Source organism: Saccharothrix sp. ST-888 (assembly GCF_000955975.1).
Taxonomy (GTDB): domain Bacteria; phylum Actinomycetota; class Actinomycetes; order Streptomycetales; family Streptomycetaceae; genus Kitasatospora.
Genome location: NZ_JYJF01000060.1, coordinates 1 through 41,816, shown reverse-complemented (window position 1 = coordinate 41,816; position 41,816 = coordinate 1). Strand labels below are relative to the sequence as shown.

Here is a 41,816-nt window from a genome sequence, read left to right as displayed (position 1 = left end):
CCCCACGGACTGGTGTCGCTACCGAATCTCGAGGGGCGCGGGGTAGCCCCACTCGGGGTGTTTGCGCAGCCGCCTGCGGTTATAGCGGCTACAGAAGGCCTCGATGAAGCTGAAGACCTCCGCGCGGGCGGTGGCGCGGTCCGGCCGGATACGGATGCCGGTCTCCTCCTTCAGTACGGCGAAGAAGCTCTTGACGGCGGCATTATCGCAACAGGAGCCGACTCGCCCCATCGACGGCCCCATGTCCAACTTGCTTATTTCGTTGCGGAATTCAGTCGACGGGTATTCGCTGCCGCAGTCCGATTGGAAGATGCAGCCCGCCTGCAGAGCGCCCCAGCCAACCGCCATCCGCAGCGCGGCCACCAGCAGTTCGGCGCGGTGGCGGTCGGCCATCGCGTAGCCGACGACCTCGCGGGTGGCCAGGTCGATCGCGGTAGCCAGGTAGCGCCAGCCTTCCTCGGTCGGCAGGAGGTCATGTCGCCGACCAGCCGCATCCCAGGGCGGCGCGCGGTGAAGTCGCATCCGATCAGGTCCGGGGCGCACACCAGCTTGCGGGCCCTACGGGTCAGACCTCGGCGTGGGCGGCGGATGACGCCGACGATGCCGCGCTCGCGCTTGATCTGCTCCACCTTCGTCCGGTTGACCGGACGGCCCCGGCGCCGCAGTTCCGCATGCACGCGCGGGACGCCGTAGGCGCCCCTGGAGACGACGTGGATCACCGTGATCTCGGCCGCGCGAGGCCCGGTGAGAGAGGGCTCAAGCGGCCGAGCAGGCCGCCTGAAGATGATCTCCCAAAATTCTCCCATTCGATCACGAAAAAGCCCCCAACCGATCTTGGTCAGGGGCTTTCATGCTGGTCAGAGCTGTGGGCGCAGACGGTTTCGAACCGCCGACATCTGCTTTGTAAGAGCAGCGCTCTACCACTGAGCTATGCACCCCAGTCACGACGCGCGCCAGGTGGCCCGGCGGCGTGCGACGAGGGACAAGAGTACCCCGTTCCCAGGGTGGTTCGCCGCAGGCTTTCCGTGGGTGAGGGGCGAGTGGGAGGGCGGCGGGGCGGGAGGGGTGCCGGGGGGTTGTGGTGATCCGCAAGAATGGGTGGGATCGGGCGTTCGGTGCTGAGCAGGGAGCGGTGTCGTGAGGGTGGCCGGCGGTGGCGGCGGGCGAGGCGGCTGGTGGCGTCGGAACGACAGCCTGCGTGAGGAGGCCAGGGCTGCCAGGGATGCCGCGCAGCAGGCGTTCTACGAGCTGGACTCGGCGCAGCGCGAGGTCGAGCTGGCCGTGGAGACCGTACGGGCGGTGGAGGACGGCCCGGCCGCACGGCAGGCGCTTGCCGAGTACCGGCAGATCTCCGCGCAGGTGAACGAGGTGAGTGCCGAGTACCTGGCGGCACTGGACGCGCACGACGTGGACGCCGAGGACCTGGACGCCGCCACCGCTGCCCGGGCCCGCCAGACGCTGGAACAGGCGCAGCGACGCATCGCCGCCGAGCAGACCGAGCTGGCCAGGTACCTCGGCCGGTTGCAGCCGCTGCTCCAGCACGCCGAAGGGCAGCTGATCAGGGTTGCCCCGGCGGTCGAGAAGGCCAAGCAGGCGCTGCTGCGGGCGACCACCGCGCTGGAGGCGGTACGGGCGGCCGGGCTGCGGGCGGACGACCTGGCGGCGCTGCTGGCCGAGCTGGCACCCGAGCTGACCCGGCTCAACGAGGGGGCCGCCCGGCACGGGGTGGCGGCGACGCTCCGGCGGGCGGAGGACGTGACGCTGCGCGCGGACGCGATCCGCAGCTCGGCGGAGCAGCGGCCGGAGAAGGCTCAGGAGATCGACCGGCGGGTGGCCAGTCTGCGGACCAGGATCCAGGCGTTGGAGACCCGGGCGGGGACGGTCGAGCCGGTGCTGAGCGAGCTGCGGCGGCGGTTCAGCAGCGAGTGCTGGCAGGACCTGCAACGGGTGCCGGTCCAGACGGCCGAGGCGGTGCGGACGGCGCAGCAGAAGCTGGGCGAGGCGTCCCGGGCCCGGGACGAGCAGAGCTGGGCGGACGCGACCGGGGCGATCGGTACGGTACGGGCGCTGCTGGAGACGGCGGACGGTTCGGTCGCGATGGTGCACGAACGGCTGCGCCTGCTCAATGAGGTGGAGTTCGACCCGCAGCGCGAGATCGAGCGGAGCCGTTTCGCGCTGCGCGACGCCCAGCGGCTGGCCATGGCCGGGCGGCAGGCCCCGGATCCCCGGCACGCCGGTCCGCTCGACGCGGCGGTCGGCCGGCTGGACCGTGCGGTCGCCGGGCTGGAGGCCGCCGGGCGGCACCCCGACTACTGGCACTTCCTCACCGAGCTGGCGGGGGTGCGGGAGACCGCGGCCCAGGTGGTGGCGATGATCCGGGGCAGCCACTGACGGGCCGCCCGCCCTCCCCCGGCGACAGCCGTTCAGTGTTCAACGGTTCGGGCCGACCACTCCGTCGCCACGCCCCCTGGTCGCTCCTCGGCTGACGCCACACAAGCTCGGCCGGCCCCGGTCGGTCCCGGTCGGTCCCGGCAGGCCCCGCCGCGAGGCCGGTCCGCATCCGCTGTACAGGGCGTCCACCAGCGAAACGTGCCGAGGCCGCGAAGCCGACTGCACTGCGGACGGCAGGCTCGGTACGCTGCGGGGTATGCCACGTTACGACTTCCGCTGCCGCTCCTGCGGGGCTACCTTCGAGCTCCGCCGCGCCATGGCCCAGGCCAACGACCCCGCCGTCTGCCCGGACGGGCACACCGACACGGTCAAGCTGCTCTCCACCGTTGCGGTGACGGGCGGTTCGGCCGCCGCCGCTCCGAGTCCGTCCGCCGGAGGCGGGGGCGGCGGGTGCTGCGGCGGCGGCTGCTGCGGCTGACACCGGCCGCCGCACACAAACGGCAAATCCACCGGCAGCCAGCGGCAACCACTGAAGCGCCGAGCAGCCACCGGGGACGGCAACCAGCCACCGCCCGCCCACCATTGCCTCAGCCGCAAGCCCCGAGCCTTCAGCCCTGAACCCCGGCTCAGCCCACAGCACCGCCCGCCCCTCAGGCCCTGACGGGCGCCCCGGCCCCGGCCCGGACCCGCGCCAGGAACTGGCGGACGATCTCCTCGCCGGCCGCCACCCCGGCCTGGGTGAGGGCGGTGACGCGCGGCGCCGTCCAGTCGGTGTCGGCGAGTTCGCCGTGGCCGGGGCGCCAGGCCTGGTCGGCGGCGAGCAGCAGGTCGGCGTCCAGCAGGGAGTCCCCGGCGGTGAGGACGGTCGCGGCGCCGGTCCGGCGCTCGACCTCGGCCAGCGCGGAGCTCTTGGTGAGCGGGGCGGGCACGGCGTACACCTTGCGGCCCTGGAGGGAGACCGTCCAGCCGCGCTCGGCGCACCAGCCGGTGAGCTCCGCCAGCCAGCCCTCGGGCAGTTCGGCGCGCTCGACCACCAGGTAGGCGAAGAGGTGGTCGGCTGTGCGGCGCTTGTGGGTCCACTCGGGGTCGGCGACGATGGCCAGGTGCTCCACCACCTCGTCCAACGGCGCGCTGCCGGAGGCGAGTCGGGACTGCACCTCGGCCTGCCAGTCCTGGTCCGGCACGCCGTTCACCAGCAACTGGCCACCGTTGGCGCAGATCGCGTACGAGGGGATCCACCCGGGCGTCGGGCCCGGCAGGTTGACCCGCTCGTACTGGGCCCTGGTGCGGGTGGTGGCGGGCACGAACAGCACCGACTCGACCAGTTCGGCGAGGAGTCGGGCGGCCTGCTCGGTCATGAAGGAGAGCGCGCGGCCGTCGTGCACCTCGACCGAGAGCAGCCGGGGCGCCAGGCGGTCGGGAACGTCCAGGGCGAGGGCCCGGTTGGAGTAGATCAGGGTGCGGTCGAGGTCACTGGCGACCAGGAACCGGCCGTCCATCAGATCGTTCACAGGGCTGGTCGGGCTGCTCATCGGGCTACTCATTCAGGCGTTCTCCGCGTTGACTGCCGTGCCGTCGGCGCCGGTTGCGCCGCGGCTGTATCGGGGGTGGATCAGGCCGACGCAGCTGTACGGCAGCTCGTCCACCTCCTCGACGGGTACGCCGCGTTGGTCCGCGAGCAACCGTACGTGATCAAGATCGGCACCGGCTCCGCGCCGCGCGAGGACCCGCCAGGGGACGCGTCGGAGCATGACCCGGGTGGTCTCGCCGACCCCGGGCTTGACCAGGTTGACGTTGTCGATGCCGTACTCGGCGCTGATCCGCTCGACGGCGGCCCAGCCGGCCCAGTCGGGGGTGCGATCGGCGGTCGCCTGCTGCGCGGCGGCGGCCTCGGCCTCGGCCCGCACGGCGGTGAAGTGCCCGGCCACCACGGCGAGGAAGTCGTTGGAGACGTCGGCGTCGGCCAGTTCACGGTAGAACTTCGCACCGTGGAACTCGTCCGGGCCGATCAGGTCGGCTCGCAGCACCGTACGCGAGATCAGACCGGAGACCGTGGAGTTGAGGCACGCGGAAGGGATCAGGTAGTCCTCGCGGGTGCCGTAGGTGCGGACGCAGCGCCCGGGGTCGGCGAGCACGGCGAGATCGGGGTTGAACGGTGTGCCAGCCAGGGCGTCGGCGAGTTCGCGGGTGATGGCGCCCTTGCCGGTCCAGCCGTCCACGAACACCACGTGCGCGGGGTCGTGGTGGGCGGCGAGGTGGCGCAGCGCGACCTGGTCGATGCCCCGGCCGCGCACGATGGAGAGCGTGTAGTGCCGGGTGTCCAGGCCGTGGGCGAACGCCAGCCAGCGGCGGATCAGGACGCCGACGGGCGTCCCGGCCCGGGCGAGCGAGGCGAGGACCAGGTCACGGCCGCGCTCGCGCACCAGGGTCTCGGCGACCGTGCCGACGGCCAGCGCGACCCGCCGGGCGGAGACGGTCAGCGCCTGCTGGAACAGGGCCTGGTACTCGGGGCTCGGCTGGTACTCGACCGGCAGCGACTCGGCGTAGTGCGCGCCACCGGACTGCACGGCCTCCTCCCGTTCCTCCGTCGGTGCCTCCAGCCGGACTTCGGAGAGGTCCTTGAGCAGCCAGGTGACCTCCTCGGCCGGGTACGAGGAGAAGGCGGGTCCGGAGAGGGGAGGCGTGGCGGGGGGACGCGCGGCGGGGGGACGCGCGGCGGGGGGTGCGCTAACAGCAGACATGGCGGCCTTCGAACGGGGTGTGCAGGCTGATCATCGGACGGCAGGGCGTCATCACGGTGTCCGAGGACGGTACGACGGCAGAACGGCGAGCACCACCTGGTCGGTGACCCGGCGCAGCTGCTCGATCAGCGCCTGCTCCCCCTCGTGCAGGGCGGGGGTGTCGGCCGGCTCGTCCACCACCAGGACGATGGCGTCGAACCGGCGGTCCGGGTCGCCGCCGGGGGCGACGTTGTAGGCGTAGCGCTCGGTCGAGCGGTCCGCCGGGGCGTCGTGGGCGGGGAACGCGAGCCGGGTGCGGATCGGGTAGCCGGGGTCGTCCACGGGCAGGACAGGCGAGCGGGTGGTCGTGGAGAACCGTACGCGCTCCGCCCCCGACCGCGAAGCCGTCGCACCGGAGCCCACGCCCTCGCCCTCGCCCACGCCCTCGCCCGAGCCCGAGCCCGCACTCGCCCCTGCACCCGCACCCGCACCCGCCAGCCGGTCGGCCAGCGCACCGGCGAGCCGCAGCGGGACGTACATCAGCTCCTCGAAGCCGAGCACGAGGATCCGCCACCGGTCGCTCACCAGCGGCGCCAGCTCGGCGGCCAGTCCAGGCAGCGCCGCCTCCAGCGACTCCCGGTGTGCGGGGGTGAAACCGTGGCGGCCGCCGTCCGGCAGGCCCTCGGGCCAGTTGAGCCTGGCGCGGACGACCGGCGCGAGCGGGCCCTTCGGCGGCGTGGTGCCCGGGTCCGAGGCGGCGATCAGCGCCTGGGCCCTGGGCAGCAGGTCGGCGGGCAGCTCGACGCCGCCGACGGCGGTGGCCACCAGGTCCACCCGGGCGCCGAGTTCGGCGGCCACCTCGGCCAGCCTCGCCCGATCGGCCTCGGTCCGCAGGTCGACCAGGGCGACCACGACGTACCGCGAACGCGGATGGTCGGCGTGCAGCGCGCGGATGGTGTTCAGCACGGTGGAACCGGTGGAGAACTCGTCGTCCACCAGCACCAGCGGGCCGTCCCCCGCGAGGAAGGCGGGATCGGCGGGGAGCAGCAGGTGCGACGTGGCGTGCGAGTGCTCCTCCTCGAAGCCGCCGACCGGTGTCACCCCCTCGACCGGGCGCCGGGTGGAGTGCAGGTACGGGGCGCCGAGGCCGTCCGCGACACTGTGCCCGAGAGCGGTGGCGGTCTCGGCGTAACCGAGCACGACCGCCCGGCCGGACTCCGCCGCACCGAGCAGATCCCGCACCCTGCGGCCGAGTTCGAGACCGGACTCGTGCACCACCTCGGGGTGCTGCGGGATGTGCTTGCCCAGCACCTGGGAGACCAGCAGATGAGCGCGCCGGGGGTTGTTCGCCCGCAGGGCCAGGCCGATCATCCCGGGCAGCGCGGGCGAACCGGTGAGTCCGAGGCCGAGCCGGTCGGTGACCCACCGGCCGGCCCAGGGGGCGGGTTCGACGTGCGGTACTGCGGTCAAGACTCCTACTTTCGACGGCGCTTGGGGCAGAGCGGGTTGAGCGGGTTGAGCGGGTTGAGCGGGTTGAACAACGGAACGACGGAACGACGAAACAACGCCGAGCAGGCGTCCCGCCGAACACCCGACCAGCTGAACAGGTGGACACGTGGACAACTGGACGGCCGGGGGAACGGCCGGGTGAACAGTGCCGGCGGCGCGCCCGTTCAGCCGCAGAGGGCGGCGCCCAGCAGCTCGGCGAAGCTGACGTCCTCCCTGGCCACGCCGAACACCTCGGCCCGCAGCAGGACCCGCTCCGCCCAGGCGCGGTGCGGCTTGGCCTCGTTCATCTTGTTGGTGTACGCCGAGCGGGAGACCCCGCCGCCGTCCCGGTGCCGGTCGAGGATGTCCAGGGCGTCCGAGTACTCCTCGTGCGTGACCACCGAGAGCGCGTGCACCGCCGGGACATGGCTGGGGTGGATGCAGGTCTTGCCCAACAGCCCGTTGGCCCGGTCGAGTTCGATCTCGCGGAGCAGACCGTCCAGGTCGTGCTCGATGATCCGTCTCCGGACGGCGAGGCCGTCCGGGTACCCGCGGCCGGAGACCGGGGAGGGTTCCGCCTCCACGAACGGCGTGCGGCGCAGCTGCGGCTTGAACATCCGCTCCTGGACCGGGAAGTACTCCCAGACCGGACCGGTCACGGTGTGCCCGGTGCCGTCGGCGCGGCCGAGGACGTTGACCACGTCGGCGATCACCCCGGCCACCAGCGCCACGTCGTAGGCGGTCAGGTCGGGCGAGCGGCGCAGCCCGTACGCGGAGCACAGGTCGGTGACCCCGAGGCGGACGGCCAGGATCCGCTCCCGGTGTTTGGCCAGCAGGCGCTCGATGCCGAAGAGCTGCTCGCGCCGGGACTCCAGATGGGCCAGCTCGGGGGACTCCAGGACCGGCATCGCGAACAGCCGCTGCCCGGACTGCGCCTCCGCCGCGGTGAGCGCCTCCAGGAACGGGCCGCCGCTCTCCTCGGTGAACTTGGGCAGCACATAGCCGGTGAGCAGGGCGACCGCCGGACCGAGCCGCCGGGTGAGGTCGGTGAGCTGTCCGGGGGTGCGGACCCGGACGAAGAGCAGGGGGGCGTCGGCGCCCCCGGCCGACCACAGTTCGGTGAGCTGCGCGACCAGGTTCGCCTCGGCGTCCGGCACCTCGTGGTCGGCTATCGCGTCCTCCAGGCACAGCACCATCGAGACCACTCCGCGCGCCGCCTGCTTTCGGATGTCGGCGACCAGCGTGGGCCTGGTGGCCGGGCTGTACAGGGTCGCGCCGAGAGCGGTGGCGAGGACCGACGCGTCGCTGCGCCGGTCGAAAGCGGCCGGCTGCTTCAGGAAGAGCCGACTGCGTACGTCGTCGGCGAGGTGGCCGAAATGGCGCAAAGTGCTCTCCACGGGTGGGTAAAGCGGCAGCGGGTGCGGGGGTCGCGGTGGTACTGGCATCTAATAGACGGTCCACCCGGTCGGAAAGTTCGCGACTTCGGCTCGGCGGTTGCCGAGTGGGCGGGTACCCGCTGGCCGTCCATCGTACGGACGGATTCGGCCAGCCCGGGCCCGGAAACCCGGAGTTCTCGGGACCTTACCGCGATCGTCACAGGACACGACCACCAGCCGGCCCTGGATGAGAAGACCGCGTGAGAAACGACGGCACGGCGCACCCGCGTTGTCCCGAGCCGTGGCGAACCGGCAGGATGGTGCGCTATGACGCACGTGATGGCCAAGGGCGCCAACATCTCGCTGACGGCCGCCGCCGTGCGCGCCGTGCTGTCCTGGAGCACAGGCCCGGGGACACCCGACGTGGACGCCTCCGCGCTGCTGCTCGGACCGGACGGCAAGGTCCGCTCGGACGCCGACTTCGTCTTCTACAACCAGCCCGGCCACCCCACGGGCACGGTGCGGCACCGGCCCAAGCAGCAGACGCCGGACGGCGGCGCGATCCGGGACACCGTCGAGGTCGACCTCGCGCAGCTGCCGCCCGAGGTGGACCGCGTGATGCTGGCCGGGTCGGCGGAGGGCGGGGCGTTCCCGGACGTCCGCGAGCTGCGCCTGGTGCTGCACGACGCCGCCACGGGAGATCCCGGGACGCCGATCGCCGAGTTCGCCATGACCGACACCGGCGACGTCACGGCGCTGGTGGCCGCCGAACTGTACCGGCGCAACGGCGCCTGGAAGTTCCGTGCGATCGGCCAGGGGTACGCGGCCGGCCTCGGGGCGCTGGCCACCGAGTACGGGGTCGCGGTCGAGGACGACGCGGACGCGCCGCAGGACTCCTCCCCTGCCGCACCGCCGGCGCCGCCCGCACCCGAGGCTTCCGCAGCCGCCACCCGACCCGACCCGCGCGACGAACCCGGCACCTACACGCTGGCGCCCGCCGCCCCGATGCCGCCGGTGCCCGCCACGGCACCGCCGCAGCCGCTCATGCCGCCCACGGCACCCCCGCCTCCGCCGCTGCCGCCCCAGCACTCACCGCAGCCGCAGCCTCAGGCGCAGCCCGGGTACGGCTACCCGCAGCCACCGTCGCCACTGCACGCCCCGCAGCCCACCTACGGGTATCCGCAGCAGTACCCGGCCAACCCGACCGCCGGCTACGGCTACCCGTCGCCCCAACAGCCCTACCAGGCACCTCAGCCACCTCAGCCGCAGCCGCAGCCGCAGCCGCAGCAGAGGTACGGCTACCCGCCCCAGTCCCAGCCGACCACGTACGGCTACCCGCAGCAGCAGCCCTACCAGCCACCACCCCCGCCGCAGCAACCCCTGCAGAGCCAGCAGCCGCCCGCTCCACCCCAGCCGTTCACGCTGCCGCCGCAGGGCCCGCAGTTCCAACCCCGCTGACCCCGCTTCACCTGGCAGTCCGACCGCGCCGCGCGCTACTCCGCCCCGCCGGAGCCCGGCGCGGTCGGCGTCTTGTAGCCGCGCTGCCACTGCATCCCGAAGCCGTACAGCCGGTCCAGGTCCGACTGGAAGCCGTGCACGTAGCGCACCTCGCGACGGACCGTCAGCTGGCCGTCGCCACTGTTCTCGATCAGCACCACCGCACACGAACGCGCCTGCGGCGCACGCTCGTCGAGGCTGATCTCGATCCGCGGCCCGCTCTGCGGCACGATGGTGAGCGTCGCGTGCGTACGGTCGAAGGCGGGCGTGTCGTCGTAGATGTACACGAAGATCAGCAGACGCTTGAACTGGTCCTTCTTCTCCAGGTTGACGTACATCGTCTCGCCGGAGGGAGCACCGTAGACGTCGTCGCCGCTCAGCTTGATGTACGGCGGACGCTGCAGATCGCCGAAGTACTTGCCGAGCGGCTGCACCACGCCCCGGGTGCCGTCGGTGAGTTCGTACATACAGGCGAGGTCGAGGTCGACGTTGACCTGCTGGCCCTGGTAGGAGGTGGGCTCCATCGGGCGCAGGATCCGCGGGTCGAAGAGCTTGCGCAGCGCACCCCTGGCGGCGGCGGCACGGTCGGCGGTCCTGGCCGTCCAGTGCAGGTTGACGTAGAGGTAGCCGGTGGTCGCGGCGGAACCGGTGATCGCGTGCTGCGGCTGGGACTTGGTCAGCGTGACCTTGTTCTGACCGCCCGTGTCGAAGGTCCTGCGCTCCCCGCGCAGAAACTCCCAGACCGAGACCATCGCGTCCTCCCCCAAACCCCGGCAAGCCCGGCATTCCCCGGCGAGCCCGAACCCAGCCGAGCGGCCGGCCACTCGACGGACCCCATCGTGCCCGAAGCAGACCCCTCCGTGCCATAGACCTCTACCCCGCCGCGCGGTGTCGGAGACACCGCCGGGAGTCCGACTCGCCCCCGGATCGGACGGTAAGTCAACTCCCGTACCGTGCGGGCCTCCAGGACGCGATATCGTTCAGCCGCACAGGTGTACCTTCCCTGTCCGTTCCGTTCCCTGCTGCTGCACCAGAACGCACCGACCTGCGGAAAGCCGAGGCCCCCGCCGCAATGAACCTCTCCTCCATACAGCTGGTCTGGGCCGTTGTCGGCGGCGCCGCGCTGCTGTTCACCGCCCTCCTGGTGACCGTGCTGCGCTTCAAGGGCACCAGGTCCGGCGAGACCACCGACTCCTGGGAGCGCAGCGAGGAGCGCCGCCGCCGCAAGGAGGCGGTCTACGGGATCGCCTCCTACGTCCTGCTGTTCTGCTGTGCGGGCGTCGCGGCCGCGCTCTCCTTCCACGGCCTGGTGGGCTTCGGCCAGCAGAACCTCGGTCTCTCCGGCGGCTGGGAGTACCTGGTCCCGTTCGGTCTGGACGGTGCGGCCATGTTCTGTTCGGTGCTCGCGGTGCGCGAGGCCAGCCACGGGGACGCGGCGCTCGGATCACGGCTGCTGGTCTGGCTGTTCGCCTTCGCCTCGGCCTGGTTCAACTGGGTGCACGCCCCGCGCGGCGGTGCGCACGACGGCGCTCCGCAGTTCTTCGCCGGCATGTCGATCTCCGCGGCGGTGCTCTTCGACCGCGCGCTCAAGCAGACCCGCCGGGCCGCGCTGCGCGAGCAGGGCCTGATACCGCGCCCGCTGCCGCAGATCCGCATCGTCCGCTGGCTGCGCGCGCCCCGCGAGACGTACGCGGCCTGGTCGTTGATGCTGCTGGAGAACGTCCGCAGCCTGGACGAGGCGGTCGAGGAGGTCCGCGAGGAGCGGCAGTCCAAGCTGGACGCCAAGTCCCGCGCCCGCAGCGCCGACCGCCGCGAGCGGGCCGAGCTCAAGGCCATCGCCCGGCAGGGCAGCCTGCTGGGCCGGGCCCGGGGCGGCCGCCAGGTACCCGCACTGACCGCTGCCCGGGCCGGAGACGGCCAGACCGCTACGGAGCCTGCACTAGCGGAGGACCCGACCTTCTCCCGGTTCGAGGACTCCACCCGCATCACGGGCTCCGCCCGGCCCGGGAGCGCCGCCCTCACCGCCGGCCACCGCTCCCCCGTCTCCACCGCGAGCACCCCGACCACTTCGGGCACCTCGGCCGTCGACCTGACGGCCGACGACGACACCCTCGCCATGCCCAAGCTGGACTCGCTGGAGCGCAAGCTGCGGGCCCTCGAGAAGCAGCTCGGCTGACCCCGCGCGCCCCGCATCAACCGGCACGCGCCACCGGCACGCAGAACGGCCCCCCGCACTCCAGCAGTGCGGGGGGCCGTTCGGTGTTGTGTGCGGGGGGACGGGCTCAGCCCGTGGCGCCCTCCAGCGCCTGCTCACGCCGGTTGCGGACCATCGAGGAGAGCAGCGCCGCGCCGATGAAGGCGACGCCGATCAGACCGGTGACGATCTCCGGGATGTGGTACTCGATCGAGGCCAGCAGGATCAGCGCCAGCGCACCGATCGCGTAGTGCGCGCCGTGCTCCAGGTAGACGTAGTCGTCCAGGGTGCCCTTGCGGACCAGGAAGACCGTCAGCGAGCGGATGTACATCGCGCCGATGCCCAGCCCCAGGGTGATCATGAAGATGTCCTGGGAGATGGCGAAGGCGCCGACCACACCGTCGAAGGAGAACGAGGCGTCCAGCACCTCCAGGTAGAGGAAGAGGAAGAACGCGGCCTTCCCGCCGACCTGGACGATCGACTTGCCGGAGCGCTCGGCGGCCTCCTCGGCCTCCTCCTGCTCCTCCAGGCCGGACTCGAAGACGCCGGAGAGCCCGTTCACCGCCAGGTAGGTGGTGAGGCCGAGCAGACCGGCCAGCAGGACCGTCTCGGCGTGCTCGCCGGCGAAGAAGTTGGCCGCCAGGGCGAGCGCGATCAGGGCGATCACCGAGGAGAGCGCGTCCAGCTTGCCGATCTTCTCCAGCGGCTTCTCCAGCCAGCGCAGCCAGTTGAACTCCTTCTCCTCCAGGATGAAGTCAAGGAAGATCATCAGCAGGAAGATGCCGCCGAAGGCCGCGATGGCCGGGTTGGCCAGTTCCAGGAACTGGCCGTAGGTGTGGCCGTCGTGGGTCTTGCCGGAGTCGAGCGCCAGCTCCACGACGGTGGCCGGGTTGAGGTGCGCCGTCAACGCGACCACCGCCAGCGGGAAGACCAGCCGCATACCGAAGACAGCGATCAGCACACCGACGGTGAGGAAGATCTTCTGCCAGAAGGGGTTCATCCGCTTCAGGACGGTGGCGTTGACGACCGCGTTGTCGAAGGACAGCGAGATCTCCAGGACCGAGAGGATCAGCACGACGCCGAACCCTTCGGCCCCCCAGATCAGGCCGGCAGCGATCAGACCGACGATCGTGATGGCGAATGACCATCCGAATGTGCGGAGGAACACGGGTTAGTACCTTTCACATGCTTGTACGTAGAGCAGCTTTACTCTACGTTTACGCCGAAATCGAGAGCAATGCCGCGCAGGCCCGAGGCGTAACCCTGGCCCACGGCACGGAACTTCCACTCACCCTGGTAGCGGTAGAGCTCCCCGAAGATCATCGCCGTCTCGGTGGAGGCGTCCTCGGTCAGGTCGTAGCGCGCGATCTCCTGACTGTCCGTCAGGTTGACGACCCGGATGTACGCGTTGCTGACCTGGCCGAAGTTCTGCAGCCGGGCGTCGGCGTCGTAGATCGACACCGGGAAGACCACCTTGTCGACGTGCGGCGGAACGAGGTCGAGGTTGACCACGACCACCTCGTCATCGCCCTCCTCGCCACCGGTCAGGTTGTCGCCCTGGTGCTCGACCGAGCCCTCGGGGCTGCGGAGGTTGTTGTAGAACACGAAGTACTCGTCGCCCAGCACCCGGCCACCGGAGCAGAGCAGGGCGCTCGCGTCCAGGTCGAAGGGCGCACCGGTGGTGGAGCGGTCGTCCCAGCCCAGGCCGATCTGGACCTGCGTCAGATTCGGCGCGGCCTTGGTCAGCGAGACGTTGCCACCCTTGGCGAGCGTGACGCTCATGGCTGTTCTTCCTCCCTCGTCCCCGTACCCGGGGCTGTGTCCGGCGCGCCGCGCGGGATTTCGCGCAGCACACAGGGCCGCAGCCGGGCGCATCTCAGGTGTACGCCCTCGCAGCCCCCAGCGGGTGCTGTCGACCCGCTGAACTTGCTGAACTCCGGGGCCCGGCGCCCGCAGGGGCGCAGCGAGCCGGGGAAACAGCAGTGGCCGGGGTCGGTGGGAGCGAACTCCCGCCGACCCCGGCCACAAGATTATTCACCCGGTCACCTGCCGGGCTCCCACCCGACCTCGGGTCGGACGTCGACCCCGAGGTCAGACGTTGACCCCGAAGTCCTGGGCGATACCGCGCAGGCCCGAGGCGTAGCCCTGGCCGATCGCGCGGAACTTCCACTCCGCGCCGTTGCGGTACAGCTCGCCGAAGACCATGGCCGTCTCGGTGGAGGCGTCCTCCGAGAGGTCGTACCGGGCGATCTCGGCGCCGCCGGCCTGGTTCACCACGCGGATGTAGGCGTTGCGGACCTGCCCGAAGCTCTGCTGGCGGTTCTCCGCGTCGTAGATCGAGACCGGGAAGACGATCTTCGCGACGTCGGCCGGCACGGCGGCCAGGTTGACCTTGACGGTCTCGTCGTCGCCCTCGCCCTCACCGGTCAGGTTGTCACCGGTGTGCTCGACCGAACCGTCCGGGCTCTTCAGGTTGTTGAAGAAGACGAAGTTGCTGTCCGAGGCGACCTTGCCGGCCTCGTTGCAGAGCAGCGCGCTGGCATCGAGGTCGAAGTCGGTCCCGGTGGTGGTACGGACGTCCCAGCCGAGGCCGACCACCACGGCGGTGAGGCCCGGGGCCTCCTTGGTGAGCGAGACATTGCCGCCCTTGCTCAGGCTGACACCCACTGGTCCTCCAAGAATCGTGCTTTCTCCGACAACGGCCCGATCGTAGGCCCGGGTTCCCGTCCCGCACAGCAATCCGGCCCGGCGCGTCCACGACGCGCCGGGCCGGCGGGGTCCGGCCGGGAGGGCCGGGCGATCAGAGCGCGTCGATCGCGGCCAGGTACTCCTTGGTGTCCCGGGCGTCCGGGAGGCCGTTGACGATCGACCAGCGCACCGCGCCGGTCTTGTCGATCACGAAGGTGCCGCGCACCGCGCAGCCCTTCTCCGCGTCGAAGACGCCGTACGCCTCGGAGACCTCGCCGTGCGGCCAGAAGTCCGAGAGCAGCGGGTACTCCAGGCCCTCCTGCTCGGCGAAGACGCGGAGGGTGAACGGCGAGTCGTTGGAGACCGCGAGGACCTGCACCGCGTCGTTCTGCAGGCGGGGCAGCTCCTTCTGGATCTCGCACACCTCGCCGGTGCAGACACCGGTGAAGGCGAACGGGTAGAAGACCAGGACGACGTTCTTCTCGCCCTGGAAGTCGGAGAGCCTGACCAGCTCACCGTGCTGGTTCTTCAGCTCGAAGTCCGGAGCCTTGGTGCCGACCTCGATGGTCATGCGGAGACCTTCCTAACCGGATGCCACGGCCCAGACGGCCGCGCGACTACCGGCATCCTTGCATCCGCCGGGTCCCCTTCCGCCGTTCGGGTGAGCGCCGTCCCACCACCCGGGCCGGGTTTCGCCCTGGGTGAACAGGGCGCGGGCGACAGCTACAGGCCGGGGCCCGAAACGGCCGGACCCCGCTGGAGGAAGCTCCAGCGGGGTCCGGGTCGTGCCGGGGCAGGGCCCGGCGCCGTGGTCAGGGGCCGCTGCTCACGGCTGCGGCCGGCGCCTGCCGCCGAGGGCCGCGATCAGCGCTTGCCGCTCTTGGCGGCCTTCGGCGAGGCCAGGCGGGTGCCCATCCAGTCCTTGGCCACGGCCGCGGAGCTGGTCTGGGAGAGGCCGGCGGTCCGGGCGGCATCGGCGATCTCGTGCGCCTCGACGTGGCCGTCCCGGCCCGTCTTCGGGGTCAGCAGCCAGACCAGGCCGCCCTCCGCCAGGTACTCCAGTGCATCGACGAGGGCGTCGGTGAGATCCCCGTCCTCCTCGCGGTGCCACAGCACAACGCCGTCGGCGACGTCGTCGTAGTCCTCGTCGACGAGCTCGGTGCCGGTGATCTCCTCGATGCCCTCGCGGAGTTCCTGGTCACAGTCTTCGTCGAACCCGAGCTCCTGGACGATCTGGCCCTCTTCGAAGCCGAGACGGTGCGCCGGGTTGGACTTGTCCGCGGGGTCCGCGGTCGCGCTCACGGGAATAACCTCCAGTATTCGGCTCGGCATTCATGCCGAGGCTGTGGCCGTAGTCCACACGTGCGCGGCGGTTCGCGCAAGTACCCGACCCCCGATCCCACCCAAAGGTTGACGTGTCGGGGCGGGACACGCCGTGGAATGTGTCGGTAATCACACCGATTTGCCCTTTTCTGCACGCCCCGGGGATGCTGCGGGTCGGGTGGCCGCGCCGGCCCGGAAAGTGACCGAGATGCGAACGCATTTCGGGGTAACCACTCCGGCGGGCGTAGAGTCTCCTGTTGGCCCTCACCCCGACCGCCCGCCATCGGACGGTCGGGCATCAAGGTCGGACCACCTCTTCGTAACAACCGGTGGTGAGCGGCGCAGACAGCGATGTCCACGTCACCCACCATCCGACCTGACCGCCCTAGGGAAATCAAGCCCTGGAACGGAATGGTTACCGATCGGTAGAGATGACGGATCTCCGAGTTGCGGTACACGATGGAGGCGGCGCGACACACCTCAGTTACGTCCGACAGTGAAGGAACAGCGTGGCTTCCGGATCCGATCGCAACCCGATCATCATTGGCGGCCTTCCGAGTCAGGTCCCGGACTTCGATCCCGAGGAGACCGCGGAATGGCTCGAGTCGCTTGACGCGGCCATCGACGAGCGGGGGCGTGAGCGCGCCCGCTACCTGATGCTCCGCCTGATCGAGCGCGCCCGCGAGAAGCGTGTCGCCGTGCCCGAGATGCGCAGCACCGACTACGTCAACACCATCGCGACCAAGGACGAGCCCTTCTTCCCCGGCAACGAGGAGATCGAGCGCAAGGTCCTCAACGCGACCCGCTGGAACGCGGCCGTGATGGTCTCCCGGGCGCAGCGTCCCGGCATCGGCGTCGGTGGGCACATCGCCACCTTCGCCTCCTCCGCGTCCCTCTACGACGTGGGTTTCAACTACTTCTTCCGGGGCAAGGACGCCGAGGGCGCGTCCGGCGACCAGATCTTCTTCCAGGGTCACGCCTCCCCCGGTATCTACGCCCGTGCCTTCCTCCTCGACCGACTGAGCGAGCAGCAGCTCGACGCGTTCCGCCAGGAGAAGTCGAAGGCGCCGTACGGCCTGTCCAGCTACCCGCACCCGCGGCTGATGCCGGACTTCTGGGAGTTCCCGACCGTCTCGATGGGCCTCGGCCCGCTCGGTGCGATCTACCAGGCCCGGATGAACCGGTACCTGGAGCACCGCGGCATCAAGGACACCTCCGACTCACACGTCTACGCCTTCCTCGGCGACGGCGAGATGGACGAGCCCGAGTCGCTCGGCCAGCTCTCGCTGGCCGCCCGTGAGGGCCTGGACAACCTGACCTTCGTGGTCAACTGCAACCTGCAGCGCCTCGACGGCCCGGTCCGCGGCAACGGCAAGATCATCCAGGAGCTGGAGTCGCAGTTCCGCGGTGCCGGCTGGAACGTCATCAAGCTGATCTGGGACCGCAGCTGGGACCCGCTGCTCGCGCAGGACCGCGACGGCGTCCTGGTCAACAAGCTGAACACCACGGTGGACGGCCAGTTCCAGACCTACGCCACCGAGACCGGTGCGTACATCCGCGATCACTTCTTCGGCGGCGACCTGCGGCTGCGGCAGATGGTCGAGTCGATGAGCGACCAGCAGATCCAGCACCTGGGTCGCGGTGGCCACGACCACAAGAAGATCTACGCGGCGTTCAAGGCTGCCCGTGAGCACCAGGGCCAGCCGACCGTCATCCTGGCGCAGACCGTCAAGGGCTGGACGCTGGGCCCCAACTTCGAGGGCCGCAACGCCACCCACCAGATGAAGAAGCTGACGGTCGAGGACCTGAAGCGCTTCCGCGACCGCCTGCACCTGCCGATCACGGACAAGCAGCTCGACGAGGGCTACCCGCCCTACTACCACCCGGGCCGCAACTCCGAAGAGATCCAGTACATGCACGACCGCCGGAGCGAGCTCGGCGGTTACGTGCCGACCCGCAAGGTGCGGCCGCGCCAGCTGGTGCTCCCGGGCGACGACGCCTACAAGGGTGTCAAGAAGGGCTCCGGCAACCAGACCATCGCCACCACCATGGCGTTCGTCCGGGTGCTCAAGGACCTGATGCGCGACAAGGGCATCGGCAACCGCTTCGTGCCGATCGCCCCGGACGAGTACCGCACCTTCGGCATGGACTCGCTCTTCCCGTCCGCCAAGATCTACAACCCGCTCGGCCAGACCTACGAGTCGGTCGACCGCGAGCTGCTGCTGGCGTACAAGGAGTCCCCGACCGGCCAGATGCTGCACGACGGCATCTCCGAGGCGGGCTGCACCGCCTCGCTGATCGCCGCCGGTTCGTCCTACGCCACCCACGGCGAGCCGCTGATCCCGGTCTACGTCTTCTACTCGATGTTCGGGTTCCAGCGCACCGGTGACCAGTTCTGGCAGATGGCCGACCAGCTGGCCCGCGGCTTCGTGATCGGCGCCACCGCCGGTCGCACCACGCTGACCGGTGAGGGCCTCCAGCACGCGGACGGCCACTCGCAGCTGCTCGCCTCGACCAACCCGGGTGTCGTCGCGTACGACCCGGCGTACGGCTTCGAGATCGCGCACATCATGCAGGACGGTCTGCGCCGGATGTACGGGTCCACCGCCGAGCACCCGCACGGCGAGGACATCTTCTACTACATGACCGTGTACAACGAGCCGATCCAGATGCCGGCCGAGCCGGAGAACGTCGACGTCGACGGCATCCTCAAGGGTCTGTACCGGTACAAGGTCGGCGAGGCCGGCCAGATCCCGGCACAGATCCTCGCCTCGGGTGTGGCGGTGCCGTGGGCCCTGGAGGCCCAGCGCATCCTCGCCGAGGAGTGGAACGTCAAGGCCGACGTCTGGTCGGCGACCTCCTGGAACGAGCTGCGTCGCGACGCGGTCGAGGCCGAGGAGTTCAACCTGCTGCACCCGGAGGAGCCGCAGCGCGTCCCGTACGTGACCGCCAAGCTCCAGGGCGCCGAGGGCCCGTTCGTCGCCGTGTCCGACTGGATGCGTGCGGTGCCGGACCAGATCTCGCGCTGGGTGCCGGGTCAGTGGCAGTCGCTGGGCGCCGACGGCTTCGGCTTCGCCGACACCCGTGGTGCGGCCCGCCGCTTCTTCCACATCGACGCCCAGTCGGTCGTGCTGAGCGTGCTCACCGAGCTCGCCAAGCAGGGCAAGATCGAGCGTCATGCGCTGAAGGACGCGATCGACCGCTACCAGCTGCTCGACGTGGCTGCGGCCGACCCGGGCGCGGCCGGCGGCGACGCCTGATCCGTCTGCCTGTCTGCTGACGTAGCGGCCGAGGGCCGGACCCTGGATCCAGGGTCCGGCCCTCGGGCGTTCCACGGTGTCCCCAGCGGTGTGCCCACTCCCGGTGTGTCGCCGAGCCCGGCGAGCCACTGCGGGAGTAGCCATGGCGGGTGACCGTAGCTCTCGTCCTGTTCACCCAGGACCTCCGCCTGCACGACAATCCCGCCCTGCACTCCGCCCTGGCCGAAGCCGAGGAGGTGGTGCCGCTGTTCGTCCTGGAGGACGGCCCGGCCCACTTCGCGGCCCCCAACCGGGCCGCCTTCCTCACCGACTGCCTGGCCGATCTGGACTCCGGTCTGCGGGAGCGCGGCGGCCGGCTGGTGGTGCTGCGCGGTGACGCGGTGGCGCAGACGGTCCGGCTGGCCCGGCGCACGGACGCCGTCGCCGTGCACCTGGCCGCCGGGGTGAGCTGCTACGCCCAGCGCCGGGAGGCCCGGCTGCGCGCCGCGCTCGGCGACCGCCTGCGGGTGCACGACGCGGTCCTGACCGCCCTCGCTCCGGGCGCCGTGACACCGGCCGGGAAGGACCACTACGCGGTTTTCACCCCCTACCTGCGCGCCTGGCGCCGAGCCGAGCGCCGCCGTCCGCTGCCCGCGCCGAGGGCCGTCAGGGTGCCCGAGGGCATCGAGGGCATCGGCCCGGCGGCGGTCGAGCCGGGCTCGCCGGGGCCGGCCAGGGGCGGCGAGAGCGTCGGCCGCAGGCTCTGGCGGCGCTGGGAGGTGGAGCGGTACGAGGAGCTGCACGACGACCTGGCGGCCGACGGGACGTCCCGGCTCTCGCCGTACCTGCACTTCGGCTGCCTCTCGGCTGCCGAGCTGACCCACGCGGCCGCCCGGCACGGCGGCGCGGGCGCCGAGGCCTTCGTCCGGCAGCTGGTCTGGCGGGACTTCCACCACCAGGTGCTGGCGGCCCGCCCGGACGCCGCGCACGCCGACTACCGTCCCAGGGGCGACGACTGGCACCGGGACCCGGCCGAACTCGCCGCCTGGCAGGAGGGCCGCACCGGGTACCCGATCGTCGACGCCGGCATGCGCCAGCTGGCCCACGAGGGCTGGATGCACAACCGGGCGCGGCTGCTGACCGCGAGTTTCCTGGCCAAGACGCTCTACCAGGACTGGCGGCTCGGCGCGGCCCACTTCCTCGCGCTGCTGGTCGACGGGGACGTCGCCAACAACCAGCTCAACTGGCAGTGGGTGGCGGGGACCGGGACCGACACCCGCCCCAACCGGGTCCTCAACCCACTGGTCCAGGCGAAGCGCTTCGACCCGGACGGCGCGTACGTACGGCGCTGGGTGCCCGAACTGGCCGGGATCCCGGGCGCCGCCGTGCACCGGCCCTGGCTGCTCGACCCGCGGCCGCGGAACTATCCGGCGCCGATCGTGGACCTCGGCGTCGGGCGCTTCCAGCGGGCGCGCGGTGCCCGGTAGGCGGAACAGCGGGCGCCGGGGCGCCGCGGCGGCGGCAGAATCGTTCCGGGCCAACCCCGAAGGAGACTGCCGTGCACGAGGAGATCATCGCCAAGGCCGAGTTCCTGCTCACCGAGCTTCACCTCTCCCCCGTCGAGGCACAGCTACAGCTGCGCTACTGGTTCCCGGAACTGGAGCTGGAGGAACGCGTCCGATACGTCCAGGGCGCCGCCGTCAGAGGCGCCAGACGCGCCGCCGACGACCAGACCCCCGCCTGCGGGCCCTGACGGGCCGGGGGCGCAGACGGGCCGGGGGCGCAGACGGGCCGGGGGCGCAGACGGGCCGGGGGCGCAGACGGGCCGGGGGCGCGGGGAACCGTGTCGCGACCGGTCCGCCTCGTCGGCGGATCGTCGCGCGGTTCCCCGCGCCCCCGGGTGGGCCGTGGATGTGCCCTGAGCCGGATGTGCGGCTAGATGTGCACGGCGGGCCCGGCGTCGTTGGCACCCCGCTTGGTCAGCAGGCCGAGCAGCGCCGCCGCGAAGGCGATCACCGCGGCGACCGCGAAGGCCATCGACATGCCGCTGACGAAGGAGCTGTGCACCGCGTCCGCCATCGCGTGCACCGCCTGCTCGGGGGTGCCCTGCGGGGCCGGCGGGGCGATGCCGAGCTGGGCGGCCTGCTTGAGCTGCTCGCCCTGCGCGCCCTCGACCGGCGGCAGTCCGGCCTTGGACCAGTTGCCGGGCAGCGCGCTGGAGACCTTGGAGGCCATCACCGCGCCCAGCACGGCGGTGCCCAGGCTGCCGCCGACCTGCATCGCGGACTGCTGCAGGCCGCCGGCCACACCGGACAGCTCCATCGGGGCGTTGCCGACGATCACCTCGGTGGCACCGACCATGACCGGGCTGATGCCCAGGCCCATCAGCACGAACCAGAGCGACATGATGCCCGCGCCCGAGCCGGTGTCCAGGGTGGACATCCCGTACATGGCGACGGTGGTGAGCAGCATGCCGGTGACGATCGGGATGCGCGGGCCGACCTTGCCGATCGCGGCACCGGCCGCCGGGGCGCCGATGATCATCATTCCGGTCATCGGCAGCAGGTGGACACCGGCCTGGACCGGGGTCATCCCGTGCACGTTCTGCAGGTAGAAGGTGACGAAGAAGATCGCGCCGAAGAAGGCGAAGGCCATCAGGACCATCAGCAGCGTGCCGGCCGAGAGCGGCACCGAGCGGAACAGGCTGAGCGGGATCAGCGGCTCCTTGGCGCGGGTCTGCCAGAGCGCGAAGAGCACCATGGCGAGGATCGCGCCGCCGAGGAACAGCAGCGTGGTCGGGTCGCCCCAACCCCAGGTCGGGGCCTTGATGATGCCCCAGACCAGCGCGAACATCGCCAGTGACAGCAGCACGATGCCGGGTATGTCGAAGGACTTCGCGGCGTTCTCGGCCCGTACGTCACGCAGGATCCACAGGCCGAGCAGCAGGGCCGCCAGGCCGACCGGGACGTTGATGAAGAAGACCGACTGCCAGCTGACGTGCTCCACCAGCAGGCCGCCGACGATCGGGCCGGCCGCGGTGGAGGCGCCGATCACGCCGGCCCAGATGCCGATCGCCATGTTCAGCTTCTCGGCCGGGAAGGCGCCGCGCAGCAGGCCGAGCGCGGCGGGCTGGAGCAGCGCGCCGAACAGGCCCTGCAGGACGCGGAAGGCGATCACCGTCTGGATGTTGGTGGCGAAGCCGATCGCGGCCGAGGTGGCGGCGAAGCCGGTCGCGCCGACCAGGAAGGTCGCCTTGTGGCCGAACCGGTCGCCGATCTTTCCCGCGGTGATCAGGAAGACCGCGAGCGCCAGCAGGTAGCCGCTGGTGACCCACTGGATGTCGGCGGGCGAGGCGCCCAGGTCGGTCTGGATGACCGGGTTGGCGATGGCGACGACGGTGCCGTCCAGCGCGACCATCATCACGCCGACCGCGACCGTGAGCAGGGTGAGCCACGGGTGGCCCTGCAGTCCCCGCCGTTCCCCCGGCGGACCACCGCGCTGCGGCGGCAGGTCCGCCTTCTCCGTGTTGACGACGGACTGACTCATAGCTGGCCCTCCGGAGCACTGGAGACATGGCAAGTGGCGCCCCGGCCCACCCGTCCCCACGAGTCGTCCGGCCCGACGGGCGCCACTGACAGACGACATTATGTCAGCAGCTGACATTCGGCAAACGATGACTTGTGCTGATTGATGTCATATGTCAGAACGCTATCGTGGTGATGCCGACCACTCCTTCCCCCCGAAAGGCGCCCGCGTATGGCCGCGCAGCCCACCGAAGCGACCACCGACCCCGGCTGCCGGGTCCTCGGGCTGCGCGAACGCAAGAAGCAGCGCACCAGGGACTCCCTGGTCGAAGCGGCGCACCGGCTGTTCCTCGTCCACGGCTACGGCCGCACCACCATCGACGAGATCGCCGCCACCGTGGACGTCTCCCAGCGCACCTTCTTCCGCTACTTCGAGAACAAGGAGGAGGTCGCGCTGGCCGTCATGGCCGACGCCGAGGACTTCTTCATCGAATGCCTGCGCCGCCGCCCGGCCGAGGAGAACCCGCTGGAGGCCATGCGCGCCTCCATCACCGAGTCGTGGCGCAGCCTCGGCAGCGTGGAACACGCCGGCCCCGGCAGCGTCACCGCCGCGCTGGAACTCTTCGAGCTCATCGAGAGCACGCCCACCCTGCTCGCCGCCCACCTGCGGCACACCGCCGAGCAGGAGCGCCAGGTGACCGTCATCCTGGCCGAGCGCGAGGGCCTCGACCCGGTCACCGACCTGCGCCCCCGGCTGCTGGCGGCCGTCTTCGGCGCGGTCGTCCGGCTCTCCCACCTCTCCTGGACCTCGGACGCCGCCGCCCACCAGGTCGGCCCGGACGGCATGATCGCCCTGATCGAGCGCCACTTCGACCAGCTCGGGCCCGCCCTGGCCGGCTCCTGGCGGCACTGAGAGCGGCCGGCGCCGGGACCGTCCGGGGTCGTACCCGGGTACTACCCGCAGGACAGCACTCCCGTACGACGCCCCGGCCCGGTCCGGCCCCTACCCTGGGCCGGGATGAAGATCCGTCAGCTCACCTCAGTCCCGTCCACCCTGACCGCGCTGCCGATCCTGCTGGCAGACGCCCTGGTCACCCCGACCGGCGGCCACGAACCGCTGCTCGGCAGCGCCCGCCGCCCCTGGGTGCGCAGCCTGCCGTACCTGGTGGCGGTCGCACTGCTGGCAGTGCTGATCCCGACCGGGACCGTGCTCCTGCACACCGCCTACCGACTGTCGGTCCCGACCGCGGCGTCAGTCGCGGTCGCCCAGAGCGCCCCGCTGCTCGCGGCGGTCACCCGGCCGCTGGCCGTCTGGTGGGTGGTGTTCCCGGCCTCCCTCGCCGGGGCCGTGCTGACGGTGGGCACCCCGGCGGGGGCGGGCCCCTGGCCCTGGCCGGTCACCACGCTGATCGGGTACCTCTTCCTGATGCTGGCGCTGTCCCTGCGCGAGCGCGGACGCACCCTGCTGGCCGTCTGGCTGGTCACCACCCTGACGACGGCCGCCGCCGGAGCCGGGTTCACCCGGGCCGGGAACTCCGGCGCCCCGCTGCCGATCGTGCTCAGCGGGGCCGTGCTGGTGCTCGGCTGGAGCCTGCGCGGACGCGGCGAGGCCCGGCGGCTGCTCGCCGAGCAGGAGCAGATCAGCGAGGCCGAGCGCGGGCGGCGCACGCTGCTGGAGGAGCGCGCCAGGATCGCCCGCGAGCTGCACGACGTGGTGGCCCACCACATGTCGGTGATCACCGTGCAGGCGGACAGCGCCCCCTACCGGATCGCCGGGCTGCCGCCCGAGGCGGCCGAGGAGTTCGGCACCATCGCCGCCTCCGCCCGCAGTTCGCTCGCCGAGATGCGGCGGCTGCTCGGCGTCCTGCGCAGCGAGGAGAGCGCCCCCGACCGCACCCCGCAGCCCGGCCTGGACCGCCTCCCCGAGCTGGTCGACACCGTCGCCCGGGCCGGGGTGCGGGCCGAGCTGACCGTCACCGAGGCGGTCGGTGCACTCGGCGAACTCCCGCAGGCCGTGGGCCTGTCCGCGTACCGGATCGTCCAGGAGGCCCTGGCCAACGTGGTCCGCCACGCGCCCGGCGCCGCGGTCTGGGTCTCGGTCGCAGCCGAGGACGACACCCTGCGGATCACCGTGGTCAACGCCGGCGCGCCCGGCGGCACCGCCGAGGCGGGGATCGAGTCGCCGGAGGGCACCGGGCACGGGCTGGCGGGGATGCGTGAACGCGTCCGACTGCTGGGTGGCAGGCTGGACACCGGACCGCTGCCCGACGGCGGTTTCCGCGTGGCGGCCGTCCTGCCCGTCAACCAGCCCGAGGAGCCCGGCACATGACCATCCGCGTACTCATCGTCGACGACCAGGCGATGGTCCGGGCCGGATTCGCGGCACTGCTCAACGCGCAGAGCGACATCGACGTGGTCGGCGACGCCGCCGACGGCAAGCAGGCCCTGGAGGCAAGCGGGCGCACCCACCCCGACGTGGTGCTGATGGACGTCCGGATGCCCGAGATGGACGGCCTGGAGGCGGCCCGCCGCCTGCTCGACCCGCCGCCGGGCGTCGTCCACCGCCCGAAGGTGCTGATGCTGACCACCTTCGACGTCGACGACTACGTGTACGAGGCGCTGCGCGCCGGGGCCAGCGGCTTCCTGCTCAAGGACGCCCCGCCCGCCGACCTGATCGCCGCCGTCCGGGTCGTCGCCGCCGGCGAGGCGCTGCTGGCCCCCTCGGTGACCCGCCGCCTGATCGAGGACTTCGCCCGCACCCGGCCCGCACCCCGCCGCGACCCCCGGCTGCGTCTCAACGGCCTCACCCCCCGCGAGACCGAGGTGCTCGAACTGATCGCCCGCGGCCTCTCCAACCAGCAGATCGCCGAGCGCCTCGTCGTCGCCGAACAGACCGTCAAGACCCACATCGGCCGCATCCTCGCGAAGCTCGACCTCCGCGACCGCGCCCAGGCCGTCGTGCTGGCCTACGAATCCGGCCTGGTCACCCCGGGCCAGTAGCCCCGCACGGGCGGGCCCCGCCCGAGGGCCCGCCCCGCGCCTCCGCGCCCCCGCGCCCCCGCCCCCCGCAGCTCGCGCCCCGGCGCGGGAGGCGGCGAGTACTCCTGGCACCACGGTATGACTCCGTGATTGGCCCCGCAGGGTGACGTCCGACGGGTCGTCGTCTTCCTACCTTCCTCTCCGTTCGGTCCGAGGAGAGGGAGTTGGCGATGGCAGGTCGGTTCAGACGGGGGCTGGCGGCGGCCGCGGCGGCGGCCGTGGTGCTGGCGGGAGCCGGCGGGTGGGCGGCGGCGGACAGCCAGACGCCGGTGACCGGTCCGCCGGAGGGCAGCGCGGCGTGGGTGGCCGACAACACCCTGGGGGTACGGCTGCCGGACCCCGCCGAGGCCCCGGCCGCCGAGGTGGCCCGGTTCTTCGCCGGTCTGACCACGGCGCAGCGCGACGCCCTGGCGGCCCGCCACCCGCTGGTGGTCGGCAACCTCGACGGCGCACCGGTCGAGCTGCGCTACCGGGCCAACGCGCTGGCGCTGGCCGAGGAGCGCAGGCGCGAGCTGGCCCGCGCCGCCGACCCGGCGGTGAGCCCCTACCAGCAGCGCACCGCAGCGGAACGGGCCGACCGTTACGCAAAACTGACGGACCGTCAAATCCTTGCCTTCGACCCGCGCGGCCGCGGCCAGGTCGCCGAGGTGTTCGGAGACCTCGCCACCGCGGCCCGTACCGCGGTGGTGGTACCCGGCTCGGACGTCGACCTGATGACCTTCGACCGCACCACCGACCCGTACGGCACCCCGGCCGGGATGGCCCGGTCGCTGCGGCAGGCCACCGGCGACCGGGTGGCGGTGGTCGCCTGGGCCGGTTACACCACGCCCGTCGGAGTGGGCGTGGACGCGGCGACCGCCGATCTGGCCCGGGCGGGCGCCGCCCGGCTGAACCACTTCCTGGCCGGTCTCGCACCGGTCACCGGGCCGGTCGCGCTGTTCTGCCACAGCTACGGCTCCGCGGTCTGCGGGCTGGCCGACCCGAGCCCCGAGCAGGTCTCCGACCTGGTGGTACTGGGCTCGCCCGGGATGGACATCCCCGACGCACGGGCCCTGCGGGTGCCGCTGTGGGCCACCGAGCGCAACCCCACCGACTGGATCGGCAACGTCCCGTACGTCTCGGTACTCGGCCTCGGCCACGGCGCGGACCCGACCGCCACGGGCTTCGGCGCCCGGGTTCTCCCCTCGGCCGGCTCGCACGGCCACAGCGGCTACTTCGCCCCCGGCACGGCCTCACTGGCCGGCTACACCGCCGTCGCCCTCGGCAACCACGCCCGTGGCAACCACGCCCCCGTCGGCTGCGCCGACCGGAGCAGCCGCACCCAGACCCAGCAGAGCCGACCGACCCAGCAGAGCCAGGAGTGCCGCGATGTCCGTTGACCGTCTCCGCAGTTCCGCCGCCCGGGTGGCGGCCCGGACCCCCGCCGACCGCGACCGCGCCCTGGACGGGCTGCGCGCGCTCGCGCTGCTCGCCGTCCCGGTCGGCCACTGGCTGCTCGGCGGGCTCACCCTCGGAGGCGGCGTGCTGCACAACGCCAGCCCGCTCGCCTCACTCGGCTTCTTCGCCCCGCTCAGCTGGGGCCTGCAACTGCTCGGCGTGTTCTTCCTGGTGGGCGGGTACTCCTCGGTGCGCTCGCTGGAGCGGGCCAGGGCGCGCGGTGCGGGCACCCTGGACTGGCTGCGCGGGCGCACGGTCCGGCTGCTGCGCCCGGTGCTCGGGGTGGCCGCCGTGTGGGCCGTGCTGATCCCGCTGCTGGAGCTGCTCGGGGTGCCGCAGGGCACCGTACGGACCGGGACGGTCCTGGTGGTGCAGCCGCTCTGGTACATCGGCGTGTACCTGGGGCTGACCACGCTCACCCCGTACTGCGTGGCCGCCGGGCGGCGGCTGGGCGGCTGGGCGGCCGCTCCGCTGCTGGGCACCGTCGCGCTGGTGGACCTGCTGCGGTACGGCCCGTGGGCCGAGGCGATGCCGTCCTGGCTGGCGCTGGTGAACCTGGTGCCGGGCTGGATGTTCGGCTACCAGCTGGGCGTCTCCTGGGCGCAGGGCCGGATCGGGCGGGCCGGGGCCCGGACGCTGCTGCTGGGCGGCGGCGCGCTGTTCGTGGTCCTGCTGCTGGTCTTCCACTACCCGGCGAGCATGGTGGGCGTACCCGGCCAGGAGCGGACCAACTCGCACCCGCCGTCCCTGCTGGTGCTCGCCCTGGCGGCGCTCCAGTGCGGTGCCGCGATGCTGCTGCGGGAGCGGATCGCGCGCCTGCTGCGCCGGCCGCTGCTGTGGCTGCCGGTGGTGGTGGTCAACCTGTCCGCGATGACCATCTTCTGCTGGCACCAGACGGCGATGTACTCGGTGGCCCTGACCGCCTCGCGGCTTGGCGGCGCCGTACCGGGGCTGACCACCGCGCCGGACTCCGCGGGCTGGGTGCTGGCCCGGCTGGCCTGGCTGCCGCTGTTCGGGCTGGTCCTGGCGGCGATCGGGCGGTACGCGCGGCGCTTCGACGGCCCCTGGGGCCTGCGCGGGCCGGTCAGGGCGGCGGCGGGCGCGGCGGCGGCACTCTTCGCGGTGTACGCCCTCGGGGTGGTGTGACCCGTTCGGGGGACCGGCCCCGGGCGGCCGGGGCCGGGTGTTGTCGGTGGCCCGTTCTACGCTGGCGCCATGGTGACGTTCGATCAGTTCCTGACCATGGGCCTGGCCCTGCCGCACACCACCGAGCGGCTCACCTGGGAGACTCAGGTGACGCTGCGGGTCGGCGAGAAGATCTTCGCCATGGGCGACCCCGACGCCGGCTCGGTCTGCGTCAAGGCCAGCAAGGAGGACCAGGTCGAGCTGCTGGCCGCCGATCCCGCCACCTACGCGGTGGCGCCCTACGTCGGCCGACACGGATGGGTGCTGGTGAGTCTTGCCACAGTGGCGTCGGACGAGCTCCGCGACCTCATGACGGAGGCCTGGCGCAGCACCGCTCCGAAGCGTCTGGTCAAGGAATTCGAGGCAGCGGGCGGCGGTATGTGATCCATCGCACAGTTTGCACCCTGCACGGCCGCCGCTTCGAGCCCCTAACCTGGCTGACGAGTAGTTGGCGGTCGTACCACCATCGGGCCCGGCCCGCTGTGACGGTCACGGGTCCGAGGGAGTTGACGGCTTGCAGCGAAGGCTGACGAAACGCAGGCTCAGCCAGTACACGGCAGCGCGGCGCAGGCGTATCAAGCGCGTCCTGATAGGGGCGTTCGCAGGCTGCGCGGTCCTGGTGGACGCCGGAGCCGCCGCCGCGCAGGCCGCCGCCGCCAACGAGCAGCTGGCCATCTCCACCCCGCCGGCCGGCAGTGCCGAGTGGGTGGCCGACCACTCGCTGGGCCGGACCCTGCCCGACCCGGCCGGCGCCGACGCCCGCACCGTCTCTGCCTTCTTCGCCTCCCTCACGCCCGAGCAGGCCACCCGCCTCGTGGTCCGGTACCCGCTGGTGGTCGGCAACCTGGACGGCGCGCCGCTCAAGCTGCGCTACCAGGCCAACCGGCTGGCCATCACCGCCGAGATGGACCGGGCGCGCAACCGCGCCAACGACAAGCAGCAGAGCGTGAGCGAGCGCGCCGCCGCCAAGCTGCGCGCCGACAACAGCGAGGAACTGCTGGCCCCCGGCCGCCAGATCCTGGCCTTCGACCCGCGCGGCCGCGGCCTGGTCAGCGAGGTCTACGGCGACCTCGCCTCGGCCGAGCGGGTCGCGGTGCTGGTCCCCGGCTCGGACGCCGACCTCGCGCACTTCGACCAGCCCACCGACCCGCTGCGCTCCCCCTCCGGCATGGCCCGCGCCCTGCTCGACGAGGAGCACCGGCAGTCCCCGGCCACCCGCACCGCCGTGATCGCCTGGACGGGCTACGTCACCCCCCTGGGCCTCGGCCCGGACGCGGTCACCTCCCGGCTCGCCGAGGTCGGCGCGCCCCGGCTGGAACGTCTGCTCGACGGGCTGCGCGCGACCAGCCACCCGGACACCCCGCCGGCGCTGTTCTGCCACTCGTACGGTTCCGTGGTCTGCGGCGTCGCCGCGCCGAGGATCCACGCGGACCAGACCACCGACCTGGTCGTCTTCGGCAGCCCGGGGATGGGCGTGCAGAGCGCCGCCGAGCTGGGCGACGGCGTCCGGGTCTGGGCGGCCCGCAACCCCACCGACTGGATCGGCAACGTCCCGTACCTGGAGGTCGGCGGCCTCGGTCACGGCGCCGACCCGACCAGCCAGGACTTCGGGGCGATCCGGGTCTCCTCCACCGGCGCGTCCGGCCACACCGGCTACTTCGCGCCGAACACCTCCAGCCTGCACAACTTCGGCGACATCGCGCTCGGCCAGTACGGGAACGTCAGCCACCCGCCGACCACCGCCTGACCCGGAACCACGACGGGCCGGCCGGCTCAGGCCCCGGCCGGCCCCCGGCCGTACAGGTCGGCGATCTCCTCGACGGCCCGGGCGAGTTCGGCCCGGGCCTGCGGCGGCGCGAGAACCTCGACGTCGGTGCCGAAGGCCAGCAGGGAGCGCACCTCGACGAGCGCGCCGAAGCCCAGTTCGAGCTCCGTCCACTGGTCGACGGCCGTCACCGGGTAGCCGATCCGCTCGGGGTCGACCAGCACCGCACCGGCCAGCTGCGCGGGGATCACCTGGGTGCCGTGGATCTGCTGGATCTGGCCCAGCCGCCGCCGGTGCACCCGGACGGTGGCCCTGATCTCGTCGGCCGGGCGCTCGATCTGCTCGCGCAGCGCGGCCCAGACCTCCGCCAGGGCGAGGTCGGCCCGCCGCCGCACCGGCTCCTCCAGGGTCACCGCCGCCGCGATCCGGCAGACCCGGAACAGTCCCGGCTCGGCGTCGAGGTCGGCGACCAGGTACCAGACCCCGGCCTTGTTCACCAGCCCGTACGGGTCCACGGTGTGCTCGGTCGGATCGTCCTCGCCGCAGTGCCAGTAGCTCAGCCGCAGCCGCCGGTCGGCGAAGACCGCGCGCTGCAGCTCGGCCAGGTCGAGGGCCACCGGCTCGCCCCGCATCCAGTGCTTGGGGTCGACCAGGATGCGCTCGAAGGTCCGCTCGGCGGCCGGGCGGTGGACCGGCGGCAGCGCGGCCATCACCTTGCGCAGCGCCGAGCCGAGCGCGCTGCCCAGCCCGAGGGCGTCGTGCGCGTCCGGCGCGAGCAGCACGAAGAGCGCCCGGGCCTCCTCGGCGGTGAGCCCGGTGACGTCGATGCGGTACCCGCAGAGCAGGTTGACCCCGCCGTACCGCCCGCGCTCGGTCCACACCGGCACACCGGCCGCCGACAGCGCCTCCACGTCCCGGTAGATGGTGCGGACGGACACCTCCATCCGCTCGGCCAGTTCGGCCGCCGGGATCCGCCTCCGGGTCTGCAGCAGCAACAGGATCGAGAGCAGCCGGTCAGCTTTCACGGGGCCAGAGCCTAACCGGGACAGGCCGAAAACCTGACAGCGGGTGTCAAGTTTTTCCAGCAGAGTGTTCTCGATACGTATAACCTGCCCGAGGAACGGACGCACCCACCATGGACACCCCCGACGACCCCCGAGTGCTCTACCAGCGCGCCCTGGACCAGCTGGAGCGGCTGTTCTCGGTGGTGACGCCCGAGCTGCTCACCGCACCGACCCCGTGCAGCCGGTACGACCTGCGGGCACTGCTCAGCCACACCGTCGGCGGCGTCCACCGGATCGCCTACGTCGGCGAGGGCGGGCGGGCCGAGGAGGTGCCGTCCTGGGCCGAGGCGATCGGGGACGCCGAGTGGGCGGACGCCTTCATGCTGGCGCGGGCCCGGTTCACCACCGCGTGGGCGGACGGCGCCGTGCTCGACCGGATCGCGGTGGTGCCGTGGGACGAACTCTCCGGCCGGGCCGCCCTCGCCGGATACGTGGTGGAGGCCACCGCCCACTCCTGGGACATCGCCCAGGCCGTCGCCCCCGGCATCCCGCTCGACGAGCGGCTGGCCCACGCCTGCCTCCCGCTCGCCCGCCGCTTCGCACCCGGCGAACGGCGCGGCGGCAGAGTCCCGTTCGCCGCGGTCCAGCCCGTCCCTCCCGGCGCCGACGCCTACACCCGCCTGGCCGCCTGGCTGGGCCGCCAGGTCTGACCCCCGGTGGGTGAGGACGGGCGCCCGGCCCCAGACCCCGTCCCCGCGCCCCGGCCGGTGCGGCTACTCCCGCGCGGCGGAGGTGAAGGTCATGTCGGCGTACCGGTCGCCCGCCACCCGCCCGGCGATCGGCTCCAGCTCGACGAGCTCCTGAGCGGTGAGCCGCAGGGTCGCCGCCGCGGTGTTCTCGGCCAGCCGGGAGCGCTTGCGGGTGCCGGGAATCGGCACCACGGTGAGCCCGTGCACCTCGGCCCGCTGGTGCACCCAGGCGAGCGCCACCTGGGCCGCACTGACGCCCCGCTCGGCGGCGATCTTCTGGATCGGCTCGACCAGCGCCGCGTTCCGGGTCGCGTTGTCCCCGCTGAACTGCGGGTGCGCACGCCGGTAGTCGCCCTCGGAGAGCTGCTCGGCGGCCTTGAACACCCCGGTCAGGAAGCCCCGCCCGAGCGGCGAGTACGGCACGAAGCCGACCCCGAGCTCGGCGGCGGCGGGCACGGCGGTGTGCTCGACGTCCCGGGAGAAGATCGACCACTCCGACTGGAGGGCGGCGATCGGGTGCACGGCGTACGCCTCGCGCAGCTCGTCACCGGTCACCTCGGACAGCCCGAGGTGCCGCACCTTCCCGGCCTGGACCAGCTCGGCCATCGCGCCGACCGACTCGGCCAGCGGGACGTTCGGGTCGCGGCGGTGCATGTAGTACAGGTCGATGACGTCCACCCCGAGGCGGCGCAGCGAGGCGTCCACGGCGGCGCGGATGTACCCGGGCTCGTTCCTGATGCCCCGGTAGGCGGGGTCGTCCGCGCGGCGCTCGATGGCGAACTTGGTGGCGAGCACGACCTTGTCGCGGTTGGCGCGGATGAAGGGGCCGATCAGCTCCTCGTTCGCGCCGGAGCCGTAGACGTCGGCGGTGTCGAACAGGGTGACGCCGAGGTCGAGGGCGGCGTCCAGGGTGGCCAGCGCCTCTGCGGTGTCGGTCGGGCCGTAGAACTCGCTCATGCCCATGCAGCCGAGGCCCTGGATGCCCACGACGGGGCCGTTGCTGCCGAGAACAGCGGTGGGGAGAGTCATGCGCTCTGCTTCTTCCTGTCGCTCTGATCGTGCTGATCACGCTGGTCGTTCAGGTCGCTCAGGCCGCTGTGACCGCGCGGATCGCACTGGTCGCGCTGGTCGAGCTGGAGACCCGTATAGATGTTGATCTTGTAGTCGAGGACCGCGAGGGTCGCGTGCAGATCCGCGAGCTTCTGCCGGACCTCCTCGCGGTGCTCGACCAGGAGGTCGCGGCGGGCCTCGACGGTCTGGTCGCCGGCCCTGGCGAGCTCCACGTAGCGGAGCATGTCGGCCACCGGCATCCCGGTCAGCCGCAGCCGGTTGAGGAAGCCGAGCCGGTTCAGGTCCGCGTCGCTGTACCGGCGCTGGCCGGAGTACGAACGGTCGATCGGGTCCAGCAGGCCGATCCGCTCGTACCAGCGCAGCGTGTGGGCGGTCAGGCCGCTGGCCGCGGCAACCTCGCTGATGCTGTGCCGCGGGGTGCGGTCGGCCTGCGGGCCCGACGTGCGGTAGGCGTCGGAGCAGCTGGGCGAACCGGCTTCGAGCGGTGAAATCGTTGCCATGGTGGCCCCCTGTCGGTCGGCGATGACTACGAAGTTACCGAGTTGGAGCGCACTCTAAGCAAGCCTCCCACGCGGCACTCCCGCCCGGCTGGTTAGAGTCGGCGCATGCAGAGCTTGCGGATGATCGAGGACTGGCCGGTGCCGAACGCGGCAACCGCCGTGGTACGTGGCGCGGACGGCGCCGTGCTGGGTGAACACGGGCCTCGGGAGCGGCTGTTCCCGCTGGCGTCGGTGACCAAGCTGCTCACCTCGTACGCGGTGCTGGTCGCGGTCGAGGAGGGGGTGTTCGAGCTGGACGACCCGGCGGGCCCCGCGGGTTCGACCATCCGGCACCTGCTCGCGCACACCTCGGGTCTGGCCTTCGACGAGCACCGGACGATGGCCGAGCCCGGCAACCGGCGGCTCTACTCCAATGCCGGGTTCGACGTCCTGGCCGACACCCTGACCAAGGCCGCCGGGATCAACTTCGCGCAGTACGCCGCCGAAGCCGTGTTCGAGCCGCTGGGCATGCGGGCCACCCTGATCAACACCGCCCACCGCTCCCCGGCCGGTGCCGGCGGCCTCTCCACCCTGGCCGACCTGATCCGCTTCGCCGCCGAGCTGCAGGCGCCCACGCTGCTGGACCCGTCCACCGTGCGCGCGGCCACCCGCGAGGTCGCGTACCCGGGGCTGAGCGGTGTCCTGCCGGGCTTCGGGCACCGCCGCCCCAACGACTGGGGGCTGGGCTTCGAGATCCGCGGCGAGAAGTCGCCGCACTGGACCGGCACCGCCAACTCGCCGGAGACTTTCGGCCACTTCGGCCAGTCGGGCACCTTCCTGTGGGTCGACCCGGTCGGCGGCGTCGCCTGCGTCGCCCTGACGGACCGGGACTTCGGGCCGTGGGCCGCCGAGGTCTGGCCGCAGTTCAACGACGCCGTCCTCGCCGAGCTGCGCGGCTGACCCGCCGCCAGCCGGACACCCGGATCCGGGCCGGCCGGCCCCAACCGGCCCGGGCCGACCCGGACTCCGCCTTCTCACCCCGGCACCGTCAGGACACCCCGGCCCCCGGCAGCCCGGAGCCGGACGCGGAGGGCGAGAGCCCCGAGGGCGGGACGGACGACGGCGCTGAGGACGGCGCCGACGGCGAACCCGACGAGGAGCCGGAGGGCGATCCCGACGGCGATCCGGACGGCGATCCGGACGAGGACGCGGACGAGGACGCGGACCCCGACGAGGAGGGCGACGCCGACGTCGACGGCATCGCCGGCAGCGAGAACACGTTTCCGGGCGTCACGATCCGGGTGATCTCCTCACCGAAGAGCGTCGAGTTCTCCGAACCCTGGTACCCCACATCGGTGTTGGTGAGCACCACCAGCGTGGCCTTCGCGGACGGCAGGTAGAGGACGAGGCTCTGGTAGCCGGGCAGCGACCCGTTGTGCCCGACCCATCCGTTGTCCACGAACACCCCGAGGCCGTAACCCGTGTTGGGGTAACCGGTCGGCAGCGCCTGCATTCGCTGCGCCTGGGTGCCGGGGCTCAGCAGCGAGCCCGTGGCCAGGACCCCGGCCCAGGTCTGCAGATCGGCGAGGTTGGAGATCATGGCCCCGGCCGCCCACCCCCAGGACGGGTTCCAGTCGGTCGCGTCCACGGTCGAACCGTTCGGCGTCTGGTTGGTGTAGCCGCGCGCATGCGGGTCGGGGAACGACGCGTCGGTCGGGAAGACCGTGTGCTGCAGTCCGGCCGGAACGATCACCTGCTGCTTCAGGTAGTCCTGGAGCGACTGGCCACTGACCTTCTCCACCACCATGCCGAGCAGCACGGTGTTGGTGTTGGAGTACTGGAACTGGCTCCCCGGCTCGAAGGCCACCGGGTGCTTGAAGCCGTACGCCAGCAGCTCCTGCGGCGTGAACGCCCTGGTCGGGTGGGAGGCCAGCAGATTGACGAAGTCCTGGTCCGATGTGTACGGGTAGAGGCCGCTGCGCATATCCGCCAGCTGCCGCAGGGTGATCCGGTCCCCGTTCGGCACACCGGTGACGTACTTGCCGATCGGATCGTCCAGCCCGACCTTGCCCGCGTCCACCAGGCGCAGCAGCGCGGTGACGGTGAAGGTCTTGGTCACGCTGCCGATCCGCATGTTCAGGTCGGTCGTCATGGCCGTGTTGGTGCTGCGGTCGGCGACCCCGAACGCCTTCGTGTAGGTGCCGTTGCCCGGGATCGAGAGCCCGACGATCGCACCGGGCACGCCCGCCTTCTGGAGCACCCGGTTGATCGCCGCATCGAGCTGCGCGGCCACCGCGGGGGACAGCTGCACTGCCGGACTGCTGGAACCGGACGCGGAGCCCGAGGCCGGGTCGGAGCCGTAGCCGGAGACGGGGGAATCCGGGGCGGCGGCCTCCAGTTCGGAGGTCCCGGAGCAGCCCGCGCCCGCGAGGAGGGCGCCGACGGCGAGAATCGCCACGGCTATCCTGCGTCGCGATCCGCGCACACACCGTTGCTGGGAGGGGTCAGCCATGTCGAAGCGCCTCTCTGGGCGGGAGTGGGGGGAAGCGGCCCGCGACTTCGCCCCGCGGTCGGGGCGGTACGGGCCATCGCCAACGTAAGTCGCCGCCTCGCCGCCCGCGACGCCATCGCCCTTCCACTGACCCGTTCGGTGCACCCCCCGGTGGCCGGACGCCCTCCCTCGCTCTCAACACCGACCCCTCGGCACCGACCCCTCGCGGCGCAGCCGCTCAGCCGTAGGTCAGCGGCGAGTGCATCTCCCACAGCAGCAGCTCCACCCCGTCGGGCCCCGCCGTCGGATCGGCGAACGCGTCGCCGGTGGCCCGGACGCTGTCGCCGGCCTCCATCGAACGCCCGCCGCCCTGCGGTCCCGGCACGGTCCGGTAGCCGAGCGAACCGACGGTCAGATGCACGTACCGGTAGGGCGCCTGCGGCAGCGCGGGCAACGGCTGCCACGGCCCGGCGGTGACTAGGTGGAGCGCGGCGTCGCTGCGGCGCAGCCTGAGCGCGGCGGTGCCGGCGTCCCGTTCCAGTCCGGAGGCGAGCAGGGTCAGCCCGTCCGCGGACGGCTCGACGCGGCGCAGCCCGTACGTCGGTGAGGCATCGAAGGTGTCCGGCTGGAGCCACATCTGGACGAAGCGCACCGGCACCTCGGCCCCGCCGACGTTGCGCTCGGTGTGGCTGACGCCGGAGCCCGCGCTGAGGTGCTGGACCATGCCGGGGCGGACCACCCCCGCGTGGCCGTCGCTGTCCCGGTGGGCGAGGGCACCCTCGACGACCCAGGTGAGGATCTCGGTGTCGCGGTGGCGGTGCTCGTCGAAGCCCGCGCCGGGGGCCAGGGTCTCCTCGTTGCAGGCGAGCAGGGCACCGAAGTGGGTGTTCTTCGGGTCGTAGTGCCCGGCGAAGGAGAAGGCGTGCCTGGTCTCGATGCCTTCGGCCGGCGTGGAGCGGTAGCGCTCGGGTGCTCGGCGCAGGTCGGCACGGGGGCGGGTGGCGGCGTCAGTCACGCCTGACACCGTAGCGGGTGTGACCGGGGCCACCGTCGTAACCGGTGGGGGTGTGCACGAGCACCTACCGGCGTGAGGCAGGCTTGTCCTGTGCCAGCCGCTTCAGCGAATTCCGACAAGAAGTCCGGGGCCACGAAGGCCGTGCCTGCGAAGGCCACGACCGGCAAGGCCGCCGCGCCCGGGCCAGAGCCCGAGGACACCGGGCCCGCGCAGGCTGCGGCGAAGGCCGCCGTCAAGGCGCCCGCCCGGACCACCGAGCGCGCGCGCAGCGGCCGCAGCGGCCGGCTGACGGCGCAGGAGCGCAAACTCGCCGCCGAGCGGGCCGAGTTGCGTGCGGCGACGCTCAAGCGGCTGGAGAAGTCCTCGGGCAAGCTGGCCAGCGCCGCGATCGCGCGGATGGACGACCAGCTGGGCTGGTACCGGCGGATGCCGCCGGAGCACCGCTCCTGGATCGGCCTGGTCGCCCAGGCGGGCATCGCGGCCTTCACCGAGTGGTACCGCCACCCGGAGGCCCCGCAGGCGATCAGTACGGACGTCTTCGGCACCGCCCCGCGCGAGTTGACCAGGGCGATCACCCTGCGGCAGACCGTGGAGCTGATCCGCACCACCATCGAGGTGATGGAGGAGGCGATCGAGGAGGTGGCCGCCCCCGGCGACGAGGCCGGGATGCGCGAGTCGGTCCTGGTGTACGCCCGGGAGATCGCCTTCGCCACCGCCCAGGTCTACGCGCAGGCGGCGGAGGCACGCGGTGCCTGGGACGCGCGTCTGGAGGCGCTGGTCGTCAACTCGCTGCTCTCCGGTGACGCGGACGAGGGAGTGCTCTCCCGCGCGGCCGCGCTGGGCTGGGGTCAGCCGAGCCAGGTCCGGGTGGTGATGGGCAGCGCCCCGGACGGGGACAGCGAGCTGGTGGTGGAGGCGATCCGCCGGGCCGCCAGGTACGCCAAGCTGCACGTGCTGACCGGTGTGCTGGGCAAGCGCCTGGTCGTGGTGGTCGGCGGCGACAAGGAGCCGGTGCACGCCGCGCGGGCGCTGATCGGCCAGTTCGCGCCGGGCCCGGTGGTGGTCGGCCCGACCGTGCCCGACCTGCTCTCGGCGACCAGGTCCGCGCATGCCGCGGCCGCTGGTCTACGGGCCTGTGCGGCCTGGCCGGACGCCCCGCGTCCGGTGCTGGCGGACGACCTGCTGCCCGAGCGGGCGCTGGCCGGTGACCGGGCCGCGCGGCGGCAGCTGGTGGAGGAGATCTACACACCGCTGGACGAGGCGGGCTCGGCGCTGCTGGAGACGCTGAGTGTCTACCTCGAACAGGCTTCCTCGTTGGAGGGGGCCGCCAGGATGCTCTTCGTCCACCCGAACACCGTGCGCTACCGGCTGCGACGTGTGACCGACGTCACCGGCTATGCTCCGTCCGACGTACGGTCGGCGTTCACCCTGCGCATCGCCCTTGCGTTGGGCCGTCTCGGATCGGTCGCCGAGCAGGGCTGACCCCGCCCTGTAGGGACTCCACAATCCCGCGTGCTTTTCTTCGTTACCGTCGCCTACCCGCCCCCGGGTGCCTGGCGAGAGAGGGTTGAACCGTGCTCGTAATCGTTGCCCCTGGACAGGGTGCCCAGACTCCCGGCTTCCTCAGCCCCTGGCTGGAGCTGCCCGGCGTGGCCGACCGGCTTCAGCGCTGGTCCGCCGTGGCCGGGCTCGACCTGGTCCGCTTCGGCACCGAGGCGGGCGAGGAGGAGATCAAGGACACCGCCGTCGCCCAGCCGCTGCTGGTCGCGGCCGGCCTGCTCACCGCCCGTGCCCTGTTCCCCGACGAGGCCGAGGCCCGCAAGCTGGTCGGCGCGGTCGCCGGCCACAGCGTCGGTGAGATCACCGCTGCCGCCGGTGCCGGCGTGCTGAGCGCGCACGACGCACTGACCTTCGTCCGCGAGCGCAGCCTGGCCATGGCCGAGGCCGCCGCCGCGACCGCGACCGGGATGGCCGCGCTGCTCGGCGGCGACGCCGAGGCGGTCGCCGCGAAGCTGGCCGAGCACGGCCTGACGGCCGCCAACAACAACGGTGGCGGGCAGATCGTCGCCGCCGGCACGCTGGAGCAGCTGGCCGCGCTCAAGGCCGACCCGCCGGCCGGCGCCCGGCTGATCCCGCTCAAGGTGGCCGGTGCCTTCCACACCGAGCACATGGCCCCGGGCGTGGAGCGCCTCGCCAAGCTGGCGCCCACCCTGACGGTGTCCGACCCCGCGGTTTCGTACGTCTCCAACAAGGACGGCGAGGTCGTCAGGACCGGCGCCGAGGTACTGGACCGCCTGGTCTCCCAGGTGTCCAACCCGGTCCGCTGGGACCTGTGCATGGAGACCCTGCAGCAGCTCGGCGCCACGGCCGTCATCGAGCTCGCTCCGGCCGGCACCCTCACCAACCTGGTCAAGCGCAACATCAAGGGTGTGGCGACGCTGGCCCTCAAGACCCCCGCCGATCTCGACAAGGCGCGCGCGCTGGTCGCGGAGCACGGCGGTCAGGAGCTCAACGCATGATCACCCCGCAGATCCGCCCCTCGACCGGCGCCGCGTACTCGCGGATCCACGGAGTGGGCGGCTACCGTCCGGTCCGGGTGATCCCGAACGCCGAGGTGCTGAACTGGATCGACTCCTCCGACGAGTGGATCCGCACCCGCAGCGGGATCGCCGAGCGCCGCTGGGCGGGCCCGGAGGAGACCGTCACCGAGATGTCGGTGCAGGCGGCCGGCAAGGCGATCGCCCAGGCCGGGATCGCCCCCGAGCAGATCGGCGGTGTGATTGTCGCCACCGTCTCGCACCTCAAGCAGACCCCGGCCGTCGCCACCGAGATCGCTGAGCGGCTCGGCTGCGGCACCGCCCCGGCCTTCGACATCTCGGCCGCCTGCGCGGGCTTCGGCTACGGCCTGAGCCTGGCGGACGGCATGGTGCGCGGCGGCAGCGCCGGGTACGTACTGGTGATCGGCGTGGAGCGGCTCAGCGACCTGACCGACACCTCGGACCGCTCGACCGCCTTCATCTTCGGTGACGGCGCGGGCGCGGCCATCGTCGGCCCGTCCGAGACCCCCGGGATCGGCAAGGTCATCTGGGGCGCGGACGGTTCGCAGAAGGACGTCATCTCGCAGACCCAGGCGTGGGACACCGCCTTCGCCAAGGACGACGCCGTCAACGGCGCCGGTGACGAGGTGAAGTGGCCCGCGCTCCGGATGGAGGGCCAGACGGTCTTCCGCTGGGCCGTGTGGGAGATGGCCAAGGTCGCCCAGCAGGCGCTGGACGCCGCCGGGATCACCGCCGACCAGCTCGGTGCGTTCATCCCGCACCAGGCCAACATGCGGATCACCGATGCCATGATCAAGGCGCTCAAGCTGCCCGATTCGGTCCCGGTGGCCCGCGACATCGTCGAGACCGGCAACACCTCCGCGGCCTCCATTCCGCTCGCGATGGAGCGGATGCTGGAGGCCGGTGAGGCGAAGAGCGGAGACCTCGCGCTGATCATCGGCTTCGGGGCGGGTCTGGTCTACGCGGCAGCAGTCGTTACTCTCCCCTAGGCAACATCACCGCCAGTTGCACCACCGTGACCCGCACCCGTGGGCACGGCACGGAAAACCTGCCGACTGTCCACCGGGCAGTGGGCCAGCCACAGTGAAGAGGAGCAGCCGATATGGCTACCAAGGACGAGGTCCTGGAAGGTCTCGCTGAGATCGTCAACGAGATCGCAGGCATCCCGGCCGAGGACGTCGAGCTCGACAAGTCCTTCACCGATGACCTGGACGTCGACTCGCTGTCCATGGTCGAGGTCGTCGTTGCCGCCGAGGAGCGCTTCGAGGTGAAGATCCCGGACGACAAGGTCAAGGACCTGAAGACCGTCGGCGACGCCGTGGACTACATCCTCGCCAACGCCGCCTGATCACCCTTCGGTCCTCCGTGACCGAATCGGCCGGCCGGGCGCCCCGCGCGTCCCGGCCGGCCACCCCCCGGCCCCTCCCCAGGCCGGTCCCCTCCCGGCCACGTCCTCGGCCCGCCCACCCTCCCCGCACAACGTGAGAGAAGAAGAAACCAGTGACCGCTGAAAATCGCACCGTGGTCGTCACAGGTATCGGCGCCTTCACGCCGCTGGGCGGCACCGCCGCCTCGTTCTGGGAGGGCCTGCTCGAGGGCCGTTCCGGTGTGGTCGAGCTGACCGAGGAGTGGGCCGCCGACCTGCCCGTCCGGATCGCCGCGCGCACCGCGGTGGAGCCGGGCGAGGTCCTCCCCCGTCCGCTGGCCCGCAAGCTGGACCGCTCCGCGCAGTTCGCGGTGATCGCGGCCCGCGAGGCCTGGGCCGACGCCGGCTTCGATACCTCCGCCACCGACGAGTCGTCCAAGCTGGCGCCCGAGCGCCTCGGCACCGTGATCGCCTCCGGCATCGGCGGCGTGACCACCCTGCTCGACCAGTACGACGTACTGAAGGAGAAGGGCGTCCGCAAGGTCTCCCCGCACACCGTCCCGATGCTGATGCCCAACTCCCCGGCGGCCAACGTCGGCCTGGAGGTCGGCGCCCGCGCGGGTGTGCACACCCCCGTCTCCGCCTGCGCCTCCGGCGCCGAGGCGATCGGCTACGCGATCGAGATGATCCGCAGCGGCCGCGCCGACGTCGTGGTGGCCGGCGGCACCGAGGCGGCGATCCACCCGCTGCCGATCGTCGCCTTCGCCAACATGATGGCGATGTCCAAGAACAACGAGGAGCCGCAGCGCGCCTCCCGCCCGTACGACAAGGCCCGGGACGGCTTCGTGCTGGGCGAGGGTGCCGGCGTGGTCGTGCTGGAGTCGGCCGAGCACGCCGCCGCCCGCGGCGCCCGGGTGTACTGCGAGGCCGTCGGCCAGGGCCTGTCCTCCGACGCCCACCACATCGCGCAGCCGGAGCCGACCGGGGCCGGTATCGCCCAGGCGCTGGCCGGCCTGTTCGCGCAGACCGACCTGGACAAGGCCGACGTCGTGCACGTCAACGCGCACGCCACCTCGACCCCGCAGGGCGACGTCGCCGAGATCAAGGCACTGCGCAAGGAGCTCGGCGAGCACGTCGACCACATCGCCGTCTCGGCCACCAAGTCGATGACCGGCCACCTGCTGGGCGGCGCCGGCGGCATCGAGACCGTCGCCACC

General features: G+C 72.2%; 38 protein-coding genes, 1 tRNA gene and 1 pseudogene. 21 read left to right on the top strand and 19 right to left on the bottom strand.

Annotated elements, in window-relative coordinates:
* Nucleotides 1-18 precede the first annotated feature (18 nt).
* The 3 genes and pseudogenes from UK12_RS39825 to UK12_RS19585 form a co-directional block, all read right to left on the bottom strand.
* The gene (locus UK12_RS39825; RefSeq protein ID WP_052682003.1) at nucleotides 19-522 is read right to left on the bottom strand and encodes a DDE-type integrase/transposase/recombinase; all 504 of its coding nucleotides are present in this window, start codon (nucleotides 520-522) and stop codon (nucleotides 19-21) included.
* A 65-nt stretch (nucleotides 523-587) separates the two neighbouring features.
* A pseudogene (locus tag UK12_RS45080) lies at nucleotides 588-806 on the bottom strand (IS3 family transposase); the annotation flags it as partial.
* Nucleotides 807-866: 60 nt separating this feature from the next.
* A tRNA-Val gene (locus tag UK12_RS19585) sits at nucleotides 867-938 on the bottom strand.
* A 199-nt stretch (nucleotides 939-1,137) separates the two neighbouring features.
* Between UK12_RS19585 and UK12_RS19580 the strand changes: the two genes are divergently transcribed.
* Both UK12_RS19580 and UK12_RS19575 read left to right on the top strand, forming a co-directional pair.
* Nucleotides 1,138-2,391 carry a hypothetical protein gene (locus tag UK12_RS19580; protein WP_045304337.1) on the top strand — a complete coding sequence of 418 codons (1,254 nt, stop codon included), beginning with the start codon at nucleotides 1,138-1,140 and terminating at the stop codon, nucleotides 2,389-2,391.
* A 256-nt stretch (nucleotides 2,392-2,647) separates the two neighbouring features.
* Nucleotides 2,648-2,869 carry an FmdB family zinc ribbon protein gene (locus UK12_RS19575; RefSeq protein WP_045304336.1) on the top strand — a complete coding sequence of 74 codons (222 nt, stop codon included), beginning with the start codon at nucleotides 2,648-2,650 and terminating at the stop codon, nucleotides 2,867-2,869.
* A 172-nt stretch (nucleotides 2,870-3,041) separates the two neighbouring features.
* Here UK12_RS19575 and UK12_RS19570 read toward each other — a convergent pair whose 3' ends face one another.
* From UK12_RS19570 to UK12_RS19555, 4 genes are all read right to left on the bottom strand, one after another.
* Complete coding sequence (locus UK12_RS19570; RefSeq protein ID WP_231591294.1) at nucleotides 3,042-3,923, bottom strand: HAD family hydrolase; 882 nt, start codon at nucleotides 3,921-3,923, stop codon at nucleotides 3,042-3,044.
* Between the two features lie 12 nt (nucleotides 3,924-3,935).
* Complete coding sequence (locus tag UK12_RS41445; protein WP_045304335.1) at nucleotides 3,936-5,132, bottom strand: cysteine protease StiP family protein; 1,197 nt, start codon at nucleotides 5,130-5,132, stop codon at nucleotides 3,936-3,938.
* Between the two features lie 51 nt (nucleotides 5,133-5,183).
* Nucleotides 5,184-6,581: a phosphoribosyltransferase family protein gene (locus tag UK12_RS41440; RefSeq protein ID WP_045304334.1), complete on the bottom strand. Its 1,398-nt coding sequence runs from the start codon at nucleotides 6,579-6,581 to the stop codon at nucleotides 5,184-5,186.
* A gap of 203 nt (nucleotides 6,582-6,784) precedes the next feature.
* Nucleotides 6,785-7,984, bottom strand: a complete 1,200-nt coding sequence (locus tag UK12_RS19555; protein ID WP_045304333.1) for an HpcH/HpaI aldolase/citrate lyase family protein — start codon at nucleotides 7,982-7,984, stop codon at nucleotides 6,785-6,787.
* A gap of 318 nt (nucleotides 7,985-8,302) precedes the next feature.
* Here UK12_RS19555 and UK12_RS19550 point away from each other — a divergent pair, with 318 nt between their 5' ends.
* Nucleotides 8,303-9,433 carry a TerD family protein gene (locus UK12_RS19550; protein WP_045304332.1) on the top strand — a complete coding sequence of 377 codons (1,131 nt, stop codon included), beginning with the start codon at nucleotides 8,303-8,305 and terminating at the stop codon, nucleotides 9,431-9,433.
* A 35-nt stretch (nucleotides 9,434-9,468) separates the two neighbouring features.
* On the opposite strand, the gene UK12_RS19545 is transcribed toward UK12_RS19550, so the two are convergent.
* Nucleotides 9,469-10,224: a Tellurium resistance gene (locus tag UK12_RS19545; protein ID WP_045304331.1), complete on the bottom strand. Its 756-nt coding sequence runs from the start codon at nucleotides 10,222-10,224 to the stop codon at nucleotides 9,469-9,471.
* A gap of 320 nt (nucleotides 10,225-10,544) precedes the next feature.
* Here UK12_RS19545 and UK12_RS19540 point away from each other — a divergent pair, with 320 nt between their 5' ends.
* A complete protein-coding gene (locus UK12_RS19540; protein WP_045304330.1) occupies nucleotides 10,545-11,648 on the top strand; it encodes a DUF2637 domain-containing protein in 1,104 nt (367 codons plus the stop codon).
* Nucleotides 11,649-11,754: 106 nt separating this feature from the next.
* Here the strand turns inward: UK12_RS19540 and UK12_RS19535 are convergent, their stop codons facing one another.
* From UK12_RS19535 to UK12_RS19515, 5 genes are all read right to left on the bottom strand, one after another.
* Nucleotides 11,755-12,834 carry a DUF475 domain-containing protein gene (locus UK12_RS19535; RefSeq protein WP_045304329.1) on the bottom strand — a complete coding sequence of 360 codons (1,080 nt, stop codon included), beginning with the start codon at nucleotides 12,832-12,834 and terminating at the stop codon, nucleotides 11,755-11,757.
* 38 nt (nucleotides 12,835-12,872) lie between these two features.
* Nucleotides 12,873-13,448 carry a TerD family protein gene (locus UK12_RS19530; protein ID WP_045304328.1) on the bottom strand — a complete coding sequence of 192 codons (576 nt, stop codon included), beginning with the start codon at nucleotides 13,446-13,448 and terminating at the stop codon, nucleotides 12,873-12,875.
* A gap of 309 nt (nucleotides 13,449-13,757) precedes the next feature.
* Nucleotides 13,758-14,333 (bottom strand): TerD family protein, encoded by a 576-nt coding sequence (locus UK12_RS19525; protein ID WP_045304327.1) that lies wholly within the window; start codon nucleotides 14,331-14,333, stop codon nucleotides 13,758-13,760.
* A gap of 133 nt (nucleotides 14,334-14,466) precedes the next feature.
* The gene (locus tag UK12_RS19520; protein ID WP_045304326.1) at nucleotides 14,467-14,925 is read right to left on the bottom strand and encodes a peroxiredoxin; all 459 of its coding nucleotides are present in this window, start codon (nucleotides 14,923-14,925) and stop codon (nucleotides 14,467-14,469) included.
* Between the two features lie 293 nt (nucleotides 14,926-15,218).
* Nucleotides 15,219-15,686 (bottom strand): DUF3052 domain-containing protein, encoded by a 468-nt coding sequence (locus tag UK12_RS19515; RefSeq protein ID WP_442973825.1) that lies wholly within the window; start codon nucleotides 15,684-15,686, stop codon nucleotides 15,219-15,221.
* 500 nt (nucleotides 15,687-16,186) lie between these two features.
* Here UK12_RS19515 and aceE point away from each other — a divergent pair, with 500 nt between their 5' ends.
* From aceE to UK12_RS19500, 3 genes are all read left to right on the top strand, one after another.
* The gene (gene aceE / locus UK12_RS19510; protein ID WP_045304324.1) at nucleotides 16,187-18,937 is read left to right on the top strand and encodes a pyruvate dehydrogenase (acetyl-transferring), homodimeric type; all 2,751 of its coding nucleotides are present in this window, start codon (nucleotides 16,187-16,189) and stop codon (nucleotides 18,935-18,937) included.
* A 149-nt stretch (nucleotides 18,938-19,086) separates the two neighbouring features.
* Complete coding sequence (locus tag UK12_RS19505; protein WP_045304323.1) at nucleotides 19,087-20,403, top strand: cryptochrome/photolyase family protein; 1,317 nt, start codon at nucleotides 19,087-19,089, stop codon at nucleotides 20,401-20,403.
* 71 nt (nucleotides 20,404-20,474) lie between these two features.
* Nucleotides 20,475-20,669 carry a hypothetical protein gene (locus UK12_RS19500; protein WP_045304322.1) on the top strand — a complete coding sequence of 65 codons (195 nt, stop codon included), beginning with the start codon at nucleotides 20,475-20,477 and terminating at the stop codon, nucleotides 20,667-20,669.
* A gap of 182 nt (nucleotides 20,670-20,851) precedes the next feature.
* Here the strand turns inward: UK12_RS19500 and UK12_RS19495 are convergent, their stop codons facing one another.
* Entirely contained in the window at nucleotides 20,852-22,462 is a 1,611-nt protein-coding gene (locus UK12_RS19495; protein WP_045304321.1) for an MFS transporter, read from the bottom strand.
* Nucleotides 22,463-22,672: 210 nt separating this feature from the next.
* Between UK12_RS19495 and UK12_RS19490 the strand changes: the two genes are divergently transcribed.
* The 7 genes from UK12_RS19490 to UK12_RS19460 all read left to right on the top strand — a co-directional run bounded on the left by UK12_RS19490 (nucleotide 22,673) and on the right by UK12_RS19460 (nucleotide 29,848).
* Nucleotides 22,673-23,353, top strand: a complete 681-nt coding sequence (locus UK12_RS19490) for a TetR/AcrR family transcriptional regulator (RefSeq protein WP_045304320.1) — start codon at nucleotides 22,673-22,675, stop codon at nucleotides 23,351-23,353.
* Between the two features lie 105 nt (nucleotides 23,354-23,458).
* The gene (locus UK12_RS19485) at nucleotides 23,459-24,769 is read left to right on the top strand and encodes a sensor histidine kinase (RefSeq protein ID WP_045304319.1); all 1,311 of its coding nucleotides are present in this window, start codon (nucleotides 23,459-23,461) and stop codon (nucleotides 24,767-24,769) included.
* On the top strand, nucleotides 24,766-25,440 hold the full coding sequence (locus UK12_RS19480) for a response regulator (protein WP_045304318.1): 675 nt from the start codon (nucleotides 24,766-24,768) through the stop codon (nucleotides 25,438-25,440). Before UK12_RS19485 ends, UK12_RS19480 begins: the two co-directional genes overlap by 4 nt.
* Before the next feature lie 209 nt (nucleotides 25,441-25,649).
* Nucleotides 25,650-26,858: an alpha/beta hydrolase gene (locus UK12_RS19475; RefSeq protein ID WP_063838290.1), complete on the top strand. Its 1,209-nt coding sequence runs from the start codon at nucleotides 25,650-25,652 to the stop codon at nucleotides 26,856-26,858.
* Nucleotides 26,848-28,062, top strand: coding sequence for an acyltransferase family protein (locus tag UK12_RS19470; RefSeq protein WP_045304317.1), 1,215 nt, complete (start codon nucleotides 26,848-26,850; stop codon nucleotides 28,060-28,062). The genes UK12_RS19475 and UK12_RS19470 overlap by 11 nt, the downstream gene beginning before the upstream one ends.
* Nucleotides 28,063-28,131: 69 nt before the next feature.
* Nucleotides 28,132-28,485, top strand: coding sequence for an MmcQ/YjbR family DNA-binding protein (locus UK12_RS19465; protein ID WP_052682002.1), 354 nt, complete (start codon nucleotides 28,132-28,134; stop codon nucleotides 28,483-28,485).
* Between the two features lie 130 nt (nucleotides 28,486-28,615).
* Nucleotides 28,616-29,848, top strand: a complete 1,233-nt coding sequence (locus tag UK12_RS19460; protein ID WP_197084999.1) for an alpha/beta hydrolase — start codon at nucleotides 28,616-28,618, stop codon at nucleotides 29,846-29,848.
* A gap of 26 nt (nucleotides 29,849-29,874) precedes the next feature.
* On the opposite strand, the gene UK12_RS19455 is transcribed toward UK12_RS19460, so the two are convergent.
* Complete coding sequence (locus UK12_RS19455) at nucleotides 29,875-30,891, bottom strand: helix-turn-helix transcriptional regulator (RefSeq protein ID WP_045304316.1); 1,017 nt, start codon at nucleotides 30,889-30,891, stop codon at nucleotides 29,875-29,877.
* A 110-nt stretch (nucleotides 30,892-31,001) separates the two neighbouring features.
* On the opposite strand from UK12_RS19455, the gene UK12_RS19450 reads away from it, so the two are divergent.
* Entirely contained in the window at nucleotides 31,002-31,580 is a 579-nt protein-coding gene (locus tag UK12_RS19450) for a TIGR03086 family metal-binding protein (protein WP_045304315.1), read from the top strand.
* Nucleotides 31,581-31,643: 63 nt separating this feature from the next.
* Here the strand turns inward: UK12_RS19450 and UK12_RS19445 are convergent, their stop codons facing one another.
* Together UK12_RS19445 and UK12_RS19440 are read right to left on the bottom strand one after the other, a co-directional pair.
* On the bottom strand, nucleotides 31,644-32,648 hold the full coding sequence (locus tag UK12_RS19445) for an aldo/keto reductase (protein WP_045304314.1): 1,005 nt from the start codon (nucleotides 32,646-32,648) through the stop codon (nucleotides 31,644-31,646).
* On the bottom strand, nucleotides 32,645-33,190 hold the full coding sequence (locus tag UK12_RS19440; RefSeq protein ID WP_063838289.1) for a MerR family transcriptional regulator: 546 nt from the start codon (nucleotides 33,188-33,190) through the stop codon (nucleotides 32,645-32,647). Before UK12_RS19440 ends, UK12_RS19445 begins: the two co-directional genes overlap by 4 nt.
* 105 nt (nucleotides 33,191-33,295) lie before the next feature.
* On the opposite strand from UK12_RS19440, the gene UK12_RS19435 reads away from it, so the two are divergent.
* Nucleotides 33,296-34,129, top strand: coding sequence for a serine hydrolase domain-containing protein (locus UK12_RS19435; RefSeq protein ID WP_045304313.1), 834 nt, complete (start codon nucleotides 33,296-33,298; stop codon nucleotides 34,127-34,129).
* 88 nt (nucleotides 34,130-34,217) lie between these two features.
* Here UK12_RS19435 and UK12_RS19430 read toward each other — a convergent pair whose 3' ends face one another.
* Both UK12_RS19430 and UK12_RS19425 read right to left on the bottom strand, forming a co-directional pair.
* Nucleotides 34,218-35,627: a serine hydrolase domain-containing protein gene (locus UK12_RS19430; protein WP_063838288.1), complete on the bottom strand. Its 1,410-nt coding sequence runs from the start codon at nucleotides 35,625-35,627 to the stop codon at nucleotides 34,218-34,220.
* A 271-nt stretch (nucleotides 35,628-35,898) separates the two neighbouring features.
* Nucleotides 35,899-36,675 carry a pirin family protein gene (locus UK12_RS19425; protein WP_045304312.1) on the bottom strand — a complete coding sequence of 259 codons (777 nt, stop codon included), beginning with the start codon at nucleotides 36,673-36,675 and terminating at the stop codon, nucleotides 35,899-35,901.
* A 90-nt stretch (nucleotides 36,676-36,765) separates the two neighbouring features.
* Between UK12_RS19425 and UK12_RS19420 the strand changes: the two genes are divergently transcribed.
* The 5 genes from UK12_RS19420 to UK12_RS19400 all read left to right on the top strand — a co-directional run.
* Nucleotides 36,766-38,157, top strand: a complete 1,392-nt coding sequence (locus UK12_RS19420) for a PucR family transcriptional regulator (RefSeq protein ID WP_331386658.1) — start codon at nucleotides 36,766-36,768, stop codon at nucleotides 38,155-38,157.
* A gap of 92 nt (nucleotides 38,158-38,249) precedes the next feature.
* Complete coding sequence (locus UK12_RS19415; protein ID WP_045304311.1) at nucleotides 38,250-39,194, top strand: ACP S-malonyltransferase; 945 nt, start codon at nucleotides 38,250-38,252, stop codon at nucleotides 39,192-39,194.
* Nucleotides 39,191-40,222: a beta-ketoacyl-ACP synthase III gene (locus tag UK12_RS19410; RefSeq protein WP_197084998.1), complete on the top strand. Its 1,032-nt coding sequence runs from the start codon at nucleotides 39,191-39,193 to the stop codon at nucleotides 40,220-40,222. Before UK12_RS19415 ends, UK12_RS19410 begins: the two co-directional genes overlap by 4 nt.
* 113 nt (nucleotides 40,223-40,335) lie before the next feature.
* On the top strand, nucleotides 40,336-40,581 hold the full coding sequence (locus UK12_RS19405) for an acyl carrier protein (RefSeq protein ID WP_045304310.1): 246 nt from the start codon (nucleotides 40,336-40,338) through the stop codon (nucleotides 40,579-40,581).
* A 152-nt stretch (nucleotides 40,582-40,733) separates the two neighbouring features.
* A partial coding sequence (locus UK12_RS19400; protein ID WP_045304338.1) for a beta-ketoacyl-[acyl-carrier-protein] synthase family protein occupies nucleotides 40,734-41,816 on the top strand: 1,083 nt, incomplete at its 3' end.

What these genes read in the sequence shown, in the direction of transcription:
- UK12_RS39825 (WP_052682003.1), bottom strand. Translation starts at nt 522, where the DNA reads ATGCGACTTCACCGCGCGCCGCCCTGGGATGCGGCTGGTCGGCGACAT.
- UK12_RS19575 (WP_045304336.1), top strand. Translation starts at nt 2,648, where the DNA reads ATGCCACGTTACGACTTCCGCTGCCGCTCCTGCGGGGCTACCTTCGAG.
- UK12_RS19570 (WP_231591294.1), bottom strand. Translation starts at nt 3,923, where the DNA reads ATGAGCAGCCCGACCAGCCCTGTGAACGATCTGATGGACGGCCGGTTC.
- UK12_RS41445 (WP_045304335.1), bottom strand. Translation starts at nt 5,132, where the DNA reads ATGTCTGCTGTTAGCGCACCCCCCGCCGCGCGTCCCCCCGCCGCGCGT.
- UK12_RS19550 (WP_045304332.1), top strand. Translation starts at nt 8,303, where the DNA reads ATGACGCACGTGATGGCCAAGGGCGCCAACATCTCGCTGACGGCCGCC.
- UK12_RS19545 (WP_045304331.1), bottom strand. Translation starts at nt 10,224, where the DNA reads ATGGTCTCGGTCTGGGAGTTTCTGCGCGGGGAGCGCAGGACCTTCGAC.
- UK12_RS19540 (WP_045304330.1), top strand. Translation starts at nt 10,545, where the DNA reads ATGAACCTCTCCTCCATACAGCTGGTCTGGGCCGTTGTCGGCGGCGCC.
- UK12_RS19530 (WP_045304328.1), bottom strand. Translation starts at nt 13,448, where the DNA reads ATGAGCGTCACGCTCGCCAAGGGTGGCAACGTCTCGCTGACCAAGGCC.
- UK12_RS19520 (WP_045304326.1), bottom strand. Translation starts at nt 14,925, where the DNA reads ATGACCATCGAGGTCGGCACCAAGGCTCCGGACTTCGAGCTGAAGAAC.
- UK12_RS19515 (WP_442973825.1), bottom strand. Translation starts at nt 15,686, where the DNA reads ATGCCGAGCCGAATACTGGAGGTTATTCCCGTGAGCGCGACCGCGGAC.
- UK12_RS19495 (WP_045304321.1), bottom strand. Translation starts at nt 22,462, where the DNA reads ATGAGTCAGTCCGTCGTCAACACGGAGAAGGCGGACCTGCCGCCGCAG.
- UK12_RS19490 (WP_045304320.1), top strand. Translation starts at nt 22,673, where the DNA reads ATGGCCGCGCAGCCCACCGAAGCGACCACCGACCCCGGCTGCCGGGTC.
- UK12_RS19485 (WP_045304319.1), top strand. Translation starts at nt 23,459, where the DNA reads ATGAAGATCCGTCAGCTCACCTCAGTCCCGTCCACCCTGACCGCGCTG.
- UK12_RS19480 (WP_045304318.1), top strand. Translation starts at nt 24,766, where the DNA reads ATGACCATCCGCGTACTCATCGTCGACGACCAGGCGATGGTCCGGGCC.
- UK12_RS19475 (WP_063838290.1), top strand. Translation starts at nt 25,650, where the DNA reads ATGGCAGGTCGGTTCAGACGGGGGCTGGCGGCGGCCGCGGCGGCGGCC.
- UK12_RS19470 (WP_045304317.1), top strand. Translation starts at nt 26,848, where the DNA reads ATGTCCGTTGACCGTCTCCGCAGTTCCGCCGCCCGGGTGGCGGCCCGG.
- UK12_RS19465 (WP_052682002.1), top strand. Translation starts at nt 28,132, where the DNA reads ATGGTGACGTTCGATCAGTTCCTGACCATGGGCCTGGCCCTGCCGCAC.
- UK12_RS19450 (WP_045304315.1), top strand. Translation starts at nt 31,002, where the DNA reads ATGGACACCCCCGACGACCCCCGAGTGCTCTACCAGCGCGCCCTGGAC.
- UK12_RS19445 (WP_045304314.1), bottom strand. Translation starts at nt 32,648, where the DNA reads ATGACTCTCCCCACCGCTGTTCTCGGCAGCAACGGCCCCGTCGTGGGC.
- UK12_RS19440 (WP_063838289.1), bottom strand. Translation starts at nt 33,190, where the DNA reads ATGGCAACGATTTCACCGCTCGAAGCCGGTTCGCCCAGCTGCTCCGAC.
- UK12_RS19435 (WP_045304313.1), top strand. Translation starts at nt 33,296, where the DNA reads ATGCAGAGCTTGCGGATGATCGAGGACTGGCCGGTGCCGAACGCGGCA.
- UK12_RS19410 (WP_197084998.1), top strand. Translation starts at nt 39,191, where the DNA reads ATGATCACCCCGCAGATCCGCCCCTCGACCGGCGCCGCGTACTCGCGG.
- UK12_RS19405 (WP_045304310.1), top strand. Translation starts at nt 40,336, where the DNA reads ATGGCTACCAAGGACGAGGTCCTGGAAGGTCTCGCTGAGATCGTCAAC.